This is a genomic window from Oleispirillum naphthae (assembly GCA_027864655.1).
Classification (GTDB): Bacteria; Pseudomonadota; Alphaproteobacteria; order Rhodospirillales; family Rhodospirillaceae; genus Oleispirillum; species Oleispirillum naphthae.
This window is the reverse complement of sequence record JAQAZG010000008.1, coordinates 1-56,373: the sequence shown is the minus strand read 5'-3', so window position 1 is coordinate 56,373 and position 56,373 is coordinate 1. Positions and strand designations below refer to the sequence as shown.

48 protein-coding genes, 2 tRNA genes and 1 riboswitch (1 of these 51 only partly in view) are annotated in these 56,373 nt (G+C 68.9%); of the genes, 23 read left to right on the top strand and 27 right to left on the bottom strand.

What is annotated here, in order from left to right:
* Nucleotides 1-622, bottom strand: the 5' portion of a protein-coding gene (locus O7R11_RS10045; protein WP_337997380.1) for a fused DSP-PTPase phosphatase/NAD kinase-like protein. Its footprint begins 68 nt before the window's first position; only the first 622 of its 690 coding nucleotides appear in the window; it begins with the start codon at nt 620-622; the stop codon falls past the left edge of the window.
* Between the two features lie 354 nt (nt 623-976).
* Between O7R11_RS10045 and O7R11_RS10040 the strand changes: the two genes are divergently transcribed.
* Nucleotides 977-2,773 (top strand): ABC transporter ATP-binding protein, encoded by a 1,797-nt coding sequence (locus tag O7R11_RS10040; RefSeq protein ID WP_337997379.1) that lies wholly within the window; start codon nt 977-979, stop codon nt 2,771-2,773.
* Between the two features lie 166 nt (nt 2,774-2,939).
* Here the strand turns inward: O7R11_RS10040 and O7R11_RS10035 are convergent, their stop codons facing one another.
* Nucleotides 2,940-3,143: a 4-oxalocrotonate tautomerase family protein gene (locus O7R11_RS10035; protein ID WP_337997378.1), complete on the bottom strand. Its 204-nt coding sequence runs from the start codon at nt 3,141-3,143 to the stop codon at nt 2,940-2,942.
* The gene (locus tag O7R11_RS14970; RefSeq protein WP_420792985.1) at nt 3,131-3,301 is read right to left on the bottom strand and encodes a YbfB/YjiJ family MFS transporter; all 171 of its coding nucleotides are present in this window, start codon (nt 3,299-3,301) and stop codon (nt 3,131-3,133) included. The genes O7R11_RS10035 and O7R11_RS14970 overlap by 13 nt, the downstream gene beginning before the upstream one ends.
* Nucleotides 3,302-3,366: 65 nt before the next feature.
* Here O7R11_RS14970 and O7R11_RS10030 point away from each other — a divergent pair, with 65 nt between their 5' ends.
* Complete coding sequence (locus O7R11_RS10030) at nt 3,367-4,527, top strand: GGDEF domain-containing protein (protein WP_337997377.1); 1,161 nt, start codon at nt 3,367-3,369, stop codon at nt 4,525-4,527.
* Between the two features lie 14 nt (nt 4,528-4,541).
* On the opposite strand, the gene O7R11_RS10025 is transcribed toward O7R11_RS10030, so the two are convergent.
* The 11 genes from O7R11_RS10025 to miaA all read right to left on the bottom strand — a co-directional run bounded on the left by O7R11_RS10025 (nt 4,542) and on the right by miaA (nt 17,214).
* Nucleotides 4,542-4,617, bottom strand: a tRNA-Lys gene (locus tag O7R11_RS10025).
* Nucleotides 4,618-4,679: 62 nt separating this feature from the next.
* Nucleotides 4,680-5,846 carry a rod shape-determining protein RodA gene (rodA, locus tag O7R11_RS10020; RefSeq protein WP_337997376.1) on the bottom strand — a complete coding sequence of 389 codons (1,167 nt, stop codon included), beginning with the start codon at nt 5,844-5,846 and terminating at the stop codon, nt 4,680-4,682.
* A gap of 2 nt (nt 5,847-5,848) precedes the next feature.
* A complete protein-coding gene (gene mrdA, locus O7R11_RS10015) occupies nt 5,849-7,726 on the bottom strand; it encodes a penicillin-binding protein 2 (RefSeq protein ID WP_337997375.1) in 1,878 nt (625 codons plus the stop codon).
* Nucleotides 7,723-8,247: a rod shape-determining protein MreD gene (gene mreD / locus O7R11_RS10010; RefSeq protein WP_337997374.1), complete on the bottom strand. Its 525-nt coding sequence runs from the start codon at nt 8,245-8,247 to the stop codon at nt 7,723-7,725. Before mreD ends, mrdA begins: the two co-directional genes overlap by 4 nt.
* 22 nt (nt 8,248-8,269) lie before the next feature.
* A complete protein-coding gene (gene mreC, locus O7R11_RS10005; protein ID WP_337997373.1) occupies nt 8,270-9,223 on the bottom strand; it encodes a rod shape-determining protein MreC in 954 nt (317 codons plus the stop codon).
* 86 nt (nt 9,224-9,309) lie between these two features.
* Nucleotides 9,310-10,350, bottom strand: a complete 1,041-nt coding sequence (locus tag O7R11_RS10000; RefSeq protein WP_337997372.1) for a rod shape-determining protein — start codon at nt 10,348-10,350, stop codon at nt 9,310-9,312.
* 186 nt (nt 10,351-10,536) lie between these two features.
* Complete coding sequence (locus O7R11_RS09995) at nt 10,537-12,117, bottom strand: 2-isopropylmalate synthase (RefSeq protein WP_337997371.1); 1,581 nt, start codon at nt 12,115-12,117, stop codon at nt 10,537-10,539.
* A gap of 401 nt (nt 12,118-12,518) precedes the next feature.
* Entirely contained in the window at nt 12,519-13,538 is a 1,020-nt protein-coding gene (gene ilvC / locus O7R11_RS09990) for a ketol-acid reductoisomerase (protein WP_337997370.1), read from the bottom strand.
* A 57-nt stretch (nt 13,539-13,595) separates the two neighbouring features.
* On the bottom strand, nt 13,596-14,120 hold the full coding sequence (ilvN, locus tag O7R11_RS09985; protein WP_337997369.1) for an acetolactate synthase small subunit: 525 nt from the start codon (nt 14,118-14,120) through the stop codon (nt 13,596-13,598).
* 65 nt (nt 14,121-14,185) lie between these two features.
* Nucleotides 14,186-15,949 (bottom strand): acetolactate synthase 3 large subunit, encoded by a 1,764-nt coding sequence (locus tag O7R11_RS09980; protein ID WP_337997368.1) that lies wholly within the window; start codon nt 15,947-15,949, stop codon nt 14,186-14,188.
* A gap of 254 nt (nt 15,950-16,203) precedes the next feature.
* The gene (miaA, locus tag O7R11_RS09975; protein ID WP_337997367.1) at nt 16,204-17,214 is read right to left on the bottom strand and encodes a tRNA (adenosine(37)-N6)-dimethylallyltransferase MiaA; all 1,011 of its coding nucleotides are present in this window, start codon (nt 17,212-17,214) and stop codon (nt 16,204-16,206) included.
* Here miaA and serB point away from each other — a divergent pair.
* Both serB and msrB read left to right on the top strand, forming a co-directional pair.
* On the top strand, nt 17,213-18,178 hold the full coding sequence (gene serB / locus O7R11_RS09970) for a phosphoserine phosphatase SerB (protein WP_337997366.1): 966 nt from the start codon (nt 17,213-17,215) through the stop codon (nt 18,176-18,178). The two genes, miaA and serB, sit on opposite strands and share 2 nt — an antisense overlap.
* A gap of 47 nt (nt 18,179-18,225) precedes the next feature.
* Nucleotides 18,226-18,594: a peptide-methionine (R)-S-oxide reductase MsrB gene (msrB, locus tag O7R11_RS09965; protein WP_337997365.1), complete on the top strand. Its 369-nt coding sequence runs from the start codon at nt 18,226-18,228 to the stop codon at nt 18,592-18,594.
* 152 nt (nt 18,595-18,746) lie between these two features.
* Here the strand turns inward: msrB and O7R11_RS09960 are convergent, their stop codons facing one another.
* Genes O7R11_RS09960 through O7R11_RS09945 form a run of 4 tightly spaced genes read right to left on the bottom strand, consistent with a single transcriptional unit; the run spans nt 18,747 to nt 23,365 of the window.
* Entirely contained in the window at nt 18,747-19,829 is a 1,083-nt protein-coding gene (locus O7R11_RS09960; protein WP_337997364.1) for a BMP family ABC transporter substrate-binding protein, read from the bottom strand.
* 14 nt (nt 19,830-19,843) lie between these two features.
* The gene (locus tag O7R11_RS09955) at nt 19,844-20,779 is read right to left on the bottom strand and encodes an ABC transporter permease (protein ID WP_337997363.1); all 936 of its coding nucleotides are present in this window, start codon (nt 20,777-20,779) and stop codon (nt 19,844-19,846) included.
* On the bottom strand, nt 20,776-21,852 hold the full coding sequence (locus O7R11_RS09950; RefSeq protein ID WP_337997362.1) for an ABC transporter permease: 1,077 nt from the start codon (nt 21,850-21,852) through the stop codon (nt 20,776-20,778). The genes O7R11_RS09955 and O7R11_RS09950 overlap by 4 nt, the downstream gene beginning before the upstream one ends.
* The gene (locus tag O7R11_RS09945) at nt 21,836-23,365 is read right to left on the bottom strand and encodes an ABC transporter ATP-binding protein (RefSeq protein WP_337997486.1); all 1,530 of its coding nucleotides are present in this window, start codon (nt 23,363-23,365) and stop codon (nt 21,836-21,838) included. The genes O7R11_RS09950 and O7R11_RS09945 overlap by 17 nt, the downstream gene beginning before the upstream one ends.
* Nucleotides 23,366-23,499: 134 nt before the next feature.
* Here O7R11_RS09945 and O7R11_RS09940 point away from each other — a divergent pair, with 134 nt between their 5' ends.
* The 3 genes from O7R11_RS09940 to O7R11_RS09930 all read left to right on the top strand — a co-directional run bounded on the left by O7R11_RS09940 (nt 23,500) and on the right by O7R11_RS09930 (nt 27,267).
* A complete protein-coding gene (locus O7R11_RS09940; RefSeq protein WP_337997361.1) occupies nt 23,500-24,216 on the top strand; it encodes a type 1 glutamine amidotransferase in 717 nt (238 codons plus the stop codon).
* Between the two features lie 404 nt (nt 24,217-24,620).
* Nucleotides 24,621-24,805: riboswitch (cobalamin riboswitch) on the bottom strand.
* A 244-nt stretch (nt 24,806-25,049) separates the two neighbouring features.
* Complete coding sequence (locus tag O7R11_RS09935; RefSeq protein ID WP_337997360.1) at nt 25,050-25,529, top strand: hypothetical protein; 480 nt, start codon at nt 25,050-25,052, stop codon at nt 25,527-25,529.
* Between the two features lie 43 nt (nt 25,530-25,572).
* Nucleotides 25,573-27,267: a methyl-accepting chemotaxis protein gene (locus tag O7R11_RS09930; RefSeq protein WP_337997359.1), complete on the top strand. Its 1,695-nt coding sequence runs from the start codon at nt 25,573-25,575 to the stop codon at nt 27,265-27,267.
* A 72-nt stretch (nt 27,268-27,339) separates the two neighbouring features.
* Here O7R11_RS09930 and O7R11_RS09925 read toward each other — a convergent pair whose 3' ends face one another.
* Genes O7R11_RS09925 through O7R11_RS09915 form a run of 3 tightly spaced genes read right to left on the bottom strand, consistent with a single transcriptional unit; the run spans nt 27,340 to nt 30,932 of the window.
* The gene (locus tag O7R11_RS09925; protein ID WP_337997358.1) at nt 27,340-28,035 is read right to left on the bottom strand and encodes a Crp/Fnr family transcriptional regulator; all 696 of its coding nucleotides are present in this window, start codon (nt 28,033-28,035) and stop codon (nt 27,340-27,342) included.
* A gap of 30 nt (nt 28,036-28,065) precedes the next feature.
* Nucleotides 28,066-29,406, bottom strand: coding sequence for a TldD/PmbA family protein (locus O7R11_RS09920; protein WP_337997357.1), 1,341 nt, complete (start codon nt 29,404-29,406; stop codon nt 28,066-28,068).
* On the bottom strand, nt 29,403-30,932 hold the full coding sequence (locus tag O7R11_RS09915; protein ID WP_337997356.1) for a UbiD family decarboxylase: 1,530 nt from the start codon (nt 30,930-30,932) through the stop codon (nt 29,403-29,405). The genes O7R11_RS09920 and O7R11_RS09915 overlap by 4 nt, the downstream gene beginning before the upstream one ends.
* A gap of 179 nt (nt 30,933-31,111) precedes the next feature.
* On the opposite strand from O7R11_RS09915, the gene O7R11_RS09910 reads away from it, so the two are divergent.
* Nucleotides 31,112-32,824, top strand: a complete 1,713-nt coding sequence (locus tag O7R11_RS09910; protein ID WP_337997355.1) for a GAF and HD-GYP domain-containing protein — start codon at nt 31,112-31,114, stop codon at nt 32,822-32,824.
* 202 nt (nt 32,825-33,026) lie between these two features.
* Here O7R11_RS09910 and O7R11_RS09905 read toward each other — a convergent pair whose 3' ends face one another.
* Together O7R11_RS09905 and ubiA are read right to left on the bottom strand one after the other, a co-directional pair.
* Nucleotides 33,027-34,037: a P1 family peptidase gene (locus tag O7R11_RS09905; RefSeq protein WP_337997354.1), complete on the bottom strand. Its 1,011-nt coding sequence runs from the start codon at nt 34,035-34,037 to the stop codon at nt 33,027-33,029.
* A 254-nt stretch (nt 34,038-34,291) separates the two neighbouring features.
* A complete protein-coding gene (gene ubiA / locus O7R11_RS09900; RefSeq protein ID WP_337997353.1) occupies nt 34,292-35,209 on the bottom strand; it encodes a 4-hydroxybenzoate octaprenyltransferase in 918 nt (305 codons plus the stop codon).
* A gap of 48 nt (nt 35,210-35,257) precedes the next feature.
* On the opposite strand from ubiA, the gene O7R11_RS09895 reads away from it, so the two are divergent.
* Genes O7R11_RS09895 through O7R11_RS09885 form a run of 3 tightly spaced genes read left to right on the top strand, consistent with a single transcriptional unit; the run spans nt 35,258 to nt 37,942 of the window.
* On the top strand, nt 35,258-36,013 hold the full coding sequence (locus O7R11_RS09895) for a 16S rRNA (uracil(1498)-N(3))-methyltransferase (protein WP_337997352.1): 756 nt from the start codon (nt 35,258-35,260) through the stop codon (nt 36,011-36,013).
* A 27-nt stretch (nt 36,014-36,040) separates the two neighbouring features.
* Nucleotides 36,041-37,405, top strand: coding sequence for a glutamate--cysteine ligase (locus O7R11_RS09890; RefSeq protein ID WP_337997351.1), 1,365 nt, complete (start codon nt 36,041-36,043; stop codon nt 37,403-37,405).
* A 9-nt stretch (nt 37,406-37,414) separates the two neighbouring features.
* Nucleotides 37,415-37,942, top strand: coding sequence for a P-loop nucleotide/nucleoside kinase family protein (locus tag O7R11_RS09885; RefSeq protein ID WP_337997350.1), 528 nt, complete (start codon nt 37,415-37,417; stop codon nt 37,940-37,942).
* A 65-nt stretch (nt 37,943-38,007) separates the two neighbouring features.
* Here the strand turns inward: O7R11_RS09885 and O7R11_RS09880 are convergent, their stop codons facing one another.
* Entirely contained in the window at nt 38,008-38,553 is a 546-nt protein-coding gene (locus tag O7R11_RS09880) for a YqhG/Tai3 family protein (RefSeq protein WP_337997349.1), read from the bottom strand.
* On the bottom strand, nt 38,543-39,133 hold the full coding sequence (locus tag O7R11_RS09875) for a hypothetical protein (RefSeq protein ID WP_337997348.1): 591 nt from the start codon (nt 39,131-39,133) through the stop codon (nt 38,543-38,545). The genes O7R11_RS09880 and O7R11_RS09875 overlap by 11 nt, the downstream gene beginning before the upstream one ends.
* Nucleotides 39,134-39,450: 317 nt before the next feature.
* Between O7R11_RS09875 and O7R11_RS09870 the strand changes: the two genes are divergently transcribed.
* Nucleotides 39,451-39,774: a chorismate mutase gene (locus O7R11_RS09870; RefSeq protein WP_337997347.1), complete on the top strand. Its 324-nt coding sequence runs from the start codon at nt 39,451-39,453 to the stop codon at nt 39,772-39,774.
* Here O7R11_RS09870 and tldD read toward each other — a convergent pair.
* Nucleotides 39,733-41,178 carry a metalloprotease TldD gene (gene tldD / locus O7R11_RS09865; protein WP_337997346.1) on the bottom strand — a complete coding sequence of 482 codons (1,446 nt, stop codon included), beginning with the start codon at nt 41,176-41,178 and terminating at the stop codon, nt 39,733-39,735. The two genes, O7R11_RS09870 and tldD, sit on opposite strands and share 42 nt — an antisense overlap.
* Before the next feature lie 118 nt (nt 41,179-41,296).
* On the opposite strand from tldD, the gene O7R11_RS09860 reads away from it, so the two are divergent.
* The 8 genes from O7R11_RS09860 (at nt 41,297) to groL (ending at nt 52,540) form a co-directional block, all read left to right on the top strand.
* Nucleotides 41,297-44,773 carry an FAD-dependent oxidoreductase gene (locus O7R11_RS09860; RefSeq protein WP_337997345.1) on the top strand — a complete coding sequence of 1,159 codons (3,477 nt, stop codon included), beginning with the start codon at nt 41,297-41,299 and terminating at the stop codon, nt 44,771-44,773.
* 79 nt (nt 44,774-44,852) lie between these two features.
* Nucleotides 44,853-46,058 (top strand): ABC transporter substrate-binding protein, encoded by a 1,206-nt coding sequence (locus O7R11_RS09855; RefSeq protein WP_337997344.1) that lies wholly within the window; start codon nt 44,853-44,855, stop codon nt 46,056-46,058.
* 266 nt (nt 46,059-46,324) lie between these two features.
* The gene (locus tag O7R11_RS09850) at nt 46,325-48,148 is read left to right on the top strand and encodes an ABC transporter permease (protein WP_337997343.1); all 1,824 of its coding nucleotides are present in this window, start codon (nt 46,325-46,327) and stop codon (nt 48,146-48,148) included.
* A complete protein-coding gene (locus O7R11_RS09845; protein WP_337997342.1) occupies nt 48,145-48,912 on the top strand; it encodes an ABC transporter ATP-binding protein in 768 nt (255 codons plus the stop codon). Before O7R11_RS09850 ends, O7R11_RS09845 begins: the two co-directional genes overlap by 4 nt.
* Before the next feature lie 58 nt (nt 48,913-48,970).
* On the top strand, nt 48,971-49,714 hold the full coding sequence (locus O7R11_RS09840; protein WP_337997341.1) for a glycosyltransferase family 2 protein: 744 nt from the start codon (nt 48,971-48,973) through the stop codon (nt 49,712-49,714).
* Nucleotides 49,707-50,402, top strand: a complete 696-nt coding sequence (locus tag O7R11_RS09835) for a TVP38/TMEM64 family protein (protein WP_337997340.1) — start codon at nt 49,707-49,709, stop codon at nt 50,400-50,402. Before O7R11_RS09840 ends, O7R11_RS09835 begins: the two co-directional genes overlap by 8 nt.
* 132 nt (nt 50,403-50,534) lie before the next feature.
* Nucleotides 50,535-50,822, top strand: coding sequence for a co-chaperone GroES (locus O7R11_RS09830; RefSeq protein WP_337997339.1), 288 nt, complete (start codon nt 50,535-50,537; stop codon nt 50,820-50,822).
* Nucleotides 50,823-50,884: 62 nt separating this feature from the next.
* Complete coding sequence (gene groL / locus O7R11_RS09825) at nt 50,885-52,540, top strand: chaperonin GroEL (RefSeq protein WP_337997338.1); 1,656 nt, start codon at nt 50,885-50,887, stop codon at nt 52,538-52,540.
* Nucleotides 52,541-52,622: 82 nt separating this feature from the next.
* On the opposite strand, the gene O7R11_RS09820 is transcribed toward groL, so the two are convergent.
* Nucleotides 52,623-53,027: a tellurite resistance TerB family protein gene (locus tag O7R11_RS09820; RefSeq protein ID WP_337997337.1), complete on the bottom strand. Its 405-nt coding sequence runs from the start codon at nt 53,025-53,027 to the stop codon at nt 52,623-52,625.
* 380 nt (nt 53,028-53,407) lie between these two features.
* Here O7R11_RS09820 and O7R11_RS09815 point away from each other — a divergent pair, with 380 nt between their 5' ends.
* The 3 genes from O7R11_RS09815 (at nt 53,408) to O7R11_RS09805 (ending at nt 56,076) form a co-directional block, all read left to right on the top strand.
* Nucleotides 53,408-54,628: an L-lactate MFS transporter gene (locus O7R11_RS09815; protein ID WP_337997336.1), complete on the top strand. Its 1,221-nt coding sequence runs from the start codon at nt 53,408-53,410 to the stop codon at nt 54,626-54,628.
* 581 nt (nt 54,629-55,209) lie between these two features.
* Nucleotides 55,210-55,860 carry an acetate uptake transporter gene (locus O7R11_RS09810; protein WP_337997335.1) on the top strand — a complete coding sequence of 217 codons (651 nt, stop codon included), beginning with the start codon at nt 55,210-55,212 and terminating at the stop codon, nt 55,858-55,860.
* A gap of 129 nt (nt 55,861-55,989) precedes the next feature.
* Nucleotides 55,990-56,076, top strand: a tRNA-Leu gene (locus O7R11_RS09805).
* Nucleotides 56,077-56,373 lie beyond the last annotated feature (297 nt).

The following is a 56,373-nucleotide window of genomic DNA, read 5'->3' as shown; positions in this document are numbered from 1 at the left end:
GGGCCTCGCGGTCGTAGGCGCTCCCCACCCAGGGGACGAAGCTCTCCCTCTTGCCGTCGGTCTGCGCCAGGAAGGTCTCGAAGAAGTGGTCGATCACCCCGGTCTTGGCCTGCTTCACGTGGCCGTAGGCGAGGGAGAGGTGCACCCGCATCGCCTCGCGCAGCGGCACCCCCTGGTGCAGGAACAGGTAGAGCGTGGACATGAAACCGGCGCGGTCCGCCCCCGACTTGCAGTGCAGCAGCATCGGATAGTCCAGGGTCTTGAACAGGCCCGCGGCGGCAAGCAGGGTCTCGCGGTCCAGCGGGCTGCGCGAGCGGATCGGAAAGTCGATCAGCGTCAGCCCGAGGCGGGCGCACGCCTCGCGCTCCAGTTGGTACGCCCCGCAGGTGTCGCGGCGGCCGCGCAGGTTGAGGATCGTCGCCACCCCCATGTCGCGGGCGCGGCGCAGATGCTGCGGCGCAGGCTGCGCGGCGCGCCAGACGTTGTCGCTCACCCGGTGCAGGTTCCAGTAGACGTCGCGGATGAAGCCGTGGTCCACCAGCCACATGTCGAGAAAGGCGCGGCGGCGTTCGCGCGGCGTCAGCTCCGGCGCGGGCGCCGCGGAGATCGGCAGATCGACCAAGAAAACACCCTCCTCATCGGTTCGCCGCTCAACATAATGCGCGGCGCGCGCGCCTGCAAAAAACAAAACGTCCCGGAGGGTCGCGGACCCTCCGTACCTCCCATAACCTGGTTTTTGCGCGTAGCGCCATGAGCCCGTGCGTCGGCAACGGGAGGTGTTGCCTGCCGCTGCGCGGCGAAAACTTACGGGGGGCGTGGGGGGATCGTAGCCGTTCGCCGAAGGCGACGGAAGCGCCCAGTGGGCGTTTCCGAGGCGGAGATGTCCCCTCGCAAAGTTTTTGTGTTGCCGCACGCGTCTAGCCATGGCCGGGGGTGTTGGTGTATCAAACATCTCACACCAGCGGAACAGGATAAGATGACCGAGAGCCCCACCCCCGAGACCCGCATCGCGCTCACCGACGACCGTTCGTTCGCGCTGATGCGCCGCCTGTTCCGCGAGGCGGCGATGCCCTACCTCGGCTACATGGCCGCGGCGGTGGTGTGCATGGCCCTGGTGGCGGGCACCACCGCGGCCAGCGCCTGGCTCCTCGACCCGGTGGTCAACAAGGTGTTCGTCGAACGCGACCGCGCCATGCTGTGGATGATCGGCGGCGCGGTGATGGGGGTGTTCGCGGTGAAAAGCCTGGCGAGCTACCTGCAGGACGTTCTGCTCTCCCACGTCGGGCAGAACATCATCGCCGACACCCAGGCGCGCCTCTTCGCCCGCGTCATCGACCAGGAGGTGGCGCTGTTCCAGGACCGCGCCTCCGGCTCGCTGGTGTCGCACTTCACCTACGACATCAACGCCATGCGCATCGCGGTCTCCAGCGCCTTCATCGGCATCGGCCGCGACTTCCTCTCGGTGGTCTTCCTCGTCGGCGTCACCTTCTACCAGGACTGGCTGCTCGCCTGCGTCAGCCTCCTCGCCGCGCCGATCTCGGTGCTGCCGATCCAGCGGCTTTCCAAGCGGATGCGCCGCGTCGCCCGCCAGACGCAGGAGGAAATGGGCGGCCTCAACACCTCGCTGTCGCAGACCTTCCAGGGCATCCGGGTGATCAAGGCCTTCGGGCTGGAGGCGTTCGAGCGCGCGCGCATCAAGGGCCTGGTCGCCTCGCTGCGCGACCTCGCCATCCGCGCCACCCGCATCGAGGCCGCGGCCCAGCCGATCATCGACGTCTTCGGCGGCGCGGCGATCACCGCGGTGATCGTCTACGGCGGCGCACGGGTGATCGACGGCGCGACCACGCCGGGCGCGTTCTTCTCGTTCATCGCCGCGGTGCTGATGGCCTACCAGCCGCTGCGCTCGCTCTCCAAGATGAACGTCTCGATCCAGACCGGACTGGCCGCCGCCGCCCGCGTCTTCGCGCTGATCGACCGCACCCCGGCGCTGGTGGAAGCGCCGGAGCCCCTGGCGATGCCGCGCGCCTCCGGCGCGGTGGAATTCGAGGCCGTGCGCTTCTCCTACAACGGCATCGACTTCGCGCTCAACGGCGTCTCCTTCACCGCGCCCGCGGGCGGCATCACCGCCCTGGTCGGCCCCTCGGGCGCGGGCAAGAGCACGGTGTTCGGCCTCATCCCGCGCTTCTACGACCCGGAGGAAGGCCGCGTCCTGGTCAACGGCATGGACGTGAAACTGGCAAGCTTCTCCACCCTGCGCGACGCCATCGCCATCGTCAGCCAGGAGGTGGTGCTGTTCGACGACACCGTCGCCGCCAACATCCGCTGCGGACGGCTCGACGCCACCGACGAAGACATCCGCGAGGCCGCCCGCGCCGCCGCGGCGCTCGACTTCATCGAGGCGATGCCGCAGGGCTTCGAAACCCGCGTCGGCGAACATGGCCTGCGCCTCTCCGGCGGCCAGCGCCAGCGCATCGCCATCGCCCGCGCCATCCTCAAGGACGCGCCGATCCTGCTGCTCGACGAGGCGACCAGCGCCCTCGACACCGAATCCGAACGCCTCATCCAGGGCGCGCTCGCCGAGCTGATGAAGGGCCGCACCACCATCGTCATCGCGCACCGGCTCTCCACCATCCGCGACGCCGACGTCATCCACGTGTTCGACAAGGGCCGCGTGATCGAAACCGGAACCCACCACGCCCTGCTCGACAAAAGCGGCCTCTACGCCCGCCTCCACGCCCTGCAGTTCGCCGACGCGCCGGAGCCGCAGGGGTAAAACTCTGCGAGGGGACTCGGTCCCCTCGCGCACCCCATAACTTGGTTTTTCGCCGCGCAGCGGCAGACAACCATCACGCCGCGCGATGGCCCTCTCGCGCTGCGCGCAAAAACCGAAAGTTACGGGAGGCGTGGAGGGACCGAGTCCCTCCACAAAGTTTTGGTTTTCACTTCGCCTTCGCCCGGCGCACGGTGACGCTTTCGCCGCCGATGCCCCAGTTGTCGGTGCCGACTTCCTCGATGATGACGATGGTGGTGGCGGGATTCTTGCCGAGCACGTCGCGCAGCAGCGCGGTGGCTCCGGCGATGAGTTCGGCCTTCTTTTCCGGCGTGGCGCCTTCGGGGGTGATCTTGATGTTCACGAGGGGCATGGGTTCCGTCTCCCGGTTTTGTAGATGAGGACCAGAGCGCCGAGGCAGACGCAGGCGGCGCTTCCCTGCAGGGCGATGCCGAAGTTGCCGGAGCGTTCGGCGGACCATCCGGCCAAGAGTGGACCGAACGCCTGTCCGACGCCATAGAGCGCGGTGATGTGCCCTTAACACACGGCTTAGGTGCCCTTATATCTCCGCCTGGCCTCAACACGCCGGAGATGCGATGCACGGCCCGACCCTGATCGTCACTCTCGTCCTCGCCGTCACCTTGACCGCGGGGGTGCTGGCGCTGCTGCACCGCATGCATCCGGGGATTCCCGGTCCCGGCGCCTGGGCGGCGGGCACCGGCCTGATCTCCGCGGGGCTCGCGCTCTCCCTCTTGCGCGGCATCCCGCTGCAGTTCGCCGCGCTGCTGGCGGGCAACGCCGCGATTCTGCTGGGCTGCGGCCTGCTGTTCGTCGGTTTCCGGCGGTTCTATGGCCTGCCCGGGCGCACCCTGCCGGTTCTCACCGTCGCCTTTCTTTTCACCGCGCTGATCGCGACGCAGCCCGACCTCAATGCGGGTGCCGATCTGCGCGTCGTATTCGAATCCATCGGCTGCGGAATCCTGCTCGGCGGCAGCGCCTGGACCCTGGCGCGGCGGCGGCGCGGCGCGGCCGGCGGCCTCGCTCTGCTGCTGTTCGCCGCCTACGGCCTGTTCCATTTCTTCCGCGCCGCCTGGACCCTGGCCCATCCCTCCGGCATCGACTACCTGCAGGCCGGATGGGTCACCGCGGCGACCCTGCTCGGCGGCATCGCCTTCAGCATGATGATGGCTGCCGCGTTCACCCTGATGGTGTCCGAGCGCCTGCGCATCGACCTCGCGCGCCTGGCCAGCCACGACGCGCTCACCGACCTGCTCAACCGCCGCGGCTTCGAGACGGTGGCGGAAAAGCTTCTCGCCGAGCGCGCGCCGCGACGCATCTTCGCGGTGCTGATGATGGACCTGGACCGCTTCAAGCGGATCAACGATACCCACGGCCACGAGACGGGGGACAGGGTGCTCGCCCACTTCGCCCGCGTGATCGACGCCCACCTGCGCGACGAGGATGTGTTCGCCCGCCTCGGCGGCGAGGAGTTCATCGCGCTGTTGCCGGATTGCCCGCTGCCGCGCGCCGTGGAGGCGGCGCAGCGCCTGCGCGCCGCTCTGGCCGCCGCGCCGTCCGCGCCGCCGGTGACGGTGAGCATCGGCGTGGCCGCGGATACCACGGCCACGGCCACGCTCGCCGATCTGCGCCGCCGCGCCGACGCCGCGCTCTATGCCGCCAAGGCGCAGGGCCGCGACCGCGTGGTGGCGGAGGAGCACGCCGCGAAAGACCTAAAGGCCCCAGCCGAACCCGGCTGAGGCCTTTTTGGGAATGGTGGGCGCGCACGGGCTCGAACCGTGGACCCGCTGATTAAGAGTCAGCTGCTCTACCAACTGAGCTACGCGCCCGCAAAGCGAGGAGCGTTTTATAGGGGGTTCATCCCCGCTCCGCAAGCAAAAAAACCGGCCTTTCACGGTTCGTCGCCGCCGCCGCGGCGCCCGAGATGGAGGTCGCGGTGGACGTTGACGCACTGCACCAGGCCGAAGCCGCACATCAGGGTGAGCATCACCGTGCCGCCGTAGGAGATCAGCGGCAGCGGCACCCCGACCACGGGGATCAGGCCCATCACCATGGCGATGTTGATGAACACGTAGAGGAAGAAATTGGCGGTCAGCCCGAGCGCGAGAAGCCGCCCGAAGTGATGGCGGCAGCGCAGCGCGATGACCAGGCCGAACACCACGATCAGGGTGTAGAGCGACAGCAGCGCCAGCCCGCCGACCATGCCGAATTCCTCCGCCAGCATGGTGAAGATGAAGTCGGTCTGCTTCTCCGGCAGGAAGTTGAGATGGCTCTGCGTGCCCTGCATGAAACCGCGCCCGAACACCCCGCCGGAACCGAGCGCGATTTTCGATTGCAGGATGTGATAGCCCGCGCCGAGCGGGTCGCGTTCCGGATTGATGAAGGTGAGCACGCGGTTGCGCTGATAGTCGTGGAGCATGCCCCAGCCCACCGGGATGGCGGCGAGCCCGCCCGCGAGCACCACCGCGAACTTCCACAGCCGCACCCCGGCGGCGAAGAACACGATGCCCGATCCCATCATCAGCATCAGGGCGGTGCCGAGGTCCGGCTGCTTGAGGATCAGGCCGACCGGGGCGAGGGTCATGAGAAGCGGCGCGATCAGCGACACCGGGCGGCCGATGTCCTCGATCGAGAGGCCGTGGAAATAGCGCGCGAGGCTGAGCACCAGGGCGATCTTCATCAGCTCCGAGGGCTGCAGGCGGATCACCCCGAAGTCGATCCAGCGCTGCGCGCCCATGCCGATCACCCCCTTCACGTCCACCGCGACGAGCAGCACCAGGCTGATCGCGTAGAACACGTAGGCATAGCGCAGGTAGACGCGGATGTTGATCAGCGCCAGCGCCAGCATCGCCAGGATGCCGATGCCGAAGCGCACGATCTGGCGCGACGCCCAGGGCTCCCACTGGCCGTTCGCCGCGGAATAGAGCATGAAGAACCCGGCGGCGGCGACGATGGAGATGAGGAGGATGTAGGTCCAGCTGATCTGCCGCAGCTTCTCGCCCAGCGTCATGTCCTGCTGGTGCAGGCGGTCCTGGAGGGAGCGGAAGTCCTTCGGCATGCCTAGACCTCCACTTCCGGCAACGGCTGCGGCCCGCGCGGCCGCGAGGGATCGCGCTTCAGCGCTTCCTTCATGATGTCCGAGGCGATCGGCGCGGCCACCGCGGAGCCGCCGCCGCCGTGCTCGACGACGACGGCGCAGGCATAGCGCGGCGCGTCCGCCGGGGCGAAGGCGATGAACAGCGCGTGGTCGCGCTCCTTCCACGGCAGGGCGTCGTTCTTCAAAACGCCGGTGGTCTCGCGCTCCTTCATGGTGATGCGGCGCACCTGCGAGCTGCCGGTCTTGCCCGCCATGCGCTGGCCGTTCACGTCGAAGGCGGAGCGGTGCGCGGTGCCCGCGGGGTTGTTCACCACCTCGTACATGCCGCGCCGCACCAGGGCGACCGACTTGGGGTTCACCCCCACCGGCGCGAGGGCGGCGGCGCCGATCGGCTTGAGCCCCGCGGTGGTGACCGTCTCGCGGGTGAGCCGCGGCTTCACCGCCATGCCGCCGTTGGCGATGCGCGCCGCCATCACCGCGAGTTGCAGCGGCGTAGTGAGCACGTAGCCCTGGCCGATGCCGGCGTTCAGCGTCTCGCCCGGCAGCCACGGCTGGCCGTTGAACGCGCGCTTCCAGGCGCGGTCGGGGATCAGGCCCGAGACCTCGTTCGGCAGGTCGATGCCGAGCGGAGAGCCGAGGCCGAAGCGCCGCGCCACGTCGGCGATGCGATCGACGCCCACCCGGCGCGCCACCTCGTAGAAATAGACGTCGCAGGAGTGCTGCAACGCCTCCACCATGTTGACCGAACCGTGGCCGCGCTTCTGCCAGCAGTGGAAGCGGTGCTCGCCCAGGTCCATGTAGCCGGGGCAGAACACCGTCTGCTCCGGCGAGATCACCCCGGCCTCCAACGCCGCCATGGCGACGATCACCTTGAAGGTGGAGCCGGGCGGGAACTGCGCCGAGATGCACTTGTTGCGCAGGGGCGCGCGCTCGTTGGTGATCAGCGCGCTCCATTCCTCCGGCGTCAGGCCGCGGTTGAAGGCGTTGGGATCGAAGGAAGGCGTCGAGGCCATCACCAGGATTTCGCCGGTGTGCACGTCGATCACCACCGCGGCGGCGCTCTCCTCGCCGATGCGGTCCACCGCGAACTGCTGCATCTCCAGATCCAGCGTCAGGGTGACATCGACGCCCGGCGTGCCTTCCTTGCGTTCGAGTTCGCGGATCACCCGGCCGAGCGCGTTGACCTCCACCTTGGAGTTGCCGCCCCTGCCGCGCAGCGCGAGATCGTAGATCTTTTCCACCCCCGCCTTGCCGATGCGGAAGCCCGGCAGTTCCAGCAGCGCCTCGCCGGTGAGGTCCTTTTCCGACACGCTGGAAACGTAGCCGAGAACCTGCGCGCCGCCGTCGCCATAGGGGTAGTAGCGGGTGAGGCCCTCGTCGATCACCACGCCCGGCAGATCGGGGGCGTTGATCTGAATCTGCGCCATCTCCTCCCAGGAGAGGTTCTCCTTCACCTGCACCGGCATGAACGCGCGCTTGCGCTCCACCTCGCGGCGGATGCGGGTCTTGTCCTTGTCGGTGAGCGGAATGATCATCCCCAGCGCATCCAGGGTCTGCATCAGGTCCGGGGTCTGCTCGCGCACCACGAGGACGCGGAAGTTCTGGCGGTTCACCGCCATCTCGCGGCCGAAGCGGTCGAGGATGAGGCCGCGCGGCGGCGGCAGCAGGCGCAGGCTGATGCGGTTCTCGTCGGCGAGAATGCCGTAGCGCTCCGCCTCGGTCACCTGCAGATAGTACATCCGCCCGGCGAGCGCCATGGTCAGGCCCGTCTGCCCGGCGGCAAGCATCATCGCCCGCCGGGTGAACAGCTTGCCGCGTTCGCTGTCGCGCGCGCTGCTCATGGTTCCTCCGCCAGCAGGCCGCGCTCGATGACGCCGCAGACGCCGTAGATGAGCGGGAAAACCGCGACGCTGAGAAGCGCGGAGATCAGCACCTGCCCCACCGGCGCGACGATGCCCAGCACCGCCGCCGCGATCAGCCAGGAGACCACCGCCGCGGCGAAGGCGACGAGGGCGAAGCCCCACCAGTGCACGACGAACGGCTTGCCGAGGAAGAAGCGCGCCTGGGTGGACACCCCGGCGCGGGTGAGCAGCAGGGTGAAGGTGGCGAGCCCCAAGGGCACGCCGGTGATCAGGTCCTGCATCAGGCCGATGACGAAGGCCGAGCCCATGCCGAACAGGGCGGGGCGGTGGATCGACCAGAAATAGACGACGCACAGGGTCAGGGACGGCATCAGCGAGTTGAGCCGCGGCACATGGGTCTGCGTCGCCATGAACATCGCGGCGAGGAACGCGGTGACGAAGGGCAGGGTCTGGCGCAGCGTCAGATCGAACTTCTGCTTGAATGTCTTTTCGATGATCACCGCAACCATCCTTCCCGCAGCGTCACGGCCCGGCGCCTTCGGCGGCGGGCTGGACGTCCTTCAGGCGCTGGGTGCGGCCGCGCTCCCGCGCCGCCTTCAACGCCTCGGCCTGGGCGGCGCGGCTCTCCTCGTCGAGGCTGCCGAGAATGCCGGAGAGGCCGAAATCGACGATGCGCACGACCTCCAGGCGGTCGCGGTCCATGAACGGCTGCACCCGGATCACCGTGTCGTCCACCGCCGAGACCACCCCCACCGGAATCCCCGGCGGCAGCGCGCCCGCGTGCCCCGACGTCACCACCCGGTCGCCGGGGGAGACGCGCGCCCCCGCGGGCACGTAGATGAGGCGCGGCTTTTCGGTGTTGTTGCCCGCCAGGATGGCGCGGGTGCGGGTGTTTTCCAGCACCACCGGCACCCGCGAGGTGATGTCGGTGATCAGCACCACGCGCGAGGCGTGCCGCCCCACCTGCGCCACCCGGCCGACCAGCCCCTCGCCCGCCAGCACCGCCATGCCCTTGCGCACGCGGTCCTGGCTGCCCGCCGCGATCAACAGCGAATGGGCGAACGCGCCGCCGGTGTCGCCCATCACCCGGGTGGCGAAGGCGCTCGCCGCGGGCGGCGGACGATAGTCGAGCAGGGATTGCAGCTGGGCGTTCTCCGCCTCCAGGCGGCGCGCCATGTCGCGCCAGCGCAGGAGCTGCTGGTTGTCCTCGCGCAGGTGCGCGTTCTCGGCGCGCAGGTTGGCGAGGTCGCGCACCGTGTCGGCGACGCGGGAAAGCGCGCCCGCGGGCTGGGAGAGGGCGCGGATCACCGGCGCCATGGCATCGACGACGACGCCGCGCATGCGCTCCACCAGGATGGTGTCGGCCTTGCCGAGCAGCATCAGGCCGAAGGCCGCCACCACCAGCGTCGCAAAGGCGAAACGCTGGAACAACAGCCGGGCGGTATGCCACCTTCCGGGAGCGGCGCTGGGTTTCACGCACAGATCTCCTCAAGCACGATCATGCCGTGACGTTGCGTAGCCTACCGTATGCCCCTCCCGCGGCCGCGCCATCGGCGCGGCGTTCAGTACATGCGGGAAAGCACGTTGCGGAAGGTCTTGGGGTTGTCGAGGGCGCGGCCGGTGCCCAGGGCGACGCAGGTCAAGGGATCGTCGGCGATCGACACCGGCAGGCCGGTTGCGTGCCGGAGCACGAAGTCGAGGTTCGACAACAGCGCGCCGCCGCCGGTGAGCACGATGCCCTTATCGACGATATCCGCCGCGAGTTCCGGCGCGGTATGTTCCAACGCCACCTTCACCGCGTCGATGATCTGGCTCACCGGTTCGGCGAGGCTCTCGGCGATCTGCCGTTCGGAGAGGACGATCTCCTTCGGCACGCCGTTCATCAGGTCGCGGCCCTTGATCTCCATGGTGCGGCCCTCGCCGTCCTCGGGCGGGCAGGCGGAGCCGATTTCCTTCTTGATCCGCTCGGCCGAGCTTTCGCCGACCAGGAGGTTATGGTTGCGGCGGATGTAGCCGATGATCGCCTCGTCCATCTTGTCGCCGCCGACGCGCACCGAGCGGGCATAGACGATGCCGCCGAGGGAGAGCACCGCCACTTCCGTGGTGCCGCCGCCGATATCCACCACCATCGAGCCGGTCGGCTCGGTCACCGGCAGCCCGGCGCCGATCGCCGCGGCCATCGGTTCCTCGATCAGCATCACGCTGCGCGCGCCCGCCGCCTCGGCGGATTCCTGGATGGCGCGGCGCTCCACCGCGGTGGAGCCCGACGGCACGCAGATCACCACCATCGGCGAGGCGAAGCTGCGGCGGTTGTGCACCTTGCGGATGAAATGCTTGATCATCTCTTCCGCCACCTGGAAATCGGCGATGACGCCGTCGCGCAGGGGCCGGATCGCCTGGATCGAGCCCGGGGTGCGGCCGAGCATCAGCTTGGCCTCCTCCCCCACCGCGAGAACATGGGTGCGGCCCCGCTCCTCGGCGATGGCGACCACCGACGGCTCGTTCAGAACGATGCCTTTTCCCTTCACGTAGACCAGAGTGTTGGCCGTGCCCAGATCAATGGCGATGTCGCTGGACAGCCATCCCGTCAGCCTGGAAAACATTCGTCCTCGCTTTTACCTTTCGACGCCCGAAGCGCCCCGTCCCAAGACCCGCATCCGTCGTTTCCCCCCGCGCTATGCGCGAATGCCGGGGACGGACCCCGGCATTCTTAGCACAAGTCGTGCGGCTTGGCAGAGCCGATTTTCATTATCGACATTTTCGTAAGCGCGGCAAGACGCCCCCTTCGGTCAAACCGCGATGCCTCCGGGAATCTGCCTCTCCCGCTTCACCAGCAATTTGTTGAGCGCATGGATATAGGCCTTGGCGGAGGCGACCATGGTGTCGGTGTCCGAACCCTGGCCGTTCACCGACTTGCCGGCCTCGCGCAACCGCACCGTCACCTCGGCCTGCGCGTCGGTGCCCTTGGTCACCGCGTGCACCTGGTAGAGCTCCAGCACCGTCTCGTGCGGCACCAGGGCGCGGACCGCCTTGAAGATCGCATCCACCGGGCCGTCGCCGGTGGCGTCCTTGCTCGCCGTCTGGCCGTCGATCTCCAGCTCCATCACCGCATGCGGCGGACGGAACACCGTGCCGCACTTGACCTCCAGAGAGACCAGCTTGATGCGGTCGTGGCCGCGCATCGCGGTCTCGTCGATGATCGCGGAGATGTCCTCGTCGAACACCTCCTTCTTCATGTCGGCGAGGTCCTTGAAGCGGGTGAAGGCGTCGTTGACCGCATTGTCGCCGAGATCGCCATAGCCCAGTTCCGCCAGCTTCTGGCGGAAGGCGGCGCGCCCGGAGTGCTTGCCCAGCACCAGGGTGGACTTGGTCAGCCCCACGGACTCCGGCGTCATGATCTCGTAGGTCCCGGCGTGCTTCAGCATGCCGTCCTGGTGGATGCCGGACTCGTGGGCGAAGGCGTTGGCCCCCACCACCGCCTTGTTGGGCTGGATCGGGAAGCCGGTGATCGCCGAGATCATCCGCGACACCTTGGTGATGTGCTCGGTCTTGATGCCGGTGACGAAGGGCACGCTGTCGTGGCGGGTGCGGATCGCCATGACGATCTCTTCCATCGCCGCGTTGCCCGCGCGCTCGCCCAGGCCGTTGATCGTGCATTCCACCTGCCGCGCGCCTGCCTTCACCGCGGCCAGGGAATTGGCGGTGGCCAGGCCCAGGTCGTTGTGGCAGTGCACCGAGAAGATCGCCTTGTCGGCGTTGGGCACGGTCTCCATCACGCCCTTGATCATCGCCGCGTATTCCTCCGGCACCGCATAGCCCACGGTGTCGGGGATGTTGATCGTGGACGCGCCTGCGGCGATCGCCGCCTCGACGCAGCGGCAGAGGAAATCGAACTCGGTGCGCGAGCCGTCCTCCGCCGACCATTCCACGTCCTCCACCAGGGAGCGCGCGTAGGCGACGCTCTCGCCCACCCGCTTCAACACCTCCTCCGGCGGCAGCTGCAGCTTGTACTGCATGTGCAGCGGACTGGTGGAGATGAAGGTGTGGATGCGCTGGCGCTGCGCGGGCTTCACCGCCTCGGCGCAGCGCGCGATGTCGCCCTTGGTGGCGCGCGACAGGCCGCAGATCACGCTCGCGCCGGAGGAGCGCTCGGCAATCGCCTTCACCGCCTCGAAGTCGCCGGTGGAGGCGACCGGGAAGCCCGCCTCGATCACGTCCACGCCCATCGCCTCCAACGCCTCGGCGACGCGCAGCTTTTCTTCCAGGTTCATCGAGGCGCCGGGCGACTGTTCGCCGTCGCGCAAGGTGGTGTCGAAAATGATGACGCGGTCGGCATCGCCGAAGGCGGTCACATTGGCGGATACGGTCATTGGGAAAACTCCTGCTTCAAAATCTCATGGCAAAACGCACGCGACCCGTTTCCGGTCCCCTGAACGCCGGGCGGTGCGATGCACCAAGCCTCAAGCAGCCCAGGGGCCGATAAGTCGCAGGGCGAGGAGAAGAAGCAGGAAGGAAAGCGGCAGAACCCACACGGGAACGACCGGCGCAGTGCGGGCGATGGCCCGTGCCGTCCTGGCGTTCCTGATGTGCGTGCGATGGTGCATCGCGGTTCCACCTTTCGGATATCGAGCATTCATGTGACCCGAACCCCCGGAAAAAGGCAAGACGATTTTTTCCGGCCGAATCGATCGGTTTTTCCGAATATGGAAAAACCGCAAGGGGGCCGGAGGGCGCGCGACCCTCCGGACCCCTCGGTTTTCCGCCCGTCGCCTCAGTTCTTGGCCTTATCGACCAGCTTGTTCTTGGCGATCCAGGGCATCATCGCGCGCAGCTTGGCGCCGACCGCCTCGAGCGGGTGCTCTGCCCACAGACGGCGGGTGGCCTTGAAGCTGGGCTGGCCGACCTGGCACTCGGTCATCCAGTCGCGGACGAAGCGGCCGCTCTGGATGTCGGTGAGCACGTCCTTCATCCGCGCCTTCACCCCCGCGTCGATCACCCGCGGGCCGGAGACGTAGTCGCCGTATTCCGCGGTGTTGGAGACGGAGTAGCGCATGTTGGCCATGCCGCCTTCGTACATCAGATCGACGATCAGCTTGACCTCGTGCATGCACTCGAAATAGGCCATCTCCGGCGCGTAACCGGCCTCGACCAGGGTTTCGAAACCGGCGCGGATGAGGCTGGTCAGCCCGCCGCAGAGCACCGCCTGCTCGCCGAAGAGGTCGGTCTCGCACTCCTCGCGGAAGGTGGTCTCGATGATGCCGGAGCGGCCGCCGCCGATGGCGGAGGCATAGGCGACGCCCAGGTCCATGGCGTTGCCCGAGGCGTCCTGCGCCACCGCGACGAGGCAGGGCACGCCCGCGCCGCGCAGGTATTCGCCGCGCACGGTGTGGCCCGGGCCCTTGGGGGCGACCATGATCACGTCGAGGTCGCCGCGCGGCTCGATGAGGTTGAAGTGGATGTTGAGGCCGTGGGCGAAGAACAGCGCCGCGCCCTGCTTCAGGTTGTCGCGCAGGTCCTTGCGGTAAATCTCGCCCTGCAACTCGTCGGGGGTGAGCATCATCACCACGTCGGCCCACTTCGCGGCCTCGGCGGGGGAGAGCACCTTGAGGCCCTGGGCCTCGGCCTTGGCGGCGGACGCGGAGCCCGGACGCAGCGCGACGCACACGTCCTTGACGCCGGAATCGCGCAGGTTGAGCGCATGGGCGTGGCCCTGGCTGCCGTAGCCGACCACGGCGATTTTCTTCGACTTGATCAGTTCGACGTTGGCATCGCTGTCATAATAGACGCGCATCGGAATGCCCCTTTCGGTTCGGATGAGAGTTCGGAGTGATGTTCGGAAGAATCCGCCTTAGAGAGAGTCCGTCCCACGAGCGATGGCGGCGACGCCGGTCCGCGACACGTCGATCAGCCCCAAAGGCTCCATGAGCCGGATGAACGCATCGAGCTTGCCGGTCTTGCCGACGATCTCGAAGACGAAAGATTCGTTGGTGGAGTCCACCACGCGGGCGCGGAAGATGTCCGCGACGCGCAGCGATTCGACGCGGCGCTCGCCGGTGGAGACGACCTTGACCAGGGCGAGTTCGCGCTGCACCGACGGCCCCTCGGAGGTGAGGTCGCGCACCCGGTGCACCGGCACCAGGCGGCCGAGCTGCGCCTTGATCTGTTCGATCACCATGGGCGTGCCGGTGGTGACGATGTTGATGCGCGACAGGCGCTCGTGGTGGTCCACCTCGGAGACGGTGAGGCTTTCGATGTTGTAGCCCCGCCCCGAGAACAGGCCGATGACGCGGCCCAGCACCCCGGCCTCGTTATCGACGAGCACGGCGATGGTGTGGGTTTCGATGGCTTCGGTTTGCGTCGTCACTGTTTGCATATCCTTACCGTCCACGCGCGGCCCCCGCCGATGTATGGCGGAAACCGCGGCGCTTGCCAAGAGAATCAGACGAGGCCCTTGCCCGCCTCGGTGACCGTCGGGCCGCGGGAGCCGACCAGCTCGCCGAGCAGCATGTTGTCGTGGGTGGCGCCCGAGGGAATCATCGGGAAGCAGTTTTCCGCCGGGTCCACGCGCACGTCCACCAGCACCGCGCCGGGGGTCTCGATCATCCGCGCGATCGCGGCGTCGAGGTCGGCGGGGCGGTCCACCACCATGCCGGTGATGCCGAAGGCGTCCGCCAGCTTGGGGATGTCGGGCAGCGCCTCGGAATGGCTCTCGGAGTAGCGCGAACCGTGCAGAAGCTCCTGCCACTGGCGGACCATGCCCATGTAGCCGTTGTTGAGGATGAACACCTTCACCGGCAGGCGGTACTGCGCGGCGGTGGCGATCTCCTGCATGTTCATCATGAACGAGGCCTCGCCCGCGATGCAGGCCACCAGGCTGTCCGGATGCGCCAGCTGCACGCCGATGGCGGCGGGGAAGCCGTAGCCCATGGTGCCGAGGCCGCCGGAGGTCATCCAGTGCAGCGGCTCTTCCTGGCGGTAGAACTGCGCCGCCCACATCTGGTGCTGGCCGACCTCGGTGGTGATGTAGGTGTCGCGGTCCTTGGCCGCGGCATAGAGCCGCTCGATGGCGAACTGCGGCTTGATCACCGCCTCCGAGGGCGCATAGGCCAGGCACTTGCGCGCCCGCCAGGTCTCGATCTGCCGCCACCAGCGGGCCAGAGCCTCGCCGTCGGGCTTGCACTTCTTGGCTTTCCACGCCGCCAGCATGTCGGCGATCACCGAGCCCGCGTCGCCGATGATCGGAATATCGACGCGCACGTTCTTGTTGATCGAGGCGGCGTCCACGTCCACGTGGATGATCTCCGCCCCCGGCGCGAAGCCCGCGACGTTGCCGGTGACGCGGTCGTCGAAGCGCGCGCCGATCGCCACCATCACGTCGCAGCCGTGCATCGCGAGGTTGGCCTCATAGGTGCCGTGCATGCCGAGCATGCCGAGGAACTGCGGGTCGGAGCCGGGGAAGGCGCCGATGCCCTGCAGGGTCAGGGTGATCGGATAGCCGGTGGCGCGCACCAGCTCGGTCAGCGCCGCGCACGCCGCGGGACCGGAGTTGACCACGCCGCCGCCGCAATAGAACACCGGACGCTTCGCCGAGGCGATGAGGTCCACCGCCTTTTCGATCGCCGCGGCGTCGCCCTTCACCGGCGGGCGGTAGGACTTGTGCTTCACCTGGTGCGCCTGCACGTAGGGACCCTCGGCCACCTGCACGTTCTTCGGCAGGTCCACCACCACCGGGCCGGGCCGCCCGGTGCGCGCCACGTAGAACGCCTCGTGCATCACCCCGGCGAGCAGCTCCACGTCCTTGACCAGATAGTTGTGCTTGGTGCACGGACGGGTGATGCCGGTGGTGTCCGCCTCCTGGAAGGCGTCGGTGCCGATCAGCTGGGTGGGCACCTGCCCCGACAGGCAGACCAGGGGCACGGAATCCAAAAGCGCGTCCAGAAGCCCGGTCACCGCGTTGGTCGAGCCGGGGCCGGAGGTCACCAGCACCACGCCGACCTTGCCGGTGGACCGGGCATAGCCCTCCGCCGCGTGCACCGCCGCCTGCTCGTGGCGGGTGAGGATGTGGCGGATGTGGTTCTGCTTGAAGATCGCATCGTAAAGCGGAAGTACGGCGCCTCCCGGATAGCCGAATACGACCTCGACGCCCTGATCCACCAGGGCCTTGAGGACTATCTCCGCTCCGGACATGCGTTCCTGCATCATACCTTCCGCTCCAAAAACCGTTGCCGAATGCCAACGGCGCGGCCCGGTTCCGCCGGACGCCACGCCGCATCAACCTCTTCATCTCCTCGCCGGGGAAACCCCGTCCTCCGTTCGTCCGGCGCCTCTTTTCATTCAGGGCGCCTGAAAGAGAGCATCCTACTTATGATTTCGCGGAACCAGGGTCAATTAAAACCGACAAACATCCGGAAAGTTTTTTTCCATATGCTGCAACATTCTTTCTCGATGCTGCGGCTTCAGCGGAGAGCGTTGTCCGCCTTCGACAGGCATAGCCCTACGTTTTCCGCCAGTTTTGCGGCAAATTCCGGCGACTCGGGGGAATCCTGCGGCGGGCGCAGCACGATGTCCGCCGCGAGCTGACGGCGGAACCAGGTGAGCTGCCGCTTCGCGTAGTTGCGGGTTTCCCGCTGCGCCACCGCCACCGCCGCCTCGCGGTCCATCCGCCCGAGGATCGCGGCGATCAGCGCGGCGGCGCCGAGCGCCCGGCACACCGGCGCATCGGGAGAAAGCCCGGCGGCAAGCGCCGCCTCCGCCTGCTCCCACGCCCCGGCGGCGAGCATCGCGCGGAAGCGCCGGTCGCACCGCGCATAAAGCCACTCCCGCTCCGGCAGCAGGCTCACCACCACCGGCGGGCGGGAAAGGCCGCCCGCGTGCGGCTCCGCCTGCCAGACGGAGATCGGCTTCCCGGTGGCGCGCGCCACTTCCATGGCGCGGATCATCCGCTGGCGGTTGCCGGGGGGGATGGCGGCAGCGGCGGCGGGGTCCAGCTTCGCCAGATCTGCGGCGAAGGCCGCCGCCCCCAGGCGGTCGTAATCCGCCGCCGCCGCGGCGCGCGCTTCCGGCGGCACCTCCGGCACCGGGGCGAGGCCGGCGGTCAGGGCGCGCAGGTAGAGCCCGGTGCCGCCCACCACCACCGGCAGCCGCCCACGCCCCCAGATCGTGGGCAGCAGGCGGCGCATCCACGCCAGCCACAGCCCGGCGGCGCAGGTTTCCCCCGCCGCCAGCACGCCATAGAGGTGGTGCGGCGACAGCGCCGTATCTTCATCCGGCGGACGCGCCGTGAGGATGGACAAATCGCGATAAACCTGCATGCTGTCGGCGTTGACGATCTCGCCGCCGAGGCGCTGCGCCAGGGCGATCGCCAGCGCGGATTTCCCCGAGGCCGTCGGCCCCGCCACGATCAGGCAGGGCCCGGCGGCGGCAAAGCCGCTTTCCGCCGTCTCCGCCGAGAAAGACCGAACGCCCATGTCCCACGTCCTCACCCTGATCGCCGCCCCGAAAGTCGATGCGCCCGGCCCCGGCTCGCTCGGGCGCTTTCCCCGGGGCGTCGTCATCGCGCCCGAGGCGGTCGATGCGGTGCGCGCCGCGCTCGCCCACCTCGGCGCGGAAACCGCCGCGCCGGACTGGCTCGACGACCCCGAGGCCGCGGGCAGCGCCTGCGACATCGCCTTCGCCGAACTCAACCCCGACCAGGCGGACGCCGCGGCGCGTGCGGCCCTCACCCCCTTCTACCCGCAGGGCGGCCTCGACGTCATCGCGCAAAAGGCGGACGGGCGCAAAAAGGCGGTGCTCATCGCCGACATGGACTCCACCTTCGTCACCGGCGAAACCCTCGACGAACTCGCCGCCCACGCCGGGATCAAGGACCGCATCGCCGCGATCACCGCGCGGGCGATGAACGGCGAACTCGATTTCCGCGCCGCGCTGCGGGAACGCGTCGGCCTGCTCAAGGGACTGCCCGAGACCACCATCGACGAGACCTACGCCGAGGTCCGCTTCACCCCCGGCGGCCGCGCCGCGGTGATGACGATGCGCAAGAACGGCGCGGTCGCCGTGCTGATTTCCGGCGGCTTCCTGCCCTTCGCCGGGCGGGTGGCGAAAACCTGCGGCTTCGACCGCGTCTTCGCCAACGACCTCGTCATCGAAAACGGCAAGCTCACCGGCACCGTCGCGGAGCCGATCCTCGACCGCGACGCCAAGCGCGCCACCCTCTCCGCCACCGCCGCCGAGGCAGGGGTGGGGCTGGAGGCGGCGCTCGCCGTCGGCGACGGCGCCAACGACCTGCCGATGATCCAGGCCGCGGGACTCGGCGTCGCCTTCCACGGCAAGCCCACGGTGGTCGCCGGCGCGCGCGCCGCGCTCAACTTCGCCGACCTCACCGGCCTCCTCTTCGCCCAGGGCTACCGCCGCAGCGAATTCGTGACGGACTGAGCCGCGCACACCATATCCGGAGGAGACCCAACTCCGGAGGCCCGCCCATGCCCGCCCTGCCGCCCGAACGCCGCCGCATCCTCGAACTCTGCGGCACCGAACCGCCGTTCTCCAGCCCGCTGCTCGAAGAACACCGCAACGGAACCTTCGTCTGCGGCGGCTGCGGCGCGCCGCTCTTCTCCTCCGGCGCCAAGTTCGAGTCCGGCAGCGGCTGGCCCAGCTTCTTCGACGTCCTCGAAAAAGGCGCGGTCGCCACCCGCACCGACGCCGACCACGGCATGACCCGTATCGAGGTCACCTGCGCCAAGTGCGGCGGCCACCTCGGCCACGTCTTCCCCGACGGCCCGCAGCCCACCGGCCTGCGCTATTGCATCAACGGCCTGGCGCTCGATTTCGCGCCGGAGAAGACGGGATAAAAAAACCAGGCCAGGGCTCCGCCCTGGACCCGCCGGGGTCGCGGATCCCGGACCCCATAACTTTTGCGCGCAGGGCCATAAGACCATCACGCGGCGAAAAACAAGTTATGGGGGGTGTGGGGGGAGCGAGTCCCCCCACTGAGTTTTAGCTCTTACTTCGGCATGTCGCCGATCACGCCCTGGACGAACCAGTTCATCCGCAACAGGTCGGCGTCCGCCATCACCTTGCCGGGGGCGACGCGTTCCTTGCCCGACTGGTCCTTGATCGGCCCGGTGAAGGGGTGGAGCTTGTGGCTCTTGATCTCGTCCTCGACCTTCAGCGCCTCGGCCTTCACCGCGGCGGGCACCGCCGGGTTGAACGGCGCGAGGCGCACCATGCCCGCGTCGAAGCCGCGCCAGGTGTCGGTGGAGGTCCAGGCCCCGTCGAGCACCGCCTGGACGCGTGCGATGTAATAGCCGGACCAGTCATCGACGATGGCGGTAAGGTGGGAACGCGGGCCGAAGCGCGACATGTCGGAGGCCTGACCGATCGCCCACACCCCCTTTTCGTCCGCCGCCTGCACCGGCGCGGCGGAATCGGTGTGCTGCGCGATCACGTCCACGCCCTGGGCGATCAGCGCCTCGGCGGCCTCGCGTTCCTTGCCCGGATCGTACCAGGAGTTCACCCAGACGACGCGGACCTCGGCCTTGGGGTTGACGCTGCGCGCGCCCAGCGTGAAGGCGTTGGCGCCGCGCACCACCTCGGGAATGGGGAAGGAAGCGATGTAGCCGAGCTTGTTGCTCTTGGTCAGACGCCCGGCGGCGACGCCGGAGGCATAGCGCCCCTCGTAGAAGCGCGCCATGTAAGTGGCGAGGTTGGGCCCGCGCAGATAACCGGTGGCGTGCTCGAACTTCACCTTGGGGAACTGCCTGGCCACCTTGGCGGTGGGATTCATGAATCCGAAGGAGGTGGTGAAGATCAGCGCATGTCCGGTCTGGGCGAGTTGGCGGATCACCCGCTCGGCGTCCGCGCCTTCCGGCACGTTTTCCACATAGGTGGTCTTCACCTTGCCGACGAAGCGCTTCTCCACCGCGAGGCGGCCTTCGTTGTGCTGGTGCGAATAGCCGTAGTCGCCGATCGGCCCGACGTAGACGAAGCCGACCTTCAAGGGCTCCGCCGCAAGGGCCGAGCCCGCCGCGCCCAACCCCAACGCCAGGACCGCCGCCAGCCCCGCCCGCCGCGTCATCATCATCATGCTTCTCCCTCGTGTCATCGTCCGGAATGGAACACTTTCCCCAAACAGGCGGGGGCATTCAACTTGATCTTGGTTTCGTCGCGGGAAATCAGCACCAGCACCGCCACGGTGGCGAGGTAGGGCAGCATCGCCAGCGCCTGCGAGGGCACGCCGATTCCCCAGCTCTGCGCATGCAGTTGCAAAATCGTGACGCCGCCGAAGAGATACGCCCCGAGGATGGCGCGCGAGGGCCGCCAGGTGGCGAAGACGACCAGCGCCAGCGCGATCCAGCCGCGGCCGGAGCTCATGTTCTCCACCCACATCGGAGTATAGGCGAGCGACAGGTACGCCCCGGCGAGGCCGCTCATCGCGCCGCCGAACAGCACCGCGGCATAGCGCACCCGCAGCACGCCATAGCCGATGGCGTGCGCCGCGTCGTGGTTCTCGCCGACGGCGCGGAGGATGAGACCGCGGCGGCTTTTGAAGAGGAACCAGTGCAGCGCGGGCGCGGCGAGGAACGAGGCGTAGACCAGGATGTCCTGGTCGAACAGCGCCGCGCCGATCACCGGAATCTCCGCCAGGCCGGGGACCGGCAGGGCGGGCAGCGCCGTCACCGGGCTGCCGATCAGGCTCTTCCCGAGAAAGGCGGACAGCCCGACGCCGAAGATGCTGAGCGCCAGGCCGCAGGCCACCTGGTTGGCGCGCAGGGTCAGCGCGAGCAGGCCGAAGAGCGCGGCCATCGCCGCCCCGGCGGCGGCCCCGGCGGCGATCGCCGGGGCATAGCCCCACCCGGCGTGCGCCGTGCCGAAGGCGGCCACCGCGCCCATCAGCATCATCCCCTCGAGGCCGAGGTTGAGCACGCCCGCGCGCTCGGTGACCAGTTCGCCCAGCGCGGCGAAGGCGAGCGGCGTGGCGGCGCGCACCATGGCGGCAAGGATGGCGGAGAGGGTGATGAGTTCGGCGTCGCTCATGATGCGACGCTCCGCGGCGCGTCGAACCGCACGCGGTAGCGGATCAGCACGTCGGCGGCGAGCAGGAAGAACAGCACCATCCCCTGGAACACCTGGGTCACCGCGAACGGCACGGCCAGCGCGATCTGCGCCGCGTCGCCGCCGAGGTAGATCAGCGCCAGCAGCAGCGAGGACAGCAGAATGCCGAAGGGATGCAGCCGCCCGAGGAAGGCGGCGATGATCGCGGTGTAGCCATAGCCCGGCGAGACGATCGGCACCAGCTGGCCGATCGGCCCGGCCACCTCCATCGCGCCCGCCAGCCCGGCGAGGCCGCCGCCGAACATCAGGGTGAACCAGATCACCCGGCGCGGCCCGAACCCGGCAAAGCTGCCCGCCGCCGGGGTCATGCCGATCACCTTGATCTGGAAGCCGAGGAAGGAGCGCGACACGATCACCCAGGTGGCGAATGCGGCGAGGGGGGCGAACAGCACGCCGACGTGCAGGCGGGTGCCCTCCACCAGCAGCGGCAGCAGCGCGGAGTCGGTGAACATCCGCGATTCGGGGAAGTTGTAGCCCTCGGGGGAGCGCCACGGCCCGTGCACCAGCCAGCCGAGGAACAGGGTGGCGACGTAGTTGAGCATCAGGCTGGTGAGAATCTCGTTGGCGTGGAAGCGGGTGCGCAACAGCGCGGGCACCGCCGCATAGGCCGCGCCGCCCGCCACCCCGGCGGCGAGCACGCAGGGCATCACCCACAGGCCGGAAACGTCGTAGAGCGCCAGCGCCATGCCGCCGCCCGCCACCGCGCCGATGATCAACTGGCCCTCCGCGCCGATGTTCCACACGTTGCCGCGGAAGCCGAGCGCCAGGCCCACGCCGATCAGCGCCAAGGGCGTCGCCTTCAGCAGCAGTTCGCTCAGGCCGTAGACGGTGCTCACCGGCTCGATGAAGAAAGCGGCGAGCGCCGTGAACGGGTCGAAGCCGAGCGCCGCAAAGAGAATGCCGCCGAGGCAGAGGGTGGCGGCGATGGCGATCACCGGCGCGGCGAACACCATGGCGCGCGACGGCTCGGCGCGGGCCTCAAGGCGCAGGGGCATGGCCGGGGCCCTCCGCCGTCCCGTCGAGGTGGAACACCCCGCCCATCAGCATGCCGACCTCCTCCACCGTGGTGGCGCGCACCGGCCGCGCGGCGGAGAGCCGCCCCTGGCACATCACCGCGATGCGGTCGCAAATCGAGAACAGCTCGTCCAGGTCCTGGGAGACCACCAGCACCGCCGCGCCCTCCTGCGCCAGCGCGATGAGGTCGCGGTGGATCGCCGCGGCGGCCCCCGCGTCCACCCCCCAGGTCGGCTGCCCGACGATCAGGAGCCGCGGCTTCTGCAGGATCTCCCGGCCGACGATGAACTTCTGCAAGTTGCCGCCGGAGAGGCTGCGCGCCGCCGCATCCGGCCCGGCGGCGGCGACGTGGAAGGTGCCTATCACCGTCTCGGCGAACTGCCGCGCGCGGGCGAATCGGATCAGCCCGCGCGACAGCATGCCCTCGCTGCGGCTGGCGGAGAGCAGGGTGTTGTCGGCGAGCGACATGTCGGGCACCGCGCCGCGGCCCAGCCGCTCCTCCGGCACGAAGCCCATGCCGCAGGCGCGCCGCCGCCGCGGGCCGAGGTGGCCGACGGCGACGCCGTCGATGCGGACCGCCTCCGCCACCGCGGCAAGCGATTCGCCGGAAAGCGCGCGCAGCAGCTCCGCCTGGCCGTTGCCCGCCACCCCGGCGATGCCGAAAATTTCGCCGGGATGCACCGCCAGACTCACCGCATCGAGCGCGGGCGCGAACGGCATTTCCGGGGCCATGGACAGGCGGTCCACGACGAGGCGCGGCTCCCCCGGCGCGGGCGCGGCCGCCGCGCGCGCGGGCGGCGCGAAGTCCGCGCCGATCATCATCCGCCCCAGCGAGGCGGCGGTCTCCTCACGCGGGTCGCAGGTTCCGGCGACGCGGCCGCCGCGCAGCACCGTCGCCGCCGTGCAGAGAATGCGGATCTCCGCCAGCTTGTGGCTGATGTAGAGGATGCTGCGCCCCTCGGCGACGAGGCGGCGCAGCACGCCGAACAGAGATTGCGCCTCCTGCGGCGTCAACACCGAGGTCGGCTCGTCCATGATCAGAAGCTTGGGGTCCTGCAACAGCGCGCGCACGATCTCGACGCGCTGGCGCTCCCCCACCGAAAGGTCGGCGATGCGGCGCTGCGGGTCGAGCGCCAGGCCATAGCGCGCCGAAACCTCGGCGATGCGCGCGGCAAGCGCGGGGAGCGGCGACGGGTCGCCGGTGCCGAGCGCCACGTTCTCCGCCACCGTCATCGATTCGAACAGCGAGAAGTGCTGGAACACCATGCCGATGCCCAGCGCCCGCGCCGCCGCCGGGCTGCCGATGGCGGCCGGCGCGCCTTCCCAGAAAATCTCTCCCGCGTCGGCGGAGAGCACGCCGGAGGCGATCTTCACCAGGGTGGACTTGCCCGCGCCGTTCTCCCCCAACAGCGCATGGCACTGCCCCGCCTCGACCACCAGGTCGATGCCGTCGTTGGCGAGACAGCCGGGGAAGCGCTTGACGATGCCGCGCATCACCAGGCGCGGCGGCGCGGCGGAAACGGAAACGGTCACGGACGTCCTTTCACGGGATTGCTTTGCCGTTGCCGGGCGCTTCGGATTTGCCCCATGATGGGCGGCTCCGCAACAGGAAACATCAGGTATGACACATGCGCGTTCTGGTTTTCCAGCACATCGAGGTCGAACACCCCGGCTCCTTCCGCGATCTCATGGCGGAAGACGGGACGACATGGGACGTGGTGGAGTGGGACGCCGGGCAAACCCCGCCGGACCCCGCGGGCTACGACCTCCTGATGGCGATGGGCGGGCCGATGGACGTGTGGGAGGACGGCAAACTCCCCTGGCTCGCCGCGGAGAAGGCCTACATCCGCCGCTGGGTGCGCGATCTGGACAAGCCCTTCCTCGGGCTGTGCCTCGGCCACCAGTTGCTCGCCGCGGCGACCGGCGGCGAGGTGGGGCCGATGGCGGCCCCCGAGGTCGGCATCGCCACGGTCAACCCCACCCCGGCGGCGGCGGACGACCCGGTGATGCGTGCTCTCGAAGCGCCGGTCCTCTGCCTGCAGTGGCACGGCTCGGAGGTCAAGACGCTCCCCGCCGACGGCGTGATCCTCGCCGCCAACCCCGCCTGCCCGGTCCAGGCGGCGCGCGTCGGCACCAAGGCCTACGGCTTCCAGTACCATGTGGAAGTCACCCCGCAGACGGTGCCGGAATGGAGCGCGGTGCCCGCCTACGCCGCCTCGCTGGCCGCCACCCTGGGGCCGACCGGCGCACAAGACTTCGCCGCCGCCGCCACCGCGGCGCTGCCGCGCCTCACCGCCGCGGCGCGCGCCTTCTGGCGCGCCTACCTGGCGGCTGTGGGGCTGTAAAACCGGGTTATGGGGTGCGCGAGGGGACCGAGTCCCCTCGTAACGTTTTGGTTTTCCCAAAAAAAGCGGCGGCTCCGGTGAAGGAAGCCGCCGTCAGTTGAAAGAACGCGGACCCAGCGGCCGAACATGCCGGGCCGCGCCTCGTCGTCTCAGGGGTAGGGAAAAACACAACTGCCGCACCAGCGGCTCGCACCGTCGCGGAACCCCGCGCCGGGAACCCTTGGCAAGCCGATAAGGCCGCGGCAAACGTGCGCGAGCGCCCGCACCGCAGTGCGCAACGCCGGGACTCCGGGACTCGAAAAGAAACGACAAACGCGCCGCATCGGAACCACCCGCATCCGTGACCTCACCAAACTTGAGCGCCACATACGGTGTCCCGCGCCATGGGCAACTCCCGACCCACGGACATGACGCATGCGACGGCAGGTCTCCTGGCTCGCGGGTCGCCACCTTCGATCCTCCTTCCCAGGGACATCGCCCCAGTGGTTCGCGGATCTAGGCTCGCCGCCGACAGTTGCGGGAACAGCGCCGGAATTCGACCGGCTTCCCTTTTAGTCCCCTAACGGGGACCGTCGCATGGCCGGGGAGTCTAACCGGGGCGGCAGGTGAGTCAAGCCGTTTCAGGCCGGCTCTCGCATTTTGCAAACCATTTCGCGCGGCGCGCCGCGCCGTACCGCCGCCCACGGCGCCGCAACGCGGCGCTGGAAATTTCACAACATCTTAATATGGAACGAAATTCAAAGCTCTCCCGAATACCCTACAGGGCTTCTCGGGTTTCGGCACGGGGTTTGCGACCCCATGGCCAGAAGCCGTACACCCGAGAGGAACCGACCATGAAGCAGATCACCACCGATTTCGCCAAGACCGCACAGGTTCTGGATGACGTCGTCGCCAACACCGCCGACGTACGGCGGCACATCGACGCCAGCGAGACCGCCAACCGCACCATGGCCGCGGCCTCCGACAATCTCAAGAACGGCAGCACGCGCATCGCCGCGGCGCTTTCGAACATCGCCGAGGACGGCGCCCGCCTGCGCACCGCCGAGGCGCGGCTCTCCTTCGAGAACGCGCGGCTGAAGCGCTCCGGCAAGGGCATACGGGCCTCGCTCGACCGCCTGCGCGAAGCGGGCGAGGTTCTCAACCAGCGTGCCCGCGAGGCGCGCGAGGTCGCCGAATTCGCCGACCGCACCGAGGTCCTGATCACACAGATCGACGCCTGCATGCGGCGCGGCGAGCCGGTGGAGCACCTGGTCGCAGCGTGCCTGGAGCTCGCCAAGACGCCCCATGCCGCAGCGTTGCGCCGCATTCCCTGACCCCTTCGCACGACAAGAACACGGAAAAATCGAGGAGGAAACCATGTCCATTCGATCCACCTTCAACAACCTGCCGATCGCACGGAAGCTGACCCTGATTCTCGCGGTCACCTGCGTCGGCGTGACCTCTCTGGTGGCGGAAAACCTGTGGGACTACCGCCACAACCTGATCAACGAGCGCAAGGGCGAACTGCAAGGCCTGGTGGATACCGCGCGCTCCGCGGTGGAGCGCAACGCCCAGCTGTGGAAGGACGGCAAGCTCACCGAGGCCGAGGCCAAGGCCGAGGCGATGGCCGACCTTTCCGGCCTGCGCTACGGCGAAGACGGCTATTTCTGGGTGCAGGACCGCAAGGCCACCATCGTGATGCACCCGATCAACCCGAAACTCAACGGCACCGACGCCTCCGCCACGGTGGACCCCTCCGGCAAGAAGATCTTCGTGGAGTTCGCCAAGGCGGTGGACAACCCGGAGAAGGCGGGCTACGTGGAATACCTGTGGCCGTTTCCCGGCAAGAAGGAGCCGGTGGCCAAGCTTTCCTACATCTCCGCGACCAAGAGCTGGGACCTGCTGATCGGTTCGGGCATCTATATCGACCGCATCAACGCGTTGTTCTGGGACAAGGCAGTGCAGATCGGCGGCATGGGCCTCGGCCTGCTCGCCATCCTGGTGGCGGTGACGATGTCGATCGCCCGCGGCATCGCACGGCCGGTCAACACCCTGACGCAGAACACCACGGCACTGGCCGAGGGCGACCTCTCCCTCGAAATCTCCGCCACCGAGCGCAAGGATGAGGTCGGCGCCATGGCGCGCGCGCTCAAGGTGTTCCAGACCAACCTGCTGGAAGCCAAGGAACGCGACGCCCGCGCCCAGGAAGAACTGGAAGCCGAGCGCAAGCGCACCCTGCGCGAGCTGGCCGACAGCCTGGAATCCGAGATCAGCGGCATCATCGAGACCGTGGCGCGCTCCGCCGATGCGATGAAGTCCACCGCCGACACCATGTCCACGGCGGCCGAGCAGACCTCGGAGCAGACCACCATCGTCGCCTCCGCCGCGACCCAGGCGTCGCAGAACGTGCAGAACGTCGCCGCCGCGGCCGAGGAGCTCTACAACGCGATCGCCGAGATCAGCCGCCAGGTCTCGCAGTCCTCCGACGTCGCCCGCCAGGCCACGGTGCGCGTCGAGGAGACCCATGGGAAGGTGGTGGCGCTCAACGCCGCGGCGACGCAGATCGGCGAAGTGGTGACCCTGATCACCGATATCGCCGACCGCACCAACCTCCTGGCGCTCAACGCCACCATCGAGGCGGCGCGCGCGGGCGATGCGGGCAAGGGCTTCGCGGTGGTCGCGGGCGAGGTGAAGAGCCTGGCCAACCAGACGGCGCGCGCCACCGGCGAGATCAGCGAACAGATCCGCAAGGTGCAGAGCGAAACCCAGGGCGCGGTGGAGGCGATCGGCGCGATCACCAAGATCATCCAGGATCTGGATGCGATCTCCGCCACCATCGCCTCCTCGGTGGAGGAGCAGGGCGCGGCGACCCAGGAGATCGCCCGCAACGTGCAGGAAGCCTCCAACGGCACCGACGAAGTCACCCGCAGCATCGGCACGGTGAGCGTGGTGGCGCAGGAGACCGGGGCCTCGGCGCGCGACGTGCTGATCGCCTCGGAAGAGGTCTCGCGCCAGGCGGACCAGCTCCGCGGCGTGGTCGATGCCTTCCTCGCCAAGGTGCGCTCGGCCTGACGCGGGACGGGGCATTCCTCCCCGAAACTGGACGGCGGCGGGGCAACCCGCCGCCCTTTTTGTGCGCCGAACTCAGGCGTTTTCGAGGATGGCTTCGAGGGCGGCGACGTCGGTGACGGTGACGCGGCTCCTTTGCAGATCGATCCACCCCGCCTGCGCCCAGGACTGGAGCTGCTTGTTCACGCTTTCGCGGGTCGTCGCCATCATGTGGGCGAGTTCCTGCTGCGACAGGCGCAGGCCGATCTCGATGCCGCCCGCCACCGGCTGGCCGTAATTGCCGACGAGACGCAGCAGGTGCTTCGCCAGGCGCTGTTCGAGCGGCAGGAAGGCGGCGTCCTCGAGCATTTCGCTGGTGGCGCGCACCCGCTGACAGAGCAGGCGGATGATGTGCATGGCGAGCCTGCCCTCGACCTCGACCAGGGGCATGAAGTCGCGGCGGTGGATGACGAGGAGTTCGCAAGGGGCCATCGCCACCGCGTCGGCGGTGCGCGGCAGTTCGTCCAGCAGCGCGATCTCGCCGAAGAACTGGCCTTCCTTGAACAGGTTGAGGGTGACGTCCTTGCCCTCGGGGGAGGTGGTGTGCACCTTCACCCGTCCGGAGAGCACGCCGAACAGGCGGTCGCCGGGGTCGCCCTTCTGGAACAGGGTTTCGCCGCGCGCCAGCCGCCGCGTCACCGCGACCGCGAGCACGCGGTCGAGGACCGCCGCGTCCAGGCCGGCGAACAGAGGGCTGTGCTGCAGGAATTCCCGCCGCGCATCGTTCTTCATGTGGTCCCCTCGCAAACGGCCCCTCGCCGCTTACGCTCCCGCCAGCGTCATACCGTCGATGCACACCGTCGGCGCGTCCATCCCATAGCGATACACCCAATCGTCGGCGGGAACCAGCCGGGCGAACATCTCCCTGAGGTTGCCCGCGATCGTCACCTCGTTCACCGGCCTCGTCTTCTCGCCGTTCTCGATGAGGAAGCCCGCGGCGCCGCGCGAATAGTCGCCGGTGACGCCGTTGACGCCGGAGCCGATCAACTCGGTGACGTAGAGGCCGCGTGAAATCCCGCCGATCATCGCGGCGGGGGAAAGCGTGCCCGGCAGCAGCGCGACGTTGGCCGCCGAGGGCGACGGCGCGGAGCCGATGCCGCGGGCGGCGTGCCCGGTGGGGGCAAGCCCCAGCTGCCGCGCCGCGCGCAAATCGAGAAGCCAGGAGGTCAGCCGCCCGCCGTCGATCAGGGCGCGGCGCGCCGTGGGCAGGCCCTCGGCATCGCACGGCCGCGAGCGCAGGCCGCGGACGCGGTGCGGGTCTTCGACGATGGAGACGCCGGGGGCGAACACCATGCCCCCCATCGCATCGGCGAGGAAGCTGGTGCCGCGCGCCACCGAGGCGCCGTTGACCGCGCCGAGGAAGTGGGAGAGCAGAGAGCGCGAAACCCGCGGGTCGAACACCACCGGCAGGGTCGCCGAGGCCGCCTTTTTCGCCCCCAGGCGCGCCACCGCGCGCTCCCCGGCGGCGCGGCCCAGGCTTTCCGGCGCGGGCAGGTCGGCGCGGTAGACCGCCACCGCGGAGTCGTAGTCCCGCTCCATGCCGTCCGCCCCGCCCGCCAGCACCGAGACGGCGAGCGCCGCATGGCTGCTGCAATAACCGTGGGAAAAGCCGTTGGTGGCGGCAAGCGCGATCTCGGAGCGCGACACCGAGGCCTCCGCCCCCTCGCTGTTGGAGACGCCCGCGACGGCAAGCGCCGCGTCCTCCGCGGCGTGCGCCGCGGCGATCAGTTCGTCCTCGGTGGCCTCGGCAGGGTCGCAAAGGTCGCATTCGGGCAGCGCGCCGCGCATCAGTTGTTCGGGGGAGGCCAACCCGGCAAAGGGGTCCTCCGGCATCACCCGCGCCATCGCCACGGCGCGCTCCGCCAGTTCCTTCAGCGACGCGGCGGAGAAATCCGAGGTGGAAACCAGCGCGGCGCGGCGGCCGAGAAACACCCGCAGGCCGATCTCCGCGCCCTCGGCGCGTTCCAGCTTCTCCAGCCGTCCCTTGCGCACCGCCAGGCTGAGGGAGCGGCCGTCGCCGTAGACCGCGTCCGCCGCGTCCGCGCCGCAGGCGCGGGCAAGCTTCAACACGTCCTCAAGCCGGTTCAGCCCCGCTTCGCTCATTTGCCGCTCCTGCCGGTTTTCCAGATCGGCTTGCCCGAGCCGGGCAGGCCGTAGTCCGCCCACTTGCGGTTCACCCGATCGACGATGTCGCCGCTCATCGCAAGCTTGCGCCCCCACTCGCGCTTCACCTCCGGCGGCTGTTTGTTGGTGGCGTCCAGGCCCATCTTACCGCCGAGACCGGATTCGGGGGAGGCGAAGTCGAGATAGTCGATCGGCGTGTTCTCCACCAGCAGGGTGTCGCGCACCGGGTCCATGCGGGTGGAAATCGCCCACATCACATCCTTCCAGTCGCGCACGTCGATGTCGTCGTCCACCACGATGACGAACTTGGTGTAGAGGAACTGGCGCAGGAACGACCACACCCCCATCATCACCCGCTTGGCGTGGCCGGGATACCCCTTCCTGATCGAGACCACCGCGATGCGGTAGGAACAGCCCTCCGGCGGCAGCCAGAAATCGACGATCTCCGGGAACTGCTGGATCAAGAGCGGCACGAACACCTCGTTCAGCGCCTCGCCGAGAATGGAAGGCTCGTCCGGCGGCCGCCCGGTGAAGGTGGACAGGTAGATCGGGTCCTTGCGCCGGGTGATCGCGGAGATCTTGAACACCGGGAACTTTTCCACGCCGTTGTAATAGCCGGTGTGGTCGCCATAGGGCCCCTCGTCGCGCATCTCGTCGAGCAGCACGTGACCCTCCAGCACGATCTCCGCCTCGGCGGGCACCTTGAGGGGAACGGTCTTGCACGCCACCAGGTCCACCGCCTTGCCGCGCAAAAGCCCGGCGAACTGGTATTCGGACAGGCTCTCCGGCACCGGCGTCACCGCCGCGACGATGGTCCCCGGGTCGGCGCCGATCACCACCGCCACCGGCATCGGCTCGGCGTGGCCGGTCTCCTTCCAGCGGCGGTAGTGCTGCGCGCCGCCGCGGTGCTTCAGCCAGCGCATGATCGTGGCGTCGCGGGCGATCACCTGCATGCGGTAGATGCCGAGGTTGAACGCCTCGCGCCCGTCCTCCTTCGGCCCGCCGGTGACCACCAGCGGCCAGGTGATCAGGGGCGCGGGCTCGCCCGGCCAGCAGGTCTGGATCGGCAGGGCGGAGAGGTCGATCTCCTCGCCGGTGAGCACCACCTCCTGGCACGGCGCGCGGGAGACCTCCTTCGGCCGCATCGCGAACACCGTCTTCGCCAGCGGCAGCATGGAGAGCGCCTCGCGCAGCCCGCCCGGCGGCTCCGGCTGTTTGAGGAAGGCCAGCGTCTCCCCCACCTCGCGCAGCTCCGCAGGCGTGCGGTCCATCGCCATGGCGACGCGGTCCACGGTGCCGAACAGGTTGACGAGCACCGGCACGCCATAGGGCGCGCCGTCGGCGCGCACCGGGTTCTCGAACAGCACCGCCGGGCCGCCCTCGGCCAGCAGGCGGGTCTGGATCTCGGTGATCTCAAGCTCCGGCGAAACCGGCGCGGCGACGCGCACCAGCTTGTTTTCGGCTTCCAGGCGGCGGATGAAATCCCGCAAGGACGAAAACGGCATGTTGGTTCCCTTCGCGTATGGCGGGCGCGCGCCGCGCCCCGCATTCATAAGGGCGTTTTCCCGCATGAGCGTCAAGTCCCCGACCTTTATAAAGGCCCTAAAAGACGTGGCGTACCAATGCGAAGCGGGGTGTGCTACGATCTTTGCCGAAATCGTCCCGCACCGATGCGAGGGTCGCCATGGACAGAACGTTCTCGGGGTCTCCGGCCGAAGAGCCGCTGTTGTGCCGCCTTGTCGAACTCGGCATTGCGCTGTCCTCCGAACGGGACCGCAACCGCCTGCTCGAAACCCTGCTGCTGGAGGCGAAAAGCCTCACCAACGCCGACGGCGGCACCCTCTACCTGATGAGCGACGACGACACGCTCTGCTTCGAAATCATCCGCAACGACACCCTCGCCATCGCCATGGGCGGCACCACCGGCCGGCCGATCGACTTCCCCTGCGTGCGCCTGTCCGACCCGGAAAGCGGCAAACCCAACCACAAGAACGTGGCGAGCCACGCCGCCCTCGCCAAGGAGATCGTCGTCATCGACGACGCCTACCACGCCGAGGGCTTCGACTTCGCGGGCACCCGCGCCTTCGACGCGCGCACCGGATACCGCTCCACCTCGTTCATGACGGTGCCGCTGATGACGCCGGGGGGCGAGGTGGTCGGCGTGCTGCAACTGATCAACGCGCGCGACGAAAAAGGCGCGGTCGTGCCCTTCGGCGAGGCGGTGAAGCCGATCATCGCGGCCCTGGCGAGCCAGGCGGCGATCGCCATCGACAACCGCCAGCTTCTGGATGCGCAGCGCGCCCTGCTCGACTCCTTCATCAAGCTGATCGCCGGAGCGATCGACGAAAAATCCCCCTATACCGGCGGCCATTGCCAGCGCGTGCCGGAAATCACCAACATGATCGCCAAGGCGGCGGTGGAGCAGACGGAAGGCCCGTTCGCCGACTTCACCCTCGACGAGGACGCCTGGTACGCCCTGCACCTGGCGGGCTGGCTGCACGACTGCGGCAAGGTGACGACGCCGGAATACGTGGTGGACAAGTCCACCAAGCTGGAAACCATCTGCGACCGCCTGCACGAGGTGCGCACCCGCTTCGAGGTGCTGCGCCGCGATGCGGAGATCCGCTGCCTCGAACGCAAGCTTGCGGGCGAAAACGCCGCCGCCGCCGAGGCGGCGCTCGCGGCGGAGATCGCGGCGCTCGAAAGCGACTACGCCTTCGTCGCGGAATGCAACCTGGGCGGCGAATTCATGGCCGACGACAGGATCGCCCGGCTGAAGGAAATCGGCGCGCGCACCTTCACCCGCACCTTCGACCGCACCATCGGCCTGTCGTGGGAGGAAACCAACCGCGTCAAGGCGGCGCCCGAACTCTGCGCCACACCCGGCACCGAGCACCTGCTCGCCGACCGGGCGGACCACAAGACCGGCCATTACGATCTGGGCGAGCTCTACAACCTCGCGGTGCGGCGCGGCACCCTCACCGACGAGGAACGCGCCAAGATCAACGACCACATCGTCGTCACCATCCGCATGCTGAAAGAGCTGCCCTTCCCCAAGAAGCTGCGCGACGTGCCGGAGTTCGCGGGCGGCCACCACGAAAAGATCAACGGCACCGGCTATCCCAACGGCCTCACCGGCGACCAGATGTCCGTCCCCGCGCGGATCATGGCGATCGCCGACATCTTCGAGGCGCTCACCGCCGCCGACCGCCCCTACAAGACGCCGAAACCCTTGAGCGAAGCGGTGAAGATCATGTCGTTCATGAAAAAGGACGGCCACATCGACCCGCAGCTCTTCGACCTCTTCCTCAGCTCCGGGGTCTACCGCCGGTATGCGGAGCAATACCTCCGCCCGGAACAGGTGGACGCGGTGGATATCGGCAAGTACCTGGGATAGCGGAAAACCAGGCCGGGCTCTGCCCGGGTCCGCGAAGGGACTCGGTCCCCTCGACCCCATAACTGGTTTTTCGCCGCGCAGCGGCAGAGAACACCTCTCGTGGCAACCGCAGGGGCTTATGGCGTTTCGCGCAAAAACCAGGTTATGGGGTCTGGGGCCCGCGGCCCCAGCGGGGTCCAGGGGCAGCGCCCCTGGCCTGGTTTTACCCCTTCCCGAACCGCTCCCGCCAACTGGTGAACGCGCCTGCGCTTTCCGCCAGCACGATGGCGCGGCCGATGGCGCGGGCGACGCAGTCGGCGGCGAGCGCGCCGATCCTCGCCACCGCCATGGCGCGCGGCTCCGCCAGCGCATGGGTGGCGGAGGCGAGGACGAAGGCGGTGTCCCCGTCGAAGGGGGTGTGCGCCGGGCGGATGGCGCGGGCGAAACCGTCCTGCGCCATCATCGCCACACGCAGCGCCTCGCCGCGGCCGAGGTCCGCATTGGTGGCGACCACCGCCAGCGTGGTGTTGCCCCCGGCGGCAAGCCCGCGCAGGAAGGGAAAGTCCGGCTCCAGGTCCGCCGCCGCGGTGGGCGGCGCCTGCCCGCCCATCTCGCCGCCCTGCTCCAGCGCCCAGGCCCACAGCGTGGATTGCCCGGGATAGGTCGCCGACCCCACCGGGTTGGCCGCCACCAGGGCCGCCACCGCGAGGCCATCGTCATCCACCGCCGAAGCGCTGCCGAGGCCGCCCTTGATGTCCCCGGCCTTCGCCCCCATCCCCGCGCCCGCATTGCCCAGCGCAAAATCGAGGGCCGCCGCATCGCACGCCAGCCGCGCCAGCCGCGCGTACGGCGGCTCCGCGCCCCACGCCTTGTCGCCGCCGTTGGCGAGGTCGAACAGCACCGCCGCGGGCACGATCGGCACGCGGAAATCCCCGACCTGGAAACCCCGCCCGCGCTCCGCCAGCCACACCATCGCCGCATCCGCCGCCGCCAGCCCGAAGGCCGACCCGCCGCTCAACACCACCGCATCCACCCGCTCCACCAGCCGCCCGGGGGCCAGAGCATCGGTCTCCCGCGTGCCCGGCCCGCCGCCGCGCACATCCACCGCCGCCACCGCAGGCGCATCCGGCAACACCACCGAAACCCCGGTGATCGCCGATCCATCCTCGGCATTGCCCACCCGGAACCCCGGCACGTCGGTGAGGAGATTGCGAGGACCCGGTCGGATCGTCATGGCATGACTCCTGTTCGAAAAAAACCAGGCCAGGGCATTTCCGCCTCAGAAACGCCCACTGGGCGTTTCTGCCGCCTGTGGCGGTCGGCTTCAATCCCTGGACCCGCTGGGGCCTCGGGCCCCAGACCCCTTAACTTGTTTTGCGCGTAGCGCCCTAAGCCTGCGGCAACGCGTTGCCTGCCGCTTCGCGGCTGAAAACCAAAACTTATGGGAGGTCCGGAGGGACCGAGTCCCTCCGGAAAGTTTTTATTTTTTCACACGTGCGCCGCCAGCGCCGCCAGCGTCACCAGCAGGCCGAAATCGCGGTTGGATTTGAAGCGTTTGAGGCAATTCGGCGGGTCGTCGATGTCGAGGGTGATGACCTGCCAGGCGAGGTGGCCCCCGGCGGCGCCGAGGAAGGGCCAGGCCCAGGGTCCGGTCTGCGCGGCGAGGAAGGCGGCGGCGATGCAGGCGAGCGCGAGCGGGTAGATCGCCGTGAGGAAAAGCCGGGTGCGGCTGCCGAGCGCCAGCGCGGTGGAGAGCACGCCGATCTTCACGTCGTCGGCCTTGTCCTGGTGGGCATAGATGGTGTCGTAGCCGAGCGTCCAGCAGATGCCGCCCGCGTAGAGCAGCAGCGCGGGCGCGGCGAGGCCGCCGGTGATCGCGCTCCACCCGGCGAGCGCCCCCCAGTTGAAGGCGAGTCCGAGCCAGAATTGCGGCCAATAGGTGACGCGCTTCATGAACGGATAGACCGCGAACACCGGGATCGAGGCGACGCCGAGGAGGATGGTGTGGCGGTTGAACTGCACCAGCACCGCGAACCCGGCGAGCATGACGCAGGCGAGAAAGACCAGCGCCGCCTTCACCGAGACCTGGCCCGCGGGGATGGGCCGGGTGGCGGTGCGTTCCACCTTGCCGTCGAAGTCGCGGTCGGCGAGGTCGTTGACCACGCAGCCCGCGCCGCGCATCAAAAGCGCGCCGATGCCGAAAAGGATGCCGCAACCCCACACCCGCCCGTCCCACGGGCTCGGCGCGGCGAGCGCGGCGCTCCACCAGCACGGCAGCAGCAGCAGCCAGGTGCCGATCGGCCGGTCGAGGCGCAGCAGCTTGAGGTACGGGCGCAGCGGCGCGGGGCAGCGGTCGGTCCAGCCGCCCACCGGCATGTCGTTGACGATTGGCTTCGCGGTGGTCATGGGGCATACAGTACGTCAGGTCCCCGCCGCCGGAAAACGGAATTGACGATGAACTCCGCCACCACCGCGCCGCGCCTGTTCGTCCCCGATGCGTTGTCGGAAGGGGCGGCGGTGCGCCTCACCCCGGCGCAGGCGCATTACCTGCGCGACGTGATGCGGCTCAGCCCCGGGGCGACGGTGCGCCTGTTCAACGGCCGCGACGGCGGCTGGCTGGCGGAGATCGGCTCCTTGAGCAAAAACGCCGCCACGGCGCGCGCGGCGGAATGCATCCAGGCGCAGCGGGCGGAGCCGGACGTGTGGCTCCTCTTCGCGCCGATCAAGGGGCCGCGCCAGGACGTGCTGGTGGAGAAGGCGGTGGAGCTTGGGGCCGCCGCCCTATGGCCGGTGCTGACGGCGCGCGGGCAGGTGCGCCGCGTCAATGCGGAGCGCCTCGCCGCCCAGGCGGCGGAGGCCGCCGAGCAGTGCGAGCGCCTCTCCGTGCCGGAGGCGAAGCCGCTGGCCGGCCTGCCCGCGGTTCTCGCCGCCTGGCCCGCCGGGCGCACGCTTTTCTACGCCGACGAAACCGGCGGCGGTTCCCCGGCATTCCCGGCGTTTTCCGCCGCCGGGGCGGGGGTTCCGGCGGCGATCCTGGTGGGGCCGGAAGGCGGTTTTTCGCCTGCCGAGCTTGATCTTTTGGCCGCCGCTTCCTTTTCTAAAGGGGTCGGTCTGGGGCCCCGCATCCTGCGCGCGGAGACCGCCGCGATCGCCTCCTTGAGCCTGTGGCAGGCCGCCGCGGGCGATGCCGCCCTGCCGCCCGAACGTTGATTCACCTCCCAGATGGAGTTCGACCTCATGACCACCGCCGTTTCGGACTCCCCCGTCGTCACCCGCGCCGCCGAACTGACCGACTGGATCGCCGCCGGGTGCAAGCCGAAGAGCGCCTGGCGCATCGGCACCGAACACGAAAAGTTCGTCTTCTGCCGCAATTCCCTGAAGCCCCTGCCCTACGAGGGAACGAAGAGTATCCGCGGCCTGCTGGAAACCCTGATCCCGCAGGGCTGGACCCCGGTGATGGAGGGCGGCAACCCGATCGCGCTCACCCACGCGAGCGGCGCGGCGATCACCCTGGAACCCGGCGGGCAGTTGGAACTTTCCGGCGCGCCCCTGGAAACCATCCACGACACCTGCGTCGAGACCTCGGTCCACCTCAACCTGATGAAGTCGATCTTCGAGCCGCTCGGCATCGGCATGATCGGCCTGGGCTTCCACCCCAAGTGGAAGCGCGAGGACTTTCCCTGGATGCCCAAGGGCCGCTACGCGATCATGCGCCGCTACATGCCGACGCGCGGCAGCCTCGGCCTCGACATGATGGTGCGCACCTGCACGGTGCAGGTGAACCTCGACTTCTCCTCCGAGGCGGACATGGTGAAGAAGTTCCGCGCCAGCCTCGCCCTGCAACCGATCGCCACCGCGCTGTTCGCCAACTCGCCGTTCACCGAGGGCAAGCCCAACGGCTTCAAGAGCTACCGCGCCCAGATCTGGACCGATACCGACCCCGACCGCACCGGCACGCCGGAATTCGTGTTCGGCTCCGGCATGGGCTTCGAGCGCTGGGTGGACTACCTGCTCGACGTGCCGATGTACTTCGTCCACCGCGGCGACCGCTACATCGACGCCTCGGGCCAGTCGTTCCGCGACTTCATGGCGGGCCGCCTGGCGGCGCTGCCGGGCGAACGCGCCACCCTGACCGACTGGGAAGACCACGTCACCACCGCCTTCCCCGAGGTGCGGCTGAAACGCTACCTGGAAATGCGCGGCGCGGACGGCGGCCGCTGGTGCCACCTGTGCGCCCTGCCCGCCCTGTGGGTCGGCCTGCTCTACGACGACGCGGCGCTCGGTGCCGCCGCGGACCTGGTGCGCGGCTGGACCGCGGAAGACCGCGCCGGGCTCGCCGCGGTGGCGCGGCGCGACGGCCTCTCCGGCGGCTTCAAGGGCCGCCCGGTGCGCAACCTCGCCGCAGAGGTGCTCGCCATCGCCGACGAAGGGCTGAAGCGCCGCGCCTGCCTCAACGACGACGGCGAGGACGAACGCCGCTTCCTCGGCGTGCTGCACCACGCGGTGGACACCGGCAAAACCCCCGCCGACGAACTCCTCGACCTCTACCACGGGGAGTGGAACGGCTCGGTGGACCCGGTGTTCGAGGCGTATGCGTACTAGGACCCGATCGTGCTGATCGTGCTCGCCGGGCTCCCCGGGACGGGGAAATCCACCCTGGCCCGGGCCCTCGCGCAGGAGACCGGGGCGGTCTGGCTGCGCATCGACACCATCGAGCAGACGCTGCGGGAACTGCCGTTCGCGCCCGAATCCCTGGACGATGCGGGATACCGCATCGCCCAGGCCGTCGCCGCGGACAACCTGCGCCTGGGGCGCACGGTGATTGCGGATTCGGTCAATCCCTGGATGCTGACGCGCGACGCCTGGCGCGACGTAGGGCTGCGCGCGGGGGTTCCGGTCGTCGAGGTGGAGGTCGTCTGCTCCGACCCGGACGAACACCGACGCCGCGTCGAAACCCGCACGCCGGACGTTCCGGGGCTGGACCTGCCGGACTGGCAGGCCGTCATCGGCCGGGACTACCGCCCCTGGACCCGCGGCCACGCCGTCATCGACACCGCGGGCCGGACGATCGGCGATTGCGTCGCGGAGATGAAAACCAAAACCTTGCGGAGGATCGTAGACCCTCCGCGCCTCCCCTAAGTTTTTCTCGCCGCGCCCCGGCCGATGAGGCCGGGGCTATCCTGGGAAATTTCGCATGTGTGCGCTCAGGGCATGTTGAACGACATCGTGGGATCGCAGCGTATCCCATCCAGCTTCCAGACTCCCCCGGCGCGAACCAGCCGGTAGGTGCCGATGATTTGCGAGATGCCCGGCCATCTGAGAGAGAGCACCACCTCATCGCGTCCGCTTTTTTCCGCCCTGAACAGGTACCCCTCCTCGGAGTAATCCTGCGCGCAGGTGATCGGGTTTGCATCGAAGCTGCAATTGTCGCCTTCGACGTATTTCCCGCCGCAGTTCTCCTTGACCAGACGCGCCTCCTCACGGCTGACCGCCTCGCGCAGGCCGGGAGTGATGAGACGGGCGTAGTGGGCATCTTTGCGAACATTCCGCCAGGGAGAGCCTTCGACATACCAACCGAGTTCCGCATTCCTCGTGCCGCCCTCCAGAGTGAGGATGAGGTCGAGAAACTGCTCCGCAGACGTGGACGGATAATGAAAACCACCGCTCGTCGCGTTCTTGGGAGATGCGTCCTGTCCGGCGACGGCAAAAGGTGCCCCGCTCGCGAGAACCAGGCCCGCGCTAAGGAGCAAAGCGATAAAACCGGTGCGAAGGCTGTTTGGTCCGGTAACCCGGCCCGCCCCAGAAGTCCCGCTGCTTAAAGTCCGAGACCCACTGTTTCCCGTCATAAGCGGCGATGTGCCCATGCTCGCTTCCCCCTTCATACGGCTGAATGACGACGATATCCCCCTTCTGCGGGACATATCCAGTCTCGTCCACCGGCTTAAAGCCATGCCTCTCCAATTCCGGACCAAAATCCTTTGCCGAACCGATCTTGGGCAGTGCCACACCTCCCTCCTCAAGAGCCTCCCTGACATGAGTACCGCATTCACGCTGCGGCGTGGAGTTGGCTTTCTTGTCCAGGGCATCAGCAAATTTATCGACGTCCAGAGGGTTTTTCCGGAGTTGCTTTGCGGTATCGCCATCCCCTTTCTCCGGTGCGGTATCGGTCATGATGGCGCCGCTGTCGGCGAGGCGCGGCAGCGCGGGCGGCTCGCCCCGTCCGCCTGCCGCATCCGTGCCGGAGGCGGTGCCCGGGCGGTGCCGCTCATAGTCCGAGACATGCACGCTCTTGCCGTCGCGGGCCTGCTCGTAGGCCTGCACATGCACCATGCCGGAGGCCGCATCCTCCGACCCTCTCGGATCGAAGGGGCGTACGTCCTCGGGGCGAATCGCCGCGGCGGCGGTGGCGCGGCCGGTGGCGTCGCCCGGGATAGGCGCGCGCGATCTCCTCCGCCACATGCGCGCGGCGCTTCCACGTGGACTCCCACAAATCGCTGCCGACCCGGCTTGAACGCTGGTATAAATCCGCTGGGCACCGCCCCTTGGCCGCGTGATAGTCTTGTGGCGCTCTGCGCAAAACCAAAAGTTATGGGGAGCGCGAGGGGTCCAAGACCCCTCGTAAAGTTTTATTTTTCCGGAGAGCCGCCATGACCGACGCCCCTCTCGACATGACCGTCATCCGCGCCGCGATCGACGACCTGGACCGCCGTATCGTGCCGCTGTTGGCGGAGCGGACGGAATGGGTGCGGCGCGCCGCGGCGTTCAAGCCGACACGGGTGGACGTGGTGGTTCCCTGGCGGATCGAGGACGTGGTGGCCAAGGCGGCGGCGCATGCCGCGGCGACGGGCGCGGACCCCGCCCCCTTGGCCGCGATGTACCGGGCGATCGTGGACATTTCCATCGGCCAGGAGGCCCTGGCCTGGGATGCCTTACACGCGGGTGCCGCCGACGGTGATGCCGTCGAGGCATAGGGTCGGCTGGCCGACGCCCACGGGCACGCCCTGGCCTTCCTTGCCGCAGGTGCCGACGCCGCGGTCGAGTTCCAGGTCGCTGCCGATGGCGGAGACGCGGGTGAGCACGTCGGGGCCGTGGCCGATCAGGGTTGCGCCCTTGACCGGCGCGCCGAGCCTGCCGTTTTCGATGAGATAGGCCTCGGAGGCGGAGAACACGAACTTGCCCGAGGTGATGTCCACCTGGCCGCCGCCGAAGTTCGCCGCATAGAGGCCCTTCTTCACCGAGCCGAGGATTTCCGCCGGGTCGCGGCCGCCCGCCAGCATGATGGTGTTGGTCATGCGCGGCAGCGGGCAATGGGCGTGGCTTTCGCGGCGGCCGTTGCCGGTGGGGGCCATGCCCATCAGGCGGGCGTTCATGCGGTCCTGCATATAGCCGGTGAGGATGCCGTCCTCGATCAGCACGGTGCGGCGGGAGGGGGTGCCCTCGTCGTCGATGGTGAGCGAGCCGCGGCGGTCGGGCAGGGTGCCGTCGTCCACCACGGTGACGCCCTCGGCCGCCACCCGCTCGCCGATGCGGCCGGAGAAGGCGGAGGTGCCCTTGCGGTTGAAGTCGCCTTCCAGGCCGTGGCCGATCGCCTCGTGCAGCAGGATGCCGGGCCAGCCGGGGCCGAGCACCACGGTCATCTCCCCCGCCGGAGCGTCCATGGAGACGAGGTTGACCTCGGCCTGGCGGATCGCCTCGTCCACCGCCGCGGTCCACGCCTCGGGGGTGATGAAGCGGTCGTAGGCCTCGCGCCCGCCGCAGCCGAAGGAGCCGGTCTCGCGGCGGCCCGCACGTTCCATCATCACCGAGACGTTGACCCGCACCAGGGGGCGGACATCGAAGGCGAGCGAGCCGTCGGCGCGCAGCACCGCCACCGCCTGCCAGGTGGCGGCCAGCGAGGCCATCACCTGGCGCACCGCCGGGTCCTTGCCGCGGGCATAGGCGTCGATGGCGCGCAGCAGCTCCACCTTCTCGGAGAATTCCCGGCCCTCCAGCGGGTTGATCTCGCCGTAGAGGTGGCGGTTGGTCGCCGCGGGCGGCAGGGCGAGGCTGCCCTCGTGCCCTTGGCGCGCGGCGGCGACGGTGCGCGCGGCGCGGGCGAGGCTGTCCGCATCGAAGCCCTCGGCATGGGCGTAGCCCGTGGCCTCCCCGGCCACGGCGCGCAGGCCGAAACCGATGCCGCTGCCGTAGTTTGCGGTCTTGACCACGCCGTCGTCGAGCGCCAAGGTCTCGAAGCGCCGCGCCTCGAGGAAAAGCTCGCCGTCGTCGCAGCCCGCAAGCGCGCCCGCCACGGTGCGCGCCGCATCCTCCGGGGCGAGCCCGGCGGGGGCGAAGAACAGCTCTTCCGGGGTCGGGGCGTGGGCCGCTGGTCCGGTCATCTCGAACACCTCCTGATGCGCGCCTCGCCGCGCGGCGAGAAAAATGCGGTAGCTTTGGCGACGAAGCATCATATATGCGTCGGCGACACGACAGAGAAAAGTTATCGGGACCGTTTTCATGGACACCATCGCGAGCGCCGCCGCGCTGCACCTGGGCTTCGGCCTTTCCTTCGCCGACCTCTACGAGCGCGCCGGGCTCGCCCGCCTGGATGCCGCCTTTCTCGCCTTCGTCGAAGACCGCGACGCGGACCGCGCGGCGCGCCTGAAGGCGGCGCGGCAGGACCCGGATGCGCTTTCCCGCAAGGACGACTCCGCGCTGATGCTGGATCTCGCGCCGGATGTGGACGCCTTCATCGGCGCGCTGTTCGGCATCGGCGAGGCATTGGGCGGCCTGCACGCGGCGCACGCGGACTTCGCCCCGCTGGCTGCGGCGAAGCGCCTGTTCGTGCAGAGGAAGGCGGTGAAGGCGCACACCGCGGAGGAAGCCGTGGCCTGGGACGGCGCGGCGCTGACCCGCGAGGTCGAGGCGCGCCTGGGCGCGGCGTTCTCCGAGGCCGGGTTCGCCCGCGCGGTGCTCGCCTGGATGGAGGACGCCGCGGCCCATGCCGAGGACCTGGCGCTGGCCGCGCGCTTCGCCGCGTGGGCGAGCCTCGCGCCGGAAGGCAGGCGCGCCCACGGCAAGGGCGTGCTGTTCGTGCAGCCGGGCAAGCGCGATTCGGCCAATCTGGTGCACGCGGTGGAGGGCAGGAACGGCCCGCTGCCGGTGAAGCAGGCCCCGCCCGAGGCGCTGCGCCGCCGCGCAGGCTTCGCGCTGACCGACGCGGGGGCGGACCTGCCGCACGCGCTGGATCAGGCGGCCTACTGCATCACCTGCCACCACATGGACAAGGACTCCTGCGCCCGCGGCATGACCGACCGCGCCAAGGGCGGCATCGCGACCAATCCGCTGGGGCGCAAGATGCTCGGCTGCCCGCTGGAGGAGCGCATCTCGGAGATGAACGAGGCGAAGACCGCGGGCCACGCGGTGGCCGCGCTCGCCATCGTCTGCCTCGACAACCCGCTGTGCGCCGGAACCGGCCATCGCATCTGCAACGACTGCATGGTCGCCTGCATCTACCAGAACCAGATGCGCGACCCGGTGAACATTCCCGAGGTGGAAACCCGCACGTTGAAGGACGTGCTCTCCCTGCCCTGGGGGTTCGAGATCTATGCCCTGTTCACCCGGTGGAATCCGGTCTCCTTCCGCCGGCCGCTGCCTGCGGAGGCATCGGGCTACTCGGTGCTGGTGGCGGGCCTGGGGCCTGCGGGCTACAGCCTGGCGCAGCGGCTGTTGCACGACGGCCATACCGTGGTGGCGGTGGACGGGCTGAAGATCGAGCCGATGGACCCCGCGCTTTCCGGCATCGACGAACGCGGCGAGGCGGCGCCCTTTGCGCCGATCCGCGACGTCGGCGACCTGTGGCAGAACCTCGATGACCGCGTCACCGCCGGGTTCGGCGGCGTCGCCGAATACGGCATCACGGTGCGCTGGGACAAGAACTTCCTCACCCTGATCCGCCTGATCCTGGAACGCGACCGCCGCTTCCGGATGTTCGGCGGGGTGCGCTTCGGCTCGACGCTGGGCTTCGACGACGCCAAGGCGATGGGTTTCGACCACGTGGCGCTGTGCCTCGGCGCGGGCAAGCCGACCCTGGTGCCGATGGCGGGCAAGCTCACCCCCGGGGTGCGCCAGGCCTCCGACTTCCTGATGGCGTTGCAGCTCACCGGCGCGGCGCATCCGCAGTCGGTGGCGAACCTGCAAGTGCGCCTGCCGGTGGCGGTGATCGGCGGCGGGCTGACGGCCATCGACTCCTGCACCGAGGCGCTGGCCTACTACCCGGTGCAGGTGGAGAAGTTCCTCGCCCGCTACGAGACGCTTGCCGCCGAGGGCGGCGAGGCCGCGCTGCGCGCCGCCTGGAACCCGGGCGAGGCGGAAATCGCCGAGGAGTTCCTGGCGCACGGCCGCGCCCTGCGCGCCGAGCGCGCCGCCGCCGCCGCCGAAGGCCGCGCGGCGCGGGTGCTGGAACTGCTGCAATCCTGGGGCGGGGCCACCCTGGTCTACCGCCGCAAGCTCACCGACTCTCCGGCCTACCGCAACAACCACGAGGAAATCGCCAAGGCGCTGGAGGAAGGCATCTTCATCGCCGAGCAATGGTCGCCCACCGCGGTGCACGCCGATGCCCACGGCTGGGCCGAAACCCTGCAGGTGCAGCACGCGGAAAGCGGCGAAACCGCCGAGCTTCCGGCGAAGACGGTGATCGTCGCCGCGGGCACCATCCCCAACGTCACCCTGGCACGCGAGGGCGCGGGCGGCCTCGCGGTCAACGGCAGGCACTTCCAGGCGCTGGACGAGGCGGGCGAGCCGGTCACGCCGGAAAAATCCACCAAGCCGGAGCATGCCCAGGTGCTGATCTCCGCCGCCGAGGCCGGGGTTCCGGTCTCCTTCTTCGGCGATCTGCACCCCGGCTTCGCGGGCAACGTGGTGGCGGCCATGGCCTCCGCCCGCGCCGGCGCGCCGGTGATCGGCCGCACGCTGCGCAAGGCGCAACCCGCCTGCCCGGATGCGGAAACCCTGTTCACCGCGGCCAACCGCGACCTCCGCCCGACGCTTTCCCGCGTCACCCGCCTCGCCCCCGCCATCGTCGAGGTGGTGGTGCACGCGCCGCTGGCGGCGCGGCGCTTCCGCCCCGGACAGTTCTTCCGTTTGCAGAACTACGCCGCCCACGCCAAGCGCACCGAAGACACCCTGCTGGCGATGGAGGGCGTGGCGCTCACCGGCGCGTGGGTGGACGTGGAAGCGGGCGAACTGGCGATGATCGTCCTCGAGATGGGCGGTTCCTCCAGCCTGTGCGCGCAGTTGCAGCCCGGCGAGCCCCTGGTGGTGATGGGTCCCACCGGCGCGCCGACCGAGCTGCCGGAAAACCAGACGGTGTTGCTGGCGGGCGGCGGCCTCGGCAACGCCGTTCTGTTCTCCATCGGCCGCGCGCTCAAGGAGCGGGGCTGCCGCGTCCTCTATTTCGCGGGCTACCGCCGCGGCGGCGACCGCTTCAAGGTGGCGGACATCCTCGCCGCCTCCGACGCGGTGGTGTGGTGCTGCGACGAAGCCGCCGACTTCGCCCCCGAGCGCCCGGACGACAAAACCTTCACCGGCAACATCGTGCAGGCGATGGCCGCCTACGGCGCGGGCGAACTGGGCGAAACGCCGATTCCGCTCGCCGAGGTGGACCGCATCATCGCCATCGGCTCCGACCGGATGATGGCGGCGGTGCAGGCGGCGCGGCACGGCGTTCTGGCGCAGTTCCTCAAGCCCTGCCACCATGCCGTCGCCTCGATCAACGCGCCGATGCAGTGCATGATGAAGGAAATCTGCGGCCAGTGCCTGCAACGCCAGGTGGACCCGGCAACCGGCATCGAGACCGTGGTCTTCACCTGCGCCGAACAGGACCAGGACATGGAGCGCGTGGACTTCGCCTCGCTGCGCGAACGCCTGTCGCAGAACACCGTGCAGGAGAGCCTCACCCGCCGCTGGATCGCCCGCGAACTGAAGCGCCTGTAGCGGACGCCGGATCGGCCTTGACCTTACTTAAGATAAGGTCTTTTATGTCGTTCGATATAGTAATCAGGAGGGTCGTCCCGTGAATCTCCGTTCCGCTCTCGCCGTCCTCGCCGCCACCCTCGGCCTCGCCGCGCCCGCGCGCGCCGCCGAGCCGGTGAAGATCGGCGAGATCAATTCCTACTCCCGCATCCCCGCCTTCACCCTGCCCTACCGTAACGGCTGGGAACTCGCGGTGGAGCAGATCAACGCCAAGGGCGGCGTGCTCGGCGGCAGGCCGCTCGCCATCATCGCCCGCGACGATGCGGGAACGCCGGAACAGGCGCTCACCGCCGCCAACGAACTGGTGCGCCGCGAAGGCGTGGTGATGCTCGCCGGGACCTACCTCTCCAACGTCGGCCTCGCCGTCGCCGACTACGCGGCGAAACGCAAGGTGGTGTTCCTCGCCTCCGAGCCGCTCACCGACGCCATGGTGTGGAGCCACGGCAACGCCTATACCTTCCGCCTGCGCCCCTCCACCTACGTGCAGACCGCCATCCTGGCGCGCGAGGCCGCCAAGCTGCCCGCCAAACGCTGGGCCACCATCGCGCCGAACTACGAATACGGCCAGTCGGCGGTGGACAACTTCAAAAAGCTCTTGAAGGCCGCGCGGCCCGACGTGGAATTCGTCGCCGAGCAGTGGCCCGCCCTGTTCAAGCTCGACGCCGGACCCACCGTCGAGGCGCTGGAACAGGCCAAGCCGGACGCGATCTTCAACGTCACCTTCTCCTCCGACCTTTCGAAATTCGTGCGCGAGGGCACGGCGCGCGGCCTCTTCGCCAAGCGCCCGGTGGTTTCCCTCCTCACCGGCGAGCCGGACTACCTCGTCCCCCTCGGCGCGGAAACCCCGCAAGGCTGGATCGTCACCGGCTACCCGTGGGACGCCATCGACACCCCGGCGCACACCGCCTTCGTTTCCGCCTACCGCGCCAGGTTTCACGAAGACCCGCGCATGGGCTCCCTCGTCGGCTACAACATGGCGCTCGCCGCCGCCGCCGCGCTCGACCGCGCAGGCTCCACCAAGACCCCGGACCTGATGAAGGCGCTCGCGGGCCTCAGCTTCGATTCCCCCACCGGCACCATCACCTTCCGCGCCGCGGACCACCAGTCCACCATGGGCGCCTGGGTCGGCAAAACCGCCCTGGTCAACGGCGAAGGCAAAATGGTCGATTGGCGCTACGTCGATGGCGCGGAGGTTCTCCCCGACGCCGCCACGGCGAAAAAACTCCGCCCGGCGGGGAAACAATAAAACTTCGCGGAGGGACTCGGTCCCTCCGCGCCTCCCCTTAGTTTTGGTTTTGCGCGCAGCGCCATAAGCCTGCGGCGGTGGCAACAAGCGCATTGCTCGCCGCTTCGCGGCAAAAACCAGTTATGGGGTGCGCGAGGGGACCGATCTCAGCCTTGGAAACGCCCACCGGGCGTTTCCGCCACCTTCGGTGGTCGGCTTCGATCCTCGCAAAGTTTTTGTTTTTCCACCCGATCCGGATAATCTGGCGCGGCAGCAGAGGCCGGGGCATGGACTTCATTCTCATTCAGGCTTTGAACGGCTTGGCCGGAGCGAGTTCGTTGTTCCTGGTCGCGGCGGGGTTGTCGCTGATCTTCGGCGTCAGCCGGGTGGTGAACTTCGCCCACGGCACGGTGTTCATGGTCGGCGCCTATGTGGCGTGGACCCTGATCGACCGGTTGGGGGTAAACTTCTGGCTGGCCGCGCCGTTGGCCGCCTGCGCCACCGCGCTGCTCGGCGCGCTGATCGAGGTGGGGATTCTGCGGCGGCTCTATGCCGGGCACGAGTTGCTGCCTCTGCTCGCCACCTTCGGGCTGGTGCTGGTGGCGCACGACGTGGTGCCCCTGGTGTGGGGCGCGCAGGACATCATCGGCCCGCGCGCGCCGGGGCTGACCGGCGCGGTGGAGATTCTCGGGCGGCGGCTGCCTTCCTACGACTTGTTCCTGATCTGCCTGGGGCCGGTGGTGCTGGGGGCGATGTGGCTGGTGCTCAACCGCACGCGTTTCGGCCGCATCGTGCGCGCCGCCACCGAGGACCGGGAGATGGCGGCGGCGCTGGGCATCCGCCAGGACCTGCTGTTCACCGCGGTGTTCATGCTGGGGTGCGCGCTGGCGGGCTTGGGCGGCGCGTTGCAGCTGCCGCGCGAGACCCTGCACCACAGCCTGGATACCCAGGTGATCGTCTCCGCCTTCGTGGTGGTGGTGATCGGCGGCATGGGCAGCTTGACCGGCGCTTTCGTCGCCGCGGCGATCGTCGCCGAGGTCTCCGCCTTCGGCATCGTGGTGTGGCCGCAGGGCACGCTCGCGATGCTGTTCCTGATCATGGCCGCGGTTCTGGTGGTGCGGCCGCACGGGTTGTTCGGCCGCGCCGCGCAGCAGGAGCCGCACCGGCCCCTGGCCCTGCCGTCGCCGCCCGCGGCGGGGTATCCGCGCCGCGCCGCGCTGGCCGCGGCGGGCGTCGCGGCGGCGCTGCTGGCGTTCGGGTTTCTCGGTTCGCCGTTCGCGCTCGACCTCGCCACCCAGGCGCTGATCGCGGTGCCCTTCGCCATGGGGCTGCATCTTCTCATCGGCTGGGCGGGGGCGATCTCCTTCGGCCATGCGGCGTTCCTCGGCCTCGGGGCCTACGGCGCGGCCCTGGCGTTTACCGCCGGGCTGCCGCTCGCCCCCGCGATGACGGCGGGGGTGCTGCTCGCCGGGGTGGCGGGCGGGGCGTTCGGCGCGCTGGTGCGGCGGATGCGCGGCGTCTATCTCGCCATGCTGACTCTCGCCTTCTCGCAGCTTCTGTTCGCCGCCGCCTTCCAGTGGGTGGGGCTCACCGGCGGCGACAACGGCATTCTCGGCCTGTGGCCGGAGCCGCCGCTGGACACGCCCATGGGGTGGTATCTCTTGACCCTCGCCCTGGTGGCGCTGTGGCTTGCGGCAGTGGCGCGGCTCTACCGCGCGCCGTTCGGCTTCATCCTGCGCGCCGCGCAGGATGCGGAGGCCCGCGCCCGGGCCGATGCCCTGCCGGTGGACGGCGCGCGGGTTCTCGCCTTCGCCATCGCCGGGGCGGGGGCGGGGCTTTCCGGCGCGCTGCTGGCGTTTCTCAAGGGCAGCGCCTTTCCCACCCTGTTCGACATTCCGCAATCGATCGACGGCCTGGTGATGGTGCTGCTCGGCGGCATCGGCCATCCGCTCGGGCCGCTCGCCGGGGCGGCGGCCTACAGCCTCGGCGTCGCCGTGGTCTCCACGCTGACGCCGCACTGGCACATGGTCGTCGGCGGCGTCATCCTGCTGCTCGCCTGCGCCGCGCCGGGCGGCCTGTTGACGCCGAAGCGGGCGGGAGGCGCGCGATGACCGCCCATCTCTCGGTGCGCGACCTGCGCAAGAGCTACGGCGGCATGCCGGTGCTGTCCGAAGTCGGCTTCGACATCCCGCAAGGCGAGATCGCGGCGCTGATCGGCCCCAACGGCGCGGGCAAGTCCACCCTGTTCTCGATCCTCGGCGGCGCGCTATCTGCCGACGGCGGCTCGGTGCTGCTCGACGGCGCGGCGATCCTCGGCCTTGCGCCGGAGGCGGTGGCGAAACGGGGCGTCGGCCGCACCTTCCAGACCTCGGCCCCCTACCGCTCCTTGAGCGTCATCGAGAACCTGCTGACGATCGCCGCGGGCGGCGCGGGGTTTTGGGCGCGGCTCGCCCGCCCGCTTGCCGCCTGGCCGCGGCAACCGGCGCTGGCGGCGCTTTCCGAGGTCGGTCTGGCGGAGATGGCGGACTCCCCGGCGCGGGCGCTCTCCTACGGCGATGCGAAGCGCCTGGAACTGGCGATGGCGCTGGCGCGCGGCCCCGCGCTGCTGTTGATGGACGAACCCACCGCCGGGATGGCCCCTTCCGAACGCGCCGCCTTCATGGACATGGTGCGCGAGCGCTCCCGCGCGCGGGGAATGACCGTGCTCTTCACCGAGCACGACATGGCCACGGTGTTCGGCTTCGCCACGCGCATCCTGGTGCTCGACCGCGGACGCCTGATCGCCGACGACGCGCCGGAGGCGATCCGCGGCGACGCGCTGGTGCGCCGCGCCTACCTCGGCTCCGCCCCGGTGCCGCCGACGAAGCCGTTGTGAAGCGCTGCCGCCCATGCTAACAAAGCGCCCGACGCACAGCAGTACGATGGCGGGGACCATGCGGAAGAAAGAGGCGGTGCCGGAACTGGCGGTGGTGGTTCCGGTGAAGAACGAGCAGGACAACGTCCTCCCCCTGATCGAAGAGATTCACGCCGCGCTCGAGGGCGTCGCCGAATTCGAGGTGGTCTACGTCGATGACGGCTCCGACGACCGCACGCCGCAGAAGCTCGCCGAGGCGAAGGAAAAGTTTCCGCGCCTGCGCAGCGTCCGCCACCGCGAGAGCTGCGGCCAGAGCCAGGCGGTCGCCACCGGCATCAAGGCGGCGCGCGCCCGCTTCATCGCCACGCTGGACGGCGACGGCCAGAACGACCCGGCGGACATTCCCGCGATGCTCGCGACCCTGCGCGCCGCGGCCGACCCCGCACTCTTCCTGGTGGCGGGCCATCGCCACAAGCGCCGGGACAGCGCGGTGAAGCGCTACACCTCGAAATTCGCCAACGCGCTGCGCCGCGCGCTTCTGCACGACGACACGCCGGACACCGGCTGCGGGCTGAAGCTGTTCGCCCGCGACGCCTTTCTCGACCTGCCGCGCTTCGACCACATGCACCGCTACCTGCCCGCGCTGTTTCTGCGCGCCGGCGGCGCGGTGGTCTCGGTGCCGGTGAACCACCGCCCGCGCGAGCGCGGCGTCTCGAAATACGGCACCCTCGACCGCGCGCTGGTGGGCATCACCGACCTCCTGGGGGTGATGTGGCTGATCAAGCGGTCCTCGCCGCCCGAAATCGACGGCGGCGATGACTGAGCGCCTCAAGGCAGCCAAGCCCTATCTCAAGGGGCTGGTCCTCATTCTCACCCTGGTCGCCTGCGGCTATGCGATGAAGGCCGCGGGGCTCGCCGACATCCTCAACACCGGCTGGGTGGATGCGGAGGTCAAGGGCAAGGGCCTCACCGGCGATCTGATCTTCCTCGCCATGGGCACGGTGGTGACCGCGCTCGGTTTCCCGCGCCAGGTGGTCGCCTTCCTCGGCGGCTATGCCTTCGGCTTCGTCACCGGCAGCGGGCTCGCGCTGCTTGCCACGACGCTCGGCTGCGTGCTCGCCTTCGTCTATGCGCGCCTCCTCGGGCGCTCCCTGGTGCAGCGCCATTTCGGCAAGCGCATCGCCAGGTTCGACGCCATCCTCGCCGACAGCCCCTTCCTCACCACCCTGCTCATCCGCTTTCTGCCGGTGGGCAGCAACGTGGTGACCAACCTGATCGCCGGGGTGTCGCGGGTGCGCTTCGTGCCTTTCGTCGGCGGCTCGGCTGCGGGCTACCTGCCGCAGACCGTGGTGTTCGTCCTCATCGGCTCGGGGGTGCACATCGACCCCACCTTCCGCATCGGGCTGGGCGCGGCGCTTTTCGTGGTCTCCGCCGCGGTGGGAGTCTACCTGCTGCACCACCTGCGGCGCGGCCGCGCGGTGGAAAGCGCCGCCGAGGATACCGCCGATTAGCCCTTGACTCGCCCGCGCCTCCAGCTTACCTCGTTAGCACTCGCACGGGGGGAGTGCCAAACACCCCCCCGAACATATCCTCCGTGCCGGAACGGGCGGAGGATTTGGATAGTCAGGAACCTGGAGGAAACTATGAAATTCAGGCCGTTGCATGACCGAGTTCTGGTCAAGCGCGTGGACGCGGAAACCAAGACCGCGGGCGGCATCATCATCCCCGACAGCGCCAAGGAAAAGCCGATGCAGGGCGAAATCCTGGCGGTCGGCTCCGGCCATCGCAACGAGGACGGCACGGTGACGCCGCTCGACGTCAAGGCGGGCGATCGTGTGCTGTTCGGCAAGTGGTCCGGCACCGAGGTCAAGCTCGACGACGAGGACGTCCTGATCATGAAGGAATCGGACATCCTGGGCATCCTGGGCTGATCCCGGGCAGGCTGTTCCCAGGCCGGTATCCGTTCACAGACTAAGCCAAGAGGAATTTCACGATGGCTGCCAAAGAAGTCAAATTTTCGACCGACGCGCGCGCGCGAATGCTGCGCGGCGTCGATATTCTGGCCGACGCGGTCAAGGTGACGCTGGGCCCGAAGGGCCGCAACGTGGTGCTGGACAAGTCGTTCGGCGCGCCGCGCATCACCAAGGACGGCGTCACCGTCGCCAAGGAAATCGAGCTTGCCGACAAGTTCGAGAACATGGGCGCCCAGATGGTCAAGGAAGTCGCTTCCAAGACCAACGACATGGCCGGTGACGGCACCACCACGGCGACCGTGCTCGCCCAGGCGATCGTCCGCGAGGGCTGCAAGTCGGTGGCCGCGGGGATGAACCCGATGGACCTGAAGCGCGGCATCGACATCGCCGTCGATGCGGTGGTCACGGCGATCAAGTCAACCTCGCGCGAGGTTTCCACCAACGCCGAGATCGCCCAGGTCGGCACCATCTCCGCCAACGGCGAGGCCGAAATCGGCAAGATCATCGCCCAGGCGATGGAGCGCGTCGGCAACGAAGGCGTGATCACCGTCGAAGAGGCCAAGGGCCTGGACACCGAGCTCGACGTCGTCGAGGGCATGCAGGTGGACCGCGGCTATCTGTCGCCCTACTTCGTGACCAACCCCGAGAAGATGGTGGTGGAGCTGGAAAGCCCCTTCATCCTGATCAACGAGGGCAAGCTCACCTCCCTGCAGCCGATGCTGCCGGTGCTCGAGGCGGTGGTGCAGTCGGGCAAGCCGCTCCTCATCGTCGCCGAGGACGTGGAAGGCGAGGCGCTCGCCACCCTGGTGGTCAACAAGCTGCGCGGCGGCCTCAAGGTCGCGGCGATCAAGGCCCCGGGCTTCGGCGACCGCCGCAAGGCGATCCTCGGCGACATGGCCACCGTGACCGGCGGCCAGGTGATCTCCGAAGAACTCGGGATCAAGCTCGACACCGTGTCGCTCGACATGCTGGGCACCGCGAAGAAGGTGGTGATCACCAAGGAAGACACCACCCTGGTCGATGGCGCGGGCGCCAAGACGGAAATCGAGGCGCGCTGCAACCAGATCCGCGCGCAGATCGAGGTGGCCACCTCCGACTACGACCGTGAGAAGCTGCAGGAGCGGCTGGCGAAGCTCGCCGGCGGCGTCGCGGTGATCAAGGTCGGCGGCGCCACCGAGATCGAGGTGAAGGAGAGGAAGGACCGCGTTGACGACGCCCTGCACGCCACCCGTGCGGCGGTCGAGGAAGGCGTGGTTCCGGGCGGCGGCGTCGCCCTGCTGAACGCCACCAAGGCGCTCGCCAGCCTGAAACCCGCCAACGACGACCAGAAGGTCGGCATCGAGATCGTGCGCCGCGCGCTGCAAACGCCGCTGCGCCAGATCGCCGAGAACTCCGGCTTCGACGGCGCGGTGGTCGCGGGCAAGATCCTCGAGCAGTCCTCCCCGACCTTCGGCTTCAACGCCCAGACCGGCGCGTACGAGGACCTGGTGAAGTCCGGCATCATCGACCCGACCAAGGTGGTGCGTCACGCGCTGCAGGATGCGGCTTCGATCGCCGGCCTCTTGATCACCACCGAGGCGATGGTCGCCGAGGCTCCGGAGAAGCACTCCGCCCCGGCGATGCCCGGGATGGGCGGCATGGGCGGCATGGGCGGCATGGGCGACATGGGCTTCTAAGCCCGGTCTCCCTCTGCCCCAACCCGGCAAAAGGCCCGGCCCCCTCGCGGGGGCCGGGTTTTTTTCGTGCGGCAAGAGGGAGTCAGGCGGCGACGGCGCGCGCCTTGGCGCCGCGCTCGATCGCCGCGGCGGTGAGGCGGTCCACGTCGAGGCGGTGGCGCACCAGTTCCAGCATGCGCAGTTCCTCCTGCTCGACATGCCCGTCGGCCACCGCGACATCGCAGGCGAGCGCGTAGGCGGTCTCGCGCAGCTTCACCGGCAGGGCGGCGCGGATCAGGTCGAGCGCGCGCGCGAGGCCTTCCTCCTGGTCGAGAAGGGCGGCGCAATCCTCGGCGATCCTGGTCAGTCCGGCGCTGTCGAAGCCGCGGAAAACCGGCAGGCTTTTGACGCTGGTGCCCATCACCTTGAGCTCCGCGTCGGTCATCTGACGGTCCGAAGCGGAAACCAGCACCATGGTGTAGATCAGCGCCGCGTGGTGGGTGATCATCGCAACCTCCCTCGTGCGTCCGGTCTTTTGCCTCTACTCCCCGATTATACGGCAAAATGCGGCGCGGCGCGGGCAAAAATCGCGCGGCGGACCGACCCTTTCGGGCGGGCGCGGCGCGGATGGCGATAAATGAAAAATCATCTTGCCTATAATAATTGAAACAATTCGTTATGTACCGATTCGCACGATTCCACATTGATCTTATGGTTATCCGTATGCACACTGCGCGGCACTGGGGAGCTTGCACGGGGATTGGGGAACACCTTAGCCGAAACAAATGAAACGTGCCGGGAATACTCACGGCACTGAAACAATATTACGAGCGGCGACGGAAACCCGTGCGCCCCAGCCCATAACCACGACGCGAAGGAGGGGAACCCATGTCGCAAGGGTTTAACCGGGGATGGATCGTCGTCCTCGCCGGACTGTGCATCAACCTGATGTTCGGCGTGCTCTACGCCTGGAGCATTTTCGCCGCGAACCTGAGCGGCGCCTACCACTGGACCGCGGTGCAGGCCTCGCTGCCCTACACCGTGGCGATCGCGATGTTCGCGGTGATCATGCTGCTCGGCGGGCGGCTTCAGGACGCCTTCGGGCCGCGCATCGTCGCCACCGCGGGCGGCGTACTCACCGGCGCGGGCCTGGTGCTTTCCAGCATCTTCCCGACGCTGACCGGCGTCATCCTGTGCTTCGGCGTGCTCACCGGCGCGGGCATCGGCATGGGCTATTCCGCCACCACGCCCGCCGCGGTGAAGTGGTTCCGCCCGGAGCAGAAGGGCCTGATCGCGGGCATCGTGGTCACCGGCTTCGGCCTCGCCTCGCTCTACATCGCGCCCTTGACCAAGTTCCTGATGGCCTCCTACGGCATGTTCGCCACCTTCAAGATTCTCGGCGTCGCCTTCGGCCTGGCGATCGTGGCGTTCGCGCAGCTGCTCTCGGTGCCGCGCGCCCCGGCAGCCGCCACGGCCGCGGCGCGCACCGCCTCCGGCATCGACTACGCCTGGCGCGAAATGCTGAAGACGCCGCAGTTCGCCCTGCTGTGGCTGATGTTCCTCGCCGGGTCGATGACCGGCCTGATGCTGATCGGCCACCTCGCCAAGATCGCCAGGCTACAGACCGGCGCCGACTTCGGCGTCGCCCTGGTGGCGATGATCGCCATCTCCAACGCGCTCGGCCGCCCGATCTCGGGCTATGTCTCCGACCGCATCGGCCGCGGCCGCACCATGGCGATCCTCTACCTGTTGCAGGGCGCGACGCTGGCGCTGTTTTCCAGCTTCGACAGCTTCGCCGCCATCCTCGGGGGCTCGATGGTCATCACCTTCTCCTACGGCGCGATGCTGGCGGTCTATCCCTCGGCGGTCGGCGACTTCTACGGCACCCGCAACATGGGCTTCAACTACGCCATCCTGTTCACCGCCTGGGGCGTCGCCGGGGTGACCGGGCCTCTCGCCGCGGGCTACCTGCTCGACGTCACCGGCGGCTACGGCGCGGCGTTCGCGGTCTGCTCCGTGCTCTGCTTCGCCGCCGCGGGGCTCGGCCTGCTGGTCAAGGCCCCGGCCGCCGGGCCGCGCCTCAGCCTGGTCGCCGAACCGGCGGAATGACCCCGCCCGCGCCGCCCGCGCGCCGCCCGATTCGGCGGAGTGCGGGCGGATGCGCCCCCACCGGATGGGTTTCACCGTCCGCGCGCGCGGCGAAACCGCACCCGCGGCGGCGCCCCCGCTCCGCGCCGCCGCGCCGCCCCCGAAGGCGGCGCGGCACATGACAGTTCCATGATTTCCACAGGATTTTTGCGGAAATCCGGGTGCGCAGAGCGAACACCCCGCCCCGCCGCGCCCGCCGCGAAGCGCCGCGCGCAAGCCCCTTGCGATTTTGAGGGATTGATTTCGCGCGGCCAGTCGATATCATCCGCCCCACGAGCTGGAGCCGTACCCGATTGGGACATCCTTGGGGGGAGGCTGGTTCTACATTTAGAACCATTCTTAGCAAGGATACGCCACGGGCTGTTCGATTATCGAATAATCCTTTCGCGATGAACTTGGAGCCGTTCAAGTTTGCCCGAAGGGATGACGCGTACCGAATCGCCTGCTCTGGGGGGAACCGTGCCGGGCTCTGACACCAACGAAACGATCGTCCGGAATGGCCGGGAGGGCCTGCTCCGGATGCGCAAGCTGGAGAGAACCCAATGAGTGGACCTGCTATCGATCCGTCGGCTCCCAAGACCGTCATCGCCGATACCACCGCCAATCCCGCGCCCTTGGGCCTGTGCGCGTTTGGCCTCACCACCTTCCTGTTGAACGCCCATAACGCCGGCTTCTTCGCGCTCGACGCGATGATCCTCGGCATGGGCCTGTTCTACGGCGGCCTCGCCCAGCTGTTCGTCGGCTGGATGGAGTGGAAGAAGGGCGCCACCTTCGGCACCGTCGCCTTCACCTCCTTCGGCTGCTTCTGGATTTCGCTCTGCACCCTGGTGCTGCTGCCGAAGATGGTCTCCGGCGTCACCCCGGCGAGCGCCACCTCGATGGCCTTCTTCCTCGGCATCTGGGGCGTCTTCTCGACCGTGCTGTTCGTCGCGACCTTCCGCCTCAACACCGCGCTGCAGGTCACCTTCGGCCTGCTCGTCGTGCTGTTCGTCCTGCTCATCCTCGGCAACGCCACGCACGGCAGCGAAATCTCCCACGTCTTCCACCGTCTCGCCGGCTGGGAAGGCATGGCCACCGCGCTCGCCGCGATGTACACCGGCCTCGCGCAGGTGATGAACGAGGTGCACGGCAAGGTCGTGTGGCCGCTCAACAAGGCTCCGGCGCCGCGTCCGGCGACCCTCAAGGCCGCATAAGGCGCAAAAGCCTGCGACACATGCGGCGGGCGGCCCCCTTGGGCCGCCCGCTTGCCGCTTGGGACTTGACGCGCCGCGTCCGCCCCGTATAGTCGGCGGTCTTCGGGAGATTCTTTCTCCCGTATCCGCGCCCCTGTGGCGGAACCGGTAGACGCGGCAGACTCAAAATCTGTTGTCCTTGCGGACGTGGGAGTTCGAGTCTCCCCGGGGGCACCATTCCCATATCGATACGTTACAGGGCGGCTTTGGGCTGCCTCTTGTTTTTGCCGGAACGCCCCAGGTTGCAGGCGTAAACGGGCACGGATGGAACACGGCGGCATTTCACCGAAAACTCTTGACCCGCCAGGGCGTCTACCGTTCCAGGGGGCCATTCAGAAAAGACAACAAAACACCCCCGCCGCATGGCGAGGGTGTTTTTGCATGTTTGGGAAGAAAACGGCTCAGAGCTTGAGCCGGGCGGTCGTGGTGTCCGCGCCTTGCGCCGGGGCGGGGCAGGCGAAGCCGAGCGCGGTG

What these genes read in the sequence shown, in the direction of transcription:
- O7R11_RS09925 (WP_337997358.1), bottom strand. Translation starts at nt 28,035, where the DNA reads ATGAAGAACGATGCGCGGCGGGAATTCCTGCAGCACAGCCCTCTGTTC.
- rodA (WP_337997376.1), bottom strand. Translation starts at nt 5,846, where the DNA reads ATGCCGAAGGACTTCCGCTCCCTCCAGGACCGCCTGCACCAGCAGGAC.
- tldD (WP_337997346.1), bottom strand. Translation starts at nt 41,178, where the DNA reads ATGACCGGACCAGCGGCCCACGCCCCGACCCCGGAAGAGCTGTTCTTC.
- O7R11_RS09830 (WP_337997339.1), top strand. Translation starts at nt 50,535, where the DNA reads ATGAAATTCAGGCCGTTGCATGACCGAGTTCTGGTCAAGCGCGTGGAC.
- ilvN (WP_337997369.1), bottom strand. Translation starts at nt 14,120, where the DNA reads ATGCAAACAGTGACGACGCAAACCGAAGCCATCGAAACCCACACCATC.
- O7R11_RS09955 (WP_337997363.1), bottom strand. Translation starts at nt 20,779, where the DNA reads ATGAGCGACGCCGAACTCATCACCCTCTCCGCCATCCTTGCCGCCATG.
- miaA (WP_337997367.1), bottom strand. Translation starts at nt 17,214, where the DNA reads ATGGGCGTTCGGTCTTTCTCGGCGGAGACGGCGGAAAGCGGCTTTGCC.
- O7R11_RS09950 (WP_337997362.1), bottom strand. Translation starts at nt 21,852, where the DNA reads ATGCCCCTGCGCCTTGAGGCCCGCGCCGAGCCGTCGCGCGCCATGGTG.
- msrB (WP_337997365.1), top strand. Translation starts at nt 18,226, where the DNA reads ATGCCCGCCCTGCCGCCCGAACGCCGCCGCATCCTCGAACTCTGCGGC.
- O7R11_RS09930 (WP_337997359.1), top strand. Translation starts at nt 25,573, where the DNA reads ATGTCCATTCGATCCACCTTCAACAACCTGCCGATCGCACGGAAGCTG.
- O7R11_RS09980 (WP_337997368.1), bottom strand. Translation starts at nt 15,949, where the DNA reads ATGATGCAGGAACGCATGTCCGGAGCGGAGATAGTCCTCAAGGCCCTG.
- O7R11_RS09815 (WP_337997336.1), top strand. Translation starts at nt 53,408, where the DNA reads ATGTCGCAAGGGTTTAACCGGGGATGGATCGTCGTCCTCGCCGGACTG.
- O7R11_RS09820 (WP_337997337.1), bottom strand. Translation starts at nt 53,027, where the DNA reads ATGATCACCCACCACGCGGCGCTGATCTACACCATGGTGCTGGTTTCC.
- O7R11_RS09895 (WP_337997352.1), top strand. Translation starts at nt 35,258, where the DNA reads ATGAACTCCGCCACCACCGCGCCGCGCCTGTTCGTCCCCGATGCGTTG.
- O7R11_RS09840 (WP_337997341.1), top strand. Translation starts at nt 48,971, where the DNA reads ATGCGGAAGAAAGAGGCGGTGCCGGAACTGGCGGTGGTGGTTCCGGTG.
- O7R11_RS09910 (WP_337997355.1), top strand. Translation starts at nt 31,112, where the DNA reads ATGGACAGAACGTTCTCGGGGTCTCCGGCCGAAGAGCCGCTGTTGTGC.
- O7R11_RS10035 (WP_337997378.1), bottom strand. Translation starts at nt 3,143, where the DNA reads ATGCCCCTCGTGAACATCAAGATCACCCCCGAAGGCGCCACGCCGGAA.
- O7R11_RS09850 (WP_337997343.1), top strand. Translation starts at nt 46,325, where the DNA reads ATGGACTTCATTCTCATTCAGGCTTTGAACGGCTTGGCCGGAGCGAGT.
- O7R11_RS09940 (WP_337997361.1), top strand. Translation starts at nt 23,500, where the DNA reads ATGCGCGTTCTGGTTTTCCAGCACATCGAGGTCGAACACCCCGGCTCC.
- groL (WP_337997338.1), top strand. Translation starts at nt 50,885, where the DNA reads ATGGCTGCCAAAGAAGTCAAATTTTCGACCGACGCGCGCGCGCGAATG.
- O7R11_RS09875 (WP_337997348.1), bottom strand. Translation starts at nt 39,133, where the DNA reads ATGGTGCATGTGCAGGCCTACGAGCAGGCCCGCGACGGCAAGAGCGTG.
- O7R11_RS09945 (WP_337997486.1), bottom strand. Translation starts at nt 23,365, where the DNA reads ATGCGCGGCATCGTCAAGCGCTTCCCCGGCTGTCTCGCCAACGACGGC.
- mrdA (WP_337997375.1), bottom strand. Translation starts at nt 7,726, where the DNA reads ATGAGCAGCGCGCGCGACAGCGAACGCGGCAAGCTGTTCACCCGGCGG.
- O7R11_RS09920 (WP_337997357.1), bottom strand. Translation starts at nt 29,406, where the DNA reads ATGAGCGAAGCGGGGCTGAACCGGCTTGAGGACGTGTTGAAGCTTGCC.
- ubiA (WP_337997353.1), bottom strand. Translation starts at nt 35,209, where the DNA reads ATGACCACCGCGAAGCCAATCGTCAACGACATGCCGGTGGGCGGCTGG.
- O7R11_RS10040 (WP_337997379.1), top strand. Translation starts at nt 977, where the DNA reads ATGACCGAGAGCCCCACCCCCGAGACCCGCATCGCGCTCACCGACGAC.
- O7R11_RS09870 (WP_337997347.1), top strand. Translation starts at nt 39,451, where the DNA reads ATGACCGACGCCCCTCTCGACATGACCGTCATCCGCGCCGCGATCGAC.
- O7R11_RS09890 (WP_337997351.1), top strand. Translation starts at nt 36,041, where the DNA reads ATGACCACCGCCGTTTCGGACTCCCCCGTCGTCACCCGCGCCGCCGAA.
- O7R11_RS09810 (WP_337997335.1), top strand. Translation starts at nt 55,210, where the DNA reads ATGAGTGGACCTGCTATCGATCCGTCGGCTCCCAAGACCGTCATCGCC.
- O7R11_RS09845 (WP_337997342.1), top strand. Translation starts at nt 48,145, where the DNA reads ATGACCGCCCATCTCTCGGTGCGCGACCTGCGCAAGAGCTACGGCGGC.
- O7R11_RS10000 (WP_337997372.1), bottom strand. Translation starts at nt 10,350, where the DNA reads ATGTTTTCCAGGCTGACGGGATGGCTGTCCAGCGACATCGCCATTGAT.
- O7R11_RS10030 (WP_337997377.1), top strand. Translation starts at nt 3,367, where the DNA reads ATGCACGGCCCGACCCTGATCGTCACTCTCGTCCTCGCCGTCACCTTG.
- O7R11_RS09905 (WP_337997354.1), bottom strand. Translation starts at nt 34,037, where the DNA reads ATGACGATCCGACCGGGTCCTCGCAATCTCCTCACCGACGTGCCGGGG.
- O7R11_RS09935 (WP_337997360.1), top strand. Translation starts at nt 25,050, where the DNA reads ATGAAGCAGATCACCACCGATTTCGCCAAGACCGCACAGGTTCTGGAT.
- O7R11_RS09960 (WP_337997364.1), bottom strand. Translation starts at nt 19,829, where the DNA reads ATGATGATGATGACGCGGCGGGCGGGGCTGGCGGCGGTCCTGGCGTTG.
- O7R11_RS09835 (WP_337997340.1), top strand. Translation starts at nt 49,707, where the DNA reads ATGACTGAGCGCCTCAAGGCAGCCAAGCCCTATCTCAAGGGGCTGGTC.
- O7R11_RS09915 (WP_337997356.1), bottom strand. Translation starts at nt 30,932, where the DNA reads ATGCCGTTTTCGTCCTTGCGGGATTTCATCCGCCGCCTGGAAGCCGAA.
- serB (WP_337997366.1), top strand. Translation starts at nt 17,213, where the DNA reads ATGTCCCACGTCCTCACCCTGATCGCCGCCCCGAAAGTCGATGCGCCC.
- O7R11_RS09860 (WP_337997345.1), top strand. Translation starts at nt 41,297, where the DNA reads ATGGACACCATCGCGAGCGCCGCCGCGCTGCACCTGGGCTTCGGCCTT.
- O7R11_RS09995 (WP_337997371.1), bottom strand. Translation starts at nt 12,117, where the DNA reads ATGACCGTATCCGCCAATGTGACCGCCTTCGGCGATGCCGACCGCGTC.
- ilvC (WP_337997370.1), bottom strand. Translation starts at nt 13,538, where the DNA reads ATGCGCGTCTATTATGACAGCGATGCCAACGTCGAACTGATCAAGTCG.